Origin of the sequence: Beduinella massiliensis (assembly GCF_900199405.1) — a bacterium.
Lineage (GTDB): Bacteria > Bacillota > Clostridia > Christensenellales > Aristaeellaceae > Beduinella > Beduinella massiliensis.
This window is the reverse complement of sequence record NZ_LT963430.1, coordinates 575,134-632,804: the sequence shown is the minus strand read 5'-3', so window position 1 is coordinate 632,804 and position 57,671 is coordinate 575,134. Positions and strand designations below refer to the sequence as shown.

General features: G+C 64.0%; 49 protein-coding genes (2 of these 49 only partly in view). 24 read left to right on the top strand and 25 right to left on the bottom strand.

Features of this window, described 5'->3' with window-relative positions:
- A protein-coding gene (locus tag C1725_RS03605) for a CRISPR-associated endonuclease Cas3'' (RefSeq protein ID WP_346026304.1) crosses the window boundary here: on the bottom strand, positions 1-778 show its start. 1,838 nt of this gene lie to the left of the window's left edge; only the first 778 of its 2,616 coding nucleotides appear in the window; the start codon lies at positions 776-778; its stop codon lies off the left edge, out of view.
- An 88-nt stretch (positions 779-866) separates the two neighbouring features.
- A complete protein-coding gene (gene trmB, locus C1725_RS03600; RefSeq protein WP_102410313.1) occupies positions 867-1,538 on the bottom strand; it encodes a tRNA (guanosine(46)-N7)-methyltransferase TrmB in 672 nt (223 codons plus the stop codon).
- A gap of 147 nt (positions 1,539-1,685) precedes the next feature.
- Between trmB and C1725_RS03595 the strand changes: the two genes are divergently transcribed.
- Positions 1,686-3,320 (top strand): amidohydrolase family protein, encoded by a 1,635-nt coding sequence (locus C1725_RS03595; RefSeq protein ID WP_102410312.1) that lies wholly within the window; start codon positions 1,686-1,688, stop codon positions 3,318-3,320.
- Between the two features lie 20 nt (positions 3,321-3,340).
- On the opposite strand, the gene C1725_RS03590 is transcribed toward C1725_RS03595, so the two are convergent.
- Entirely contained in the window at positions 3,341-4,753 is a 1,413-nt protein-coding gene (locus C1725_RS03590; RefSeq protein WP_346026303.1) for a helix-turn-helix domain-containing protein, read from the bottom strand.
- 133 nt (positions 4,754-4,886) lie between these two features.
- Here C1725_RS03590 and C1725_RS03585 point away from each other — a divergent pair, with 133 nt between their 5' ends.
- The 11 genes from C1725_RS03585 (at position 4,887) to purD (ending at position 15,397) form a co-directional block, all read left to right on the top strand.
- On the top strand, positions 4,887-5,345 hold the full coding sequence (locus C1725_RS03585; protein WP_102410310.1) for an Atu1372/SO_1960 family protein: 459 nt from the start codon (positions 4,887-4,889) through the stop codon (positions 5,343-5,345).
- Positions 5,346-5,355: 10 nt separating this feature from the next.
- Entirely contained in the window at positions 5,356-6,471 is a 1,116-nt protein-coding gene (locus tag C1725_RS03580; RefSeq protein ID WP_102410309.1) for an alanine racemase, read from the top strand.
- Positions 6,472-6,842: 371 nt separating this feature from the next.
- Entirely contained in the window at positions 6,843-7,193 is a 351-nt protein-coding gene (locus tag C1725_RS03575) for a VOC family protein (RefSeq protein WP_102410308.1), read from the top strand.
- A 760-nt stretch (positions 7,194-7,953) separates the two neighbouring features.
- Entirely contained in the window at positions 7,954-8,226 is a 273-nt protein-coding gene (locus C1725_RS03560) for a hypothetical protein (RefSeq protein WP_102410306.1), read from the top strand.
- Positions 8,227-8,484: 258 nt separating this feature from the next.
- Positions 8,485-9,051, top strand: coding sequence for a hypothetical protein (locus tag C1725_RS03555; RefSeq protein WP_102410305.1), 567 nt, complete (start codon positions 8,485-8,487; stop codon positions 9,049-9,051).
- Between the two features lie 236 nt (positions 9,052-9,287).
- Entirely contained in the window at positions 9,288-9,785 is a 498-nt protein-coding gene (gene purE / locus C1725_RS03550) for a 5-(carboxyamino)imidazole ribonucleotide mutase (protein ID WP_102410304.1), read from the top strand.
- A gap of 17 nt (positions 9,786-9,802) precedes the next feature.
- Positions 9,803-11,221 (top strand): amidophosphoribosyltransferase, encoded by a 1,419-nt coding sequence (gene purF, locus C1725_RS03545; RefSeq protein ID WP_346026301.1) that lies wholly within the window; start codon positions 9,803-9,805, stop codon positions 11,219-11,221.
- A gap of 65 nt (positions 11,222-11,286) precedes the next feature.
- Positions 11,287-12,318 (top strand): phosphoribosylformylglycinamidine cyclo-ligase, encoded by a 1,032-nt coding sequence (gene purM / locus C1725_RS03540; protein WP_102410302.1) that lies wholly within the window; start codon positions 11,287-11,289, stop codon positions 12,316-12,318.
- Positions 12,315-12,938, top strand: coding sequence for a phosphoribosylglycinamide formyltransferase (gene purN / locus C1725_RS03535; protein WP_102410301.1), 624 nt, complete (start codon positions 12,315-12,317; stop codon positions 12,936-12,938). The genes purM and purN overlap by 4 nt, the downstream gene beginning before the upstream one ends.
- A gap of 271 nt (positions 12,939-13,209) precedes the next feature.
- Positions 13,210-14,016: a GNAT family N-acetyltransferase gene (locus tag C1725_RS03530; protein ID WP_102410300.1), complete on the top strand. Its 807-nt coding sequence runs from the start codon at positions 13,210-13,212 to the stop codon at positions 14,014-14,016.
- 115 nt (positions 14,017-14,131) lie between these two features.
- The gene (gene purD, locus C1725_RS03525; protein ID WP_102410299.1) at positions 14,132-15,397 is read left to right on the top strand and encodes a phosphoribosylamine--glycine ligase; all 1,266 of its coding nucleotides are present in this window, start codon (positions 14,132-14,134) and stop codon (positions 15,395-15,397) included.
- A 67-nt stretch (positions 15,398-15,464) separates the two neighbouring features.
- On the opposite strand, the gene C1725_RS03520 is transcribed toward purD, so the two are convergent.
- Positions 15,465-16,337 carry a nucleotidyltransferase domain-containing protein gene (locus tag C1725_RS03520; protein ID WP_102410298.1) on the bottom strand — a complete coding sequence of 291 codons (873 nt, stop codon included), beginning with the start codon at positions 16,335-16,337 and terminating at the stop codon, positions 15,465-15,467.
- Positions 16,338-16,432: 95 nt separating this feature from the next.
- On the opposite strand from C1725_RS03520, the gene C1725_RS03515 reads away from it, so the two are divergent.
- The 4 genes from C1725_RS03515 (at position 16,433) to C1725_RS03500 (ending at position 19,002) form a co-directional block, all read left to right on the top strand.
- Positions 16,433-17,317 carry a CehA/McbA family metallohydrolase gene (locus tag C1725_RS03515; RefSeq protein ID WP_102410297.1) on the top strand — a complete coding sequence of 295 codons (885 nt, stop codon included), beginning with the start codon at positions 16,433-16,435 and terminating at the stop codon, positions 17,315-17,317.
- Between the two features lie 137 nt (positions 17,318-17,454).
- Entirely contained in the window at positions 17,455-17,736 is a 282-nt protein-coding gene (locus C1725_RS03510; RefSeq protein ID WP_102410296.1) for a hypothetical protein, read from the top strand.
- Positions 17,737-17,750: 14 nt separating this feature from the next.
- Complete coding sequence (locus tag C1725_RS03505; protein ID WP_102410295.1) at positions 17,751-18,233, top strand: sigma-70 family RNA polymerase sigma factor; 483 nt, start codon at positions 17,751-17,753, stop codon at positions 18,231-18,233.
- Positions 18,226-19,002, top strand: a complete 777-nt coding sequence (locus C1725_RS03500; RefSeq protein ID WP_102410294.1) for an anti-sigma-I factor RsgI family protein — start codon at positions 18,226-18,228, stop codon at positions 19,000-19,002. The genes C1725_RS03505 and C1725_RS03500 overlap by 8 nt, the downstream gene beginning before the upstream one ends.
- Before the next feature lie 113 nt (positions 19,003-19,115).
- Here C1725_RS03500 and C1725_RS03495 read toward each other — a convergent pair whose 3' ends face one another.
- The 19 genes from C1725_RS03495 to C1725_RS03410 all read right to left on the bottom strand — a co-directional run bounded on the left by C1725_RS03495 (position 19,116) and on the right by C1725_RS03410 (position 45,245).
- Positions 19,116-21,644, bottom strand: coding sequence for an excinuclease ABC subunit UvrA (locus C1725_RS03495; RefSeq protein WP_102410293.1), 2,529 nt, complete (start codon positions 21,642-21,644; stop codon positions 19,116-19,118).
- A gap of 157 nt (positions 21,645-21,801) precedes the next feature.
- Entirely contained in the window at positions 21,802-23,784 is a 1,983-nt protein-coding gene (locus C1725_RS03490) for an endonuclease MutS2 (RefSeq protein WP_102413226.1), read from the bottom strand.
- 488 nt (positions 23,785-24,272) lie between these two features.
- Positions 24,273-25,286 (bottom strand): hypothetical protein, encoded by a 1,014-nt coding sequence (locus C1725_RS03485; RefSeq protein WP_102410292.1) that lies wholly within the window; start codon positions 25,284-25,286, stop codon positions 24,273-24,275.
- A gap of 423 nt (positions 25,287-25,709) precedes the next feature.
- Positions 25,710-27,545: a beta-L-arabinofuranosidase domain-containing protein gene (locus C1725_RS03480; RefSeq protein WP_102410291.1), complete on the bottom strand. Its 1,836-nt coding sequence runs from the start codon at positions 27,543-27,545 to the stop codon at positions 25,710-25,712.
- Between the two features lie 11 nt (positions 27,546-27,556).
- Entirely contained in the window at positions 27,557-28,324 is a 768-nt protein-coding gene (locus C1725_RS03475) for a hypothetical protein (protein ID WP_102410290.1), read from the bottom strand.
- Positions 28,325-28,352: 28 nt separating this feature from the next.
- Positions 28,353-29,234, bottom strand: a complete 882-nt coding sequence (locus C1725_RS03470; RefSeq protein ID WP_102410289.1) for an ABC transporter permease subunit — start codon at positions 29,232-29,234, stop codon at positions 28,353-28,355.
- Positions 29,231-30,139 (bottom strand): ABC transporter permease subunit, encoded by a 909-nt coding sequence (locus C1725_RS03465; protein WP_102410288.1) that lies wholly within the window; start codon positions 30,137-30,139, stop codon positions 29,231-29,233. The genes C1725_RS03470 and C1725_RS03465 overlap by 4 nt, the downstream gene beginning before the upstream one ends.
- Before the next feature lie 61 nt (positions 30,140-30,200).
- On the bottom strand, positions 30,201-31,460 hold the full coding sequence (locus C1725_RS03460) for an extracellular solute-binding protein (protein WP_102410287.1): 1,260 nt from the start codon (positions 31,458-31,460) through the stop codon (positions 30,201-30,203).
- A 90-nt stretch (positions 31,461-31,550) separates the two neighbouring features.
- Entirely contained in the window at positions 31,551-32,543 is a 993-nt protein-coding gene (locus C1725_RS03455; RefSeq protein WP_346026300.1) for a dihydroxyacetone kinase subunit DhaK, read from the bottom strand.
- A 10-nt stretch (positions 32,544-32,553) separates the two neighbouring features.
- Positions 32,554-33,180 (bottom strand): dihydroxyacetone kinase subunit DhaL, encoded by a 627-nt coding sequence (gene dhaL, locus C1725_RS03450; protein ID WP_102410285.1) that lies wholly within the window; start codon positions 33,178-33,180, stop codon positions 32,554-32,556.
- Positions 33,181-33,343: 163 nt separating this feature from the next.
- Positions 33,344-34,279: a sugar-binding domain-containing protein gene (locus C1725_RS03445; RefSeq protein WP_146009121.1), complete on the bottom strand. Its 936-nt coding sequence runs from the start codon at positions 34,277-34,279 to the stop codon at positions 33,344-33,346.
- 289 nt (positions 34,280-34,568) lie between these two features.
- A complete protein-coding gene (locus C1725_RS03440) occupies positions 34,569-36,023 on the bottom strand; it encodes a GMP synthase (glutamine-hydrolyzing) (protein ID WP_346026299.1) in 1,455 nt (484 codons plus the stop codon).
- 190 nt (positions 36,024-36,213) lie between these two features.
- Positions 36,214-37,722 carry an IMP dehydrogenase gene (locus tag C1725_RS03435; protein WP_102410282.1) on the bottom strand — a complete coding sequence of 503 codons (1,509 nt, stop codon included), beginning with the start codon at positions 37,720-37,722 and terminating at the stop codon, positions 36,214-36,216.
- 545 nt (positions 37,723-38,267) lie between these two features.
- The gene (locus tag C1725_RS18870) at positions 38,268-39,350 is read right to left on the bottom strand and encodes a hypothetical protein (protein WP_146009120.1); all 1,083 of its coding nucleotides are present in this window, start codon (positions 39,348-39,350) and stop codon (positions 38,268-38,270) included.
- Positions 39,351-40,336: 986 nt separating this feature from the next.
- Positions 40,337-40,960 (bottom strand): LbetaH domain-containing protein, encoded by a 624-nt coding sequence (locus tag C1725_RS03430; protein ID WP_102410281.1) that lies wholly within the window; start codon positions 40,958-40,960, stop codon positions 40,337-40,339.
- An 18-nt stretch (positions 40,961-40,978) separates the two neighbouring features.
- Positions 40,979-41,683, bottom strand: coding sequence for a C45 family peptidase (locus C1725_RS03425; protein ID WP_102410280.1), 705 nt, complete (start codon positions 41,681-41,683; stop codon positions 40,979-40,981).
- 752 nt (positions 41,684-42,435) lie between these two features.
- Positions 42,436-42,699, bottom strand: coding sequence for a CD3324 family protein (locus C1725_RS03420; protein ID WP_102413225.1), 264 nt, complete (start codon positions 42,697-42,699; stop codon positions 42,436-42,438).
- 213 nt (positions 42,700-42,912) lie between these two features.
- Positions 42,913-43,467, bottom strand: coding sequence for a CDP-alcohol phosphatidyltransferase family protein (locus C1725_RS03415; RefSeq protein WP_346026298.1), 555 nt, complete (start codon positions 43,465-43,467; stop codon positions 42,913-42,915).
- 158 nt (positions 43,468-43,625) lie between these two features.
- Positions 43,626-45,245, bottom strand: coding sequence for an ATP-binding cassette domain-containing protein (locus C1725_RS03410; RefSeq protein ID WP_102410278.1), 1,620 nt, complete (start codon positions 45,243-45,245; stop codon positions 43,626-43,628).
- Positions 45,246-45,561: 316 nt separating this feature from the next.
- Between C1725_RS03410 and C1725_RS03405 the strand changes: the two genes are divergently transcribed.
- From C1725_RS03405 to C1725_RS03370, 8 genes are all read left to right on the top strand, one after another.
- A complete protein-coding gene (locus C1725_RS03405; protein ID WP_102410277.1) occupies positions 45,562-47,289 on the top strand; it encodes a histidine kinase in 1,728 nt (575 codons plus the stop codon).
- A complete protein-coding gene (locus C1725_RS03400) occupies positions 47,283-48,875 on the top strand; it encodes a helix-turn-helix domain-containing protein (RefSeq protein ID WP_102410276.1) in 1,593 nt (530 codons plus the stop codon). The genes C1725_RS03405 and C1725_RS03400 overlap by 7 nt, the downstream gene beginning before the upstream one ends.
- A 94-nt stretch (positions 48,876-48,969) precedes the next feature.
- Positions 48,970-50,442: an ABC transporter substrate-binding protein gene (locus C1725_RS03395; RefSeq protein ID WP_346026297.1), complete on the top strand. Its 1,473-nt coding sequence runs from the start codon at positions 48,970-48,972 to the stop codon at positions 50,440-50,442.
- A gap of 67 nt (positions 50,443-50,509) precedes the next feature.
- Positions 50,510-51,448: an ABC transporter permease gene (locus C1725_RS03390; protein WP_346026296.1), complete on the top strand. Its 939-nt coding sequence runs from the start codon at positions 50,510-50,512 to the stop codon at positions 51,446-51,448.
- Positions 51,449-51,467: 19 nt separating this feature from the next.
- Complete coding sequence (locus C1725_RS03385) at positions 51,468-52,361, top strand: ABC transporter permease subunit (RefSeq protein WP_102410274.1); 894 nt, start codon at positions 51,468-51,470, stop codon at positions 52,359-52,361.
- A gap of 28 nt (positions 52,362-52,389) precedes the next feature.
- Positions 52,390-53,469, top strand: coding sequence for a Gfo/Idh/MocA family oxidoreductase (locus tag C1725_RS03380; RefSeq protein WP_102410273.1), 1,080 nt, complete (start codon positions 52,390-52,392; stop codon positions 53,467-53,469).
- Positions 53,470-53,496: 27 nt separating this feature from the next.
- The gene (locus tag C1725_RS03375) at positions 53,497-54,357 is read left to right on the top strand and encodes a TIM barrel protein (RefSeq protein ID WP_102410272.1); all 861 of its coding nucleotides are present in this window, start codon (positions 53,497-53,499) and stop codon (positions 54,355-54,357) included.
- A 73-nt stretch (positions 54,358-54,430) separates the two neighbouring features.
- Positions 54,431-55,612, top strand: coding sequence for an MFS transporter (locus C1725_RS03370; RefSeq protein ID WP_102410271.1), 1,182 nt, complete (start codon positions 54,431-54,433; stop codon positions 55,610-55,612).
- 9 nt (positions 55,613-55,621) lie between these two features.
- Here C1725_RS03370 and C1725_RS03365 read toward each other — a convergent pair whose 3' ends face one another.
- Together C1725_RS03365 and C1725_RS03360 are read right to left on the bottom strand one after the other, a co-directional pair.
- Positions 55,622-56,533 carry a nucleoside hydrolase gene (locus tag C1725_RS03365; protein WP_102410270.1) on the bottom strand — a complete coding sequence of 304 codons (912 nt, stop codon included), beginning with the start codon at positions 56,531-56,533 and terminating at the stop codon, positions 55,622-55,624.
- Positions 56,534-56,553: 20 nt separating this feature from the next.
- Positions 56,554-57,671: the final stretch of a hypothetical protein gene (locus tag C1725_RS03360; RefSeq protein ID WP_102410269.1), read on the bottom strand. Its footprint extends 1,249 nt past the window's final position; the window shows 1,118 of its 2,367 coding nt (coding positions 1,250-2,367); its start codon lies beyond the right edge, outside the window — the gene reads right to left on this strand; it ends in the stop codon at positions 56,554-56,556.

The window sequence follows — 57,671 nt, the reverse complement described above, 5'->3', positions numbered from 1 at the left end:
GCACGACCTCGCGGACCGCGGGCCGCCGCTCCTCCCGCGCGAGCCTCTCGCAAACGGGCGTCAGCCGCTGGCCGTAGTCCGCCGGCATGGGATCCGCCAGGCCCGCGTGGTGCCCGGCGACGCAGGGCGCGAGCGCCGCCTCGACCAGCCCGCCCCGGCGCTTTGCCAGCAGCGCTCCCGCCGCCGCGTGCTCCACCGGGGTTTTGCCGCCCTCCAGCCGATGGAAGAAGGCGGGCCGCGCCTTGCCCACGTCGTGCAAAAGCCCCAGCGCATAGCCCCAATCGCCGCAGTCAAACGCCTGCGCGAATGCCTCCGCCAGGCGCGCCGTGGCGAGCAGGTGTTCCTCCAGCGGCTGAAAGAGGCCCTCCTCGCTGCTATGCGCGTAGGCGGGACGCCCCCGCGCGATCAGCGCGGGCAGGGCCGCCCGGTCGGCGGGGCACAGCGCCATGCCGGGCGCGTCCTCCGGCCTCACCCAGCGGAGCTCCGCGTGCTCGCGCGCCGTGGGCGCGCCGGCGCGCACCGTGCAGTCGAGGAACGTCAGCGTGATCGCCCGCGCGGGGGCCTCGTAGACCGTGTGCAGCAGCACGCCCTTGACGAAGAGCTCGATTCCCACCTCCTCGCGTATCTCGCGCACGATCGCCGCGCGCGCGTCCTCGCCCGCCTCCAGCTTGCCGCCCGGGAACTCCCAGAGCCCCGCGTCGTCCCTGCCGGGCCCGCGCCTCGCGAGCAGCATTTCGTCCTTCCCGTTTCGGATCACCGCCGCCGCCACCTGCAACATCCGTGCGCCCTCCTCCATGCGTTCTGCACCATAAGCCCATTATACAGCAAAAGCGCCAACCCGCATAGGACTGCGTTGGCGCTTTTTGTCAATTTTGGTCCGTTTCCGGCTCCTTCACGGCGATCAGGAACTTGATGGGCACGCCCTGCGCGGCGTACTTGATCTCGTGCTCGCTCTCGTAGTTGGGGGCAAAGCCGCTCTGGTGCAGGTCGCGCGTCAGGTAGCGGACGCGAAAGCCGCACGGGGGCAGGTAGGCGAGCGACGCGTCGAACAGCGTGTCGTCGTCCGTCTTGAACCAGATTTCCCCGCCGTCCTTCAAAAACGTGCGGTATTGGCGAAGCTGGCGCGGGTGGGTCAGGCGGCGCTTTTCGTGCTTCTTCTTCTGCGACCAGGGGTTGCAGAAGCTGATGTAGATGCGCTCCGCCGCGTCCGAGGCGTCGAAGTACTGCGAGATGCACTCGATGTTCAGCGCCGCGACGATCGCGTTTTCGACCGGCGCGCCCGCGAAGGCCGCCTCGATGTTCCGCCGGGCGTAGCCCAGCACGTCGCGCACCAGGTCGATGGCCACGAAGTTGACGTCCTGGTTGTGAAGGACCATCTGCGCGGTGGAGACGCCCTTGCCGCAGCCCAGCTCCACGTGCAGGGGCTGCGCCTTGGGGAACTGTCCGGCCCAGCGGCCCCTCAGGTCGCGCGGGTCCTGCCGGTAATAGGGGCAGGCCTCCAGCTCCGGGCGGGCCCAGGGTTTTCTTCTCATGTGCATGGGGGGAGCGCTCCTTCCGCGTTCAAAAGTACCGTTTATTATACCGCGAAAGCCCCCGGTTGTAAATCGAGCGCTTGCCCCCGCGCGCCAAATCTTCTATAATAACAGCAAATCCTTTCCCCCACGGGGAAGACGGGAGGCGCTGCCATGGTCGATACCTGCATCAGCGGCGCGCGGGTGCTGACGCCGCAGGGTCTCCTCTGCGCGCGCGTGCTCCTGAAGGACGGGCGCATCGCCGCGCTCGCCCCCGCGGACGCGCCCGCGCCCGAGGCCGCGCAGTCGCTCGACGCGTCCGGGCTTTACCTGCTGCCCGGCTTCATCGACATCCACCGCCACGCGGACCTGACGCCCTTCACGGACGCGCCGTCCATCGAGGTGCCGCAGGGCGTCACCACGCAGATCTGCGGCAACTGCGGCTTTTCCGCGGCGCCCAGCGCGCCGGAGACGTTCGCGGCGCTGCGCGACTACGCCGCGCCGATCCTGGGGAACATTCCGCCCGCGCTGTGCGGGCTTACCATGCGCGCGTTCCTGCGCGAGGCGGCCGCGCGCCCGCTCCGCCTGAACACGGGCTACCTGGTCGGCGGCGGGGCGCTGCGCATCTGCGTCAAGGGCTTTGCCCCCGCGCCGCTCTCGCCCGCCGAGCTCTCCCGCCTGCTCTCCCTCCTTGAGGATGCGCTTTGCGCGGGCGCGCTGGGGCTCAGCCTGGGGCTGATGTACGCGCCGGAGTGCTACTACACCCGCGCGGAGCTGGAGGCGATCCTCGCCGTGCCCGCGCGCATGGGCAGGCCCGTCGTCGCGCACATGCGCGGGGAGGGCACGAGCGTCGTTTGCAGCGTGGAGGAGATGATCTCCCTCGCGGAGCGCACGGGCGCGCGCGTGCACATCAGCCACCTGAAGGCCGCGGGCAAAAACGTGTGGGGGCACGCGGTGGACGCGTTCCTCGCCCGGATCGACGCGGCGCGCGCCCGCGGGCTTCCCATCACGTTCGACGCCTACCCCTACGCCGCCGGTTCGACGACGCTGACCACGCTGCTGCCGCCGGAGGCGCTCGCAGGCGGCACGGAGGCGCTGCTTTCCCGCCTGCGGGAGCCCGCCGCGCGCCGCGAGATCGCGGATTCCCTGCTGCGCGAGCGGCCGGACTGGGACAACATCTTCGCGACCACGGGGGCGGAGCGCATCACGGTCGCCGCCTCCTCCGACCCGGCCGAAACGGGCCGCAGCCTCGCGCAGCTCGCGGCGCGCCGGGGCCTTCCTGCGGCGGATTTCGTCTTGGAGCTGCTCGTGCGCGATGAAGGGCGCGTGACCATCGTGGAGCACCACATGGACCCCGCGGACGTGGAGCGCATCCTGCTGCGCCCGGAGTGCATCGTCATCTCCGACGCGCTGTACGGCGCGTCCGGCAGCCCGCACCCGCGCGCTTACGGCGCCTTCCCGCGCTTCCTGCGCCGCTTCGTGCGCGAGCGGCGCCTGCTCTCCCTCCCGGAGGCGGCCGCGAAGATCACCTCCATGCCCGCGGACTTCTTCGGCCTCGCGGGCCGGGGCCGCATCGCGCCCGGCTGCCATGCGGATCTGGTGCTGCTGGATCTGGAGCGGCTCCAAGACCGCGCCACCTACGAAAACCCCCGCCAGCTCCCGGAGGGCATCCGCGCGGTCTTCGTCGGCGGGCGTCAGCAGGGCGGCGCCCCGCCCCCCGCTTCGCTCCGCGGCGGTTTAACGCCGGATGCTTCGCGCGCCGGGCGCCCGCAAACCGCCTTTCCCGGCGTCCTGCTGGGCGCGACGTAACCCCGCCGCGCCCGCGCCTCTCAGCCGCCCTCGGCCATGAACCGGGCCGCCTGCTCGTAGAGGCGCCCGACCTCCCGCACACGCGCGCTCAGGCCCTCCCTGAATCCCCGGTCCAGCAGCGCGTCCCGGTTTGGCTCCAGAAAGTAGCCGCCCTGATAGTCGATCAGCCGCTCAAACGCTTCCTTTTCCTGCGCGTACAGCGCCGCAAGCCCGCGTATCCTCGCGGCCTGGTCCGGGCACAGCGCCGCCGCCCGCGCCAGATAGGGCCCGACAAAGTGCAGGTTCGTGCCCGTCTGCACCACGCAGCTGCGGTAGGTGTCCAGCGGCCCCGGCAGCGCCTCCGCCCCCCGAAAGTCCGCGTCCTCCAGCAGCGAATCCGCCCAGGCCTCGAACGCGGCCCTTCCAAAGCAGGCCCCGTCCCGGGGCGCGAGGGCGGCGAGCGACGGGATGGCGAGCAGGGATTCCCGCACGCATTCGCCGATCGAGGGCCGCTCCTTTTTCCGCCCGAAGAAGACGAGCGCCTCGACCCGCGAGAGCCCGTCGCGCACCTGAAAGGAATTCTCTGAAAACGCGTGGTCAAATACCTCGTCCTCCGCCGTCTCCCCGGTGAACTGCGACCAGCCGATGAGCAGCTTTCCCTGCTCGCTGTAGCCGCAGACGATCGAGCAGACGGGCGGCCCCACGATGCCGAAGGCCAGCACGGGCAGTCCCCGGTCGATGCACTCCACGATCTCGCGCCGGGCGCCGTCCGGATCCGCCTGCACCTGCGCGCGCGTGCGGTAGACGTATTCGTAGCCGCAGGCGTCGAACGCGCGCCGCAGCGGAACCTGCGTCTCCTTGCACACGTTGGAGTACGAGTCGTTGTAGCGCCACCGGGGCTCAAGCCAGGTCTGTGTGAACAGATCGCCCGTGACGCCCGCGAAGAACGGGAAGTCGTAGGCCGCGTCCTCGCCCAGCGCCGCCATCGCGGAGCGCATGCAGCTGGGGAACATGTAGTTCTCCGCCCGGTTTTCGTACAGCCGCTCCACGTTCGGAATCAGCCTGCGCGACTGAATGGCCCCGCCCTCCACGCGAATCTCGATCTTGAGGGGCGAGAAGTAGTTCAGATCGCAGCGCGTCCGCCGGGCGGCGGAGGGCGTGACGCCGTGAAAGCGGGTGAACGCCTTCGTAAAGCTCTCCGGCGATTCGTATCCGTACTTCGCCGCCGCGTCGATCACCCGCGTCCGGCCGGCCGCGATCTCCTCCCCGGCCAGCGAAAGCCGCCGGCTGCGGATGTAGTCCCCCACCGTCAGGCCCGTGACGATGTGAAATATCTTTTGAAAGTAGGCGCTCGACGTAAACGCGCTCCTCGCGACGCCCTCGGCGTCCAGCTCCTCCAAGAGATGATCCTCGATGTAGTTGAGCGCCTTTTGCACGGCGTTGACCCATTCCATGACCCCGCCCCCTTTTTTCATGATTCTATCAGTTTTCCCCCGCGCCTGTCCTGTTATTTTGTGACGGCTGCTGTCCGTCCGGCGCGGCTTTTCAAATTCCATCCAAACGACAGAATACAGGAGGTACCCTCTCATGGCAACCGTCTACGAAAAACTCGCTTCCCTCGGCCTGTCGCTCCCCAATCCCCCGCCGCGCGGCGGCATCTATAGGCCGGTGCGCCAGGCCGGCAATCTGCTCTACGTCTCCGGCCAGGGCGCGACGCGCGGCGGCGTGCCCGCGCTCGTCGGCCACGTCGGCGCGGAGTGCACCGTCGAGCAGGGGCAGGAGGCCGCGCGCCTGTGCGCGCTCAACTGCCTCGCCGTGCTGCACGACTACCTGGGCGATCTGGGCCGCGTGAAGGGCCTCGTGAAGCTGCTCGGCTTCGTCGCCAGCGCGCCGGGCTTCACGCAGCAGCCCCTCGTCATGAACGGCGCCTCGCAGCTCTTCCTCGACCTCTACGGCGAGGACGGCGTCGGCGCGCGCTCGGCCATCGGCGTAAACGAGCTGCCCGGCGGCATCCCGGTCGAGATCGAGTTCATCTTTGAAATCTGAGGAGGCGCGCATGGAAGCATCCCGCTACAGGCTCCTGGACGCATCGGACGTCCCCTCGCCCCAGCTTCTCTATTACCCGGAGATCATCCGCGAAAACACGCGGCGGGCCATCGCGCTGGCGGGCGGCGCGCAGCGCCTGTGGCCGCACGTCAAGACGCACAAGTCGCTCGACCTCACGCGCATGCAGGTAGGCCTCGGCATCACGCGCTTTAAGTGCGCCACCTTCGCGGAGGCGGAGATGGCCGCGCAGGCAGGCGCGCAGGCGCTGCTCCTGGCCTACCCGCTGGTGGGCCCAAACGTCGCGCGCTTCGTGCGCCTCGCCGCGGCCTATCCGCACGTCGCGTGCTACGCCCTCGCGGACGACCTTTCGCAGCTTCGCCTGCTGGGCGCGTGCGCCCGCGCGCACGGCGCGGCCGCGAGCGTCCTGCTGGACGTCAACATGGGCATGAACCGCACCGGCGTCGCGCCCGGCGAGGCCGGCGCGTGGCTCCGTCAGGCCGCCGCCGTGCCCGGCGTCCGCCTGTGCGGCCTGCACTGCTACGACGGCCACCGCCACGAGTCCGACCCCGCCGCGCGCGCGGCCGCCGTGGCCGCCTCCCTGCGGGAGATCGACGCCCTGCGCGCGCGGCTTCCGGCGGACGGGCTCGACTGCCCCATCGTCATCATGGGCGGCACGCCCTCCTTCCCCTGCCACGCGCAGCGCCCGGGCGTCTACCTCTCGCCCGGCACCTGCTTCGTCATGGATTACGGCTACGCGCGCGACTTCCCCGACCTGCCCTTCGTGCCCGGCGCGGCCGTGCTCACCCGCGTCGTCAGCCGCCCGGCCCCCGGCCTGTTCACGCTCGACCTGGGCTGCAAGGGCATCGGCTCCGACCCCGCGGGCCCGCGCGGCCTGCTGCTCGACTGGCTGGACGCAAGCCCCCTCTTTCAAAGCGAGGAGCACTGGGTCTTTCGGATGGACGAGGGCGCTGCGCGCACCCCGCCGCCCGTCGGAACCGAGCTGTACGTGCTCCCCACGCACATCTGCCCCACCACCGCGCTCTACCCCTATGTGCTCACCGTGGAGGGCGGCCGCGTCCTGGGGGCGTGGGACGTCACCGCGCGCAACCGCAGGCTCACGATCTGAAAGCTTTCGCCCGTCCCCGCATCGCGGGGGCGGGCGTTTTGTAGGTGGAACGGACGGAGAGATTTTATTGTTTTAGATGGGCGAACATGGTATAATCAAAACGAAGCGACAAATTGGAATCTGGATGAAATAATAATTATGAGCAAATATGATTATTTATAGGAATATATACAAAAAGCAGAATTTCATCATTCAAAATGACATTCGAAGAAATACAGAATATTGCCGAAATACCAATAGACCATTTTTTCTGAAATATAAAAAAGAACTTACGGAATATGGGTATGAAGTTGGAAAAATATCCATGAAAGAGCAGACTGTCATTTTTAATAAGGTAGACTGAAAACTTAGAATTTATGGAGGAGAGAATATTGAACTGTCATATTAATTCATTATATCTATGTGTAAAAGATATGGAGAGAGCAATTCGATTTTATGAGGATTTTTTTGAAAAAGAAGTGACTATTAAAAACGAAATTTATAGTGTTTTTGATATAAATGGATTCCGCTTGGGTTTATTCGCTTTTAAAAAAATGAATGAAAAGCACAGTTTTGGAAGCAATTGTTTACCCAGTGTTGACGTTGAAAATTTAGATATTCTTAAAAGAAAAACTGAAAATTTAGAACTATGTTTTCCGTTGACGCAGATAAATGATAATTGGGTAGTAGAATTTGTTGATTCAGAGGGAAACCACATTGAATTAACGGCTCCGATTGAATAACTTCCAGTTTGTAGGGCGGCGGGGTAGGTGTTGACTATCCCGCCGCCGGTTGCTTTTACAAGTCCATATCCTGCGCCCTGCGGGGTTGCTATTCCCGCTGTTCCTGCCGCAAGATACTGTAAACGCTCCTGCGGATTTGCTCGGCTTCCTTAACCTCGTCTTGGAGAACAAGATACCTCTGATTGAGCGTTTTCCGTTCGGCGGTCAGTTTGGCATACTCCGCTTTCCATGTCTTTGTCGGTATGCTGGTTCTGCCATTTAACATGTCTTTTTGATATTGTCAATATTCCTTTGCCTTTGGATAAAGAATAGCTTTTGCGGTTATATGAATAAGCCGTAAATTGTTTCGCTGTCCGCTTGACGGGGAGCAGTTCAGTGGGGACGGCGGTTCTTCTTCGTGGGAGGTCGCCGTCCCTGTTATTTTTCTTTGAGTTTATCCAAGCTGGCATAGATTACGTCAATCCCCGCCCGGATAACCTCAGACCGCGATTTTCCTGTAACCTGACAGCAGTAGTCGAGCTTTTCTAATTCTTCTTTCGTCATTTTTGTTTCAACTCGCTCATGCCGTGGGTTGTCGGAAAGCGGTCTGCCTGTACGTGGACTCAAATGACCACCTCTCTTTTCGTCCGTATGATAAATATATTATGATACGGATCAAAAGTCAAGCGTAATACGGCAAAGTGTCCTGTAGTCCCTACGGGGAACTTTCGCCGCCTGCGGGCATGCCGCCAGCGCCGCGCAGATCCTATAGAATGTCCGCATGCAAAAAGAGAAAACGGGGAAGGCGGCGTTGATCGAGCAGCAGCTGAACGCGCGAACCTTCGATTTCATTACCGCAGCGGACAAGGGCCTCATCGTAGCCTTTACAAAGGCGCTCGAAGACCTAGGGGATACCTACGGCGGCAGCATCGGCAGCGGCTTTTGCTTGGGCAGGTACATGCTCGTCTTCCGAAAGGCGGACGTCAAATCGCGGAACGTGGCAGCGCGGGCCTTGCGCCGTAGGTTTTGCGCATCCCTGCCGGGGCCTCGATAACGCCTAAGACGCCATTTCGCCCGCGAACGGCCCAGACCTTTGCGCCCTTGCCTCACAGCTTTTCCTCTCCCGCCGGGACGTGCAGCCTTTGCATGCCCGGCACTTTGATATATCAGAAAAGATTCGCAGGTGGATTCCCCCCTGTACGGCTTGCATGCACAATCTATCCCTGATATAATTTAGGCAGATCATACAAAACCCATCAGGCTTCGGCAAAAAGGAGGCGCCTGATAGGGGCGATGAGAGGAGAAACAAACGATGAAAAGGCTGCTTTGCGTACTGCTGGTGCTTCCGATGCTCCTTCTGTCCCTAAGTGCAGCGCAGGCCGGGGACATCAACTGGCTTGAAGTCTTCCCGAATCCCATGGAAGTTACCCTCAGCGAATTAGAAGACAATTTTGCGGCTTTCTCCGCCCTGTTGGATACAGCCGACCTGCCCAAGGACCTGCATCTGGGCGCTCGCCATCCGCGCGAAGGCGATCTCTCCTCCTGCTATTGTTATTTAACGGATCATCTGTACATCGAGGTTCAGTTTGAGCCTGTCGAAGAGAAAGTGCATTCTGTTCGCATGTTTCTGAACATGGAAGATCTGACGATCAAAGAAATGTCGGCGCAGGCCGAAGAAATGTTCACCCTGGTCATCGGGCTTCTCGTGACCGTTCCGGGTACGCTGCCTTCGGCGGATACACTGCAGCTGATACTCTCCCTCTTTGAAAGCATCTCCACAGGCGAGGGCAATGCAAAGGAGCACTGCGGCGGATACAATTTCTCGATCGGAACCGATTTGGACAGCCTCAGCATGTACTTCATCATTTCAAAAGCATAATCTGCAAAGCCCCCGCCGCCCTCCGACACATCCGGTCGGGGGGCGGCGATGTGCTTTCCTGCCCGCCCGCGCGGCCTCCTTCCCCCCACTCTCCGCGCCTCGCCGCCCATTTCCCGAACATTATCAAAAAACCGTCGATAAAAGTTTGGTTTTTGCATTGCAAACGCGGCGCGCTTTTGCTATACTGGATGCGTATCTCATTGGGTCAGGACGCTTCATTGTGGAGGGAAAATATCATGCCGAAGGTAGCATTGTTCATGGGTTCGCGCAGCGACTTTCCGTCTTTGGAGGGCTGCGTGCGCGTGCTGAAGTCCTTTGATATCGACGTCACCGTGCGCGTGGCCTCCGCGCACCGCACCCCGGAGGCCGTCGCCTCGTTCGCCTTAAGCGCACGCGAGAACGGCTACGAGGTCATCCTCGCCGCGGCGGGCAAGGCCGCGCACCTGGCGGGCGTCATCGCCGGGCACACCACGCTGCCGGTCGTCGGCATTCCGGTCAAGTCCTCCTTCATGGACGGGCTGGACTCCCTGCTTTCCACCGTGCAGATGCCCACCGGCATCCCGGTCGCGACCGTCGCGGTCGGCGGCGGCGACAACGCGGCCTACCTGTGCGCGCAGATCCTTTCGATCAAGTACCCGCAAATCGCGGAAAAGCTGTCGGCGCACCGCGCGAAGATGGCCGAGGGCATCGCGAAGGACGACGCGGCCGTGGCGGAGCAGGTCAGGGCGCTATGAGCGGGAAGGAGCAGAATATGGCGGACATCAGGGAACCCGGCGACCGCATGGAGGAATACTGCGGCGTCTTCGGCATCTACGACGCCACGGGCGAGCTGAACGTCGCGCAGGCGACGTACTACGGCCTGTACGCGCTGCAGCACCGCGGCCAGGAAAGCAGCGGCATCGCCGTCTCCGACGGCCAGACGATCAAGCAATACCGCAACCTGGGCCTCGTCCCGGAGGTCTTCGACGACGAAATCCTTTCCGGGCTCACGGGCCGCATCGGCATCGGCCACGTGCGCTACTCCACCTTCGGGGAAAAGGACGTCATCAATTCCCAGCCGCTCGTCGCGCGCTGCAAGATGGGCATGCTGGCCCTCGCGCACAACGGCAGCCTGGTCAACGCGACCTCGCTGCGCACGAAGCTGGAGGATTCCGGCGCGATCTTTCAGACCTCGGTGGATACCGAGGTCATCCTCAACCTCATCGCCCGCATGTCCTCGCGCGGGCTGGACGAGGCGATCGTGCGCATGATGCAGACCGTGCGCGGCAGCTACGCGCTGGTGCTGCTCACGCAGGACAGGCTAATCGGCATCCGCGATCCCTACGGCATCCGCCCGCTGTGCCTGGGGCGCCTGGGCGAGAGCTACGTGCTCGCCAGCGAGAGCTGCGCGCTGGACGCGGTGGGCGCCGAGTTCGTGCGCGACGTGCGCCCGGGCGAGGTCGTGGTGATCGACCGGGACGGCCTGCGCACCTTCCACGTGCCCGCGCCGCTGCAAAGCAAGCTGTGCGTGTTCGAGTTCGTGTACTTCGCCCGCACCGATTCGATCATCGACGGGGTCGGCGTCTACGCCGCGCGCAAGGATGCGGGCCGCCGCCTCGCGGTCGGGGACGACGTCAAGGCCGACATGGTCATCGGCGTGCCGGACAGCGCGCTGCCCGCGGCCATCGGCTACAGCGAGCAGTCGGGCATTCCCTACGGCGAGGGGCTCGCGAAGAACCGCTACGTCGGCCGCACGTTCATCCAGCCGGAGCAGGGCATGCGCGAAATCGGCGTGCGCACCAAGCTCAACGCGCTCGCGCGCAACGTGCGCGGCAAGCGCCTGGTGCTGGTGGACGACTCCATCGTGCGCGGCACGACCAGCCGCAAGATCGTCGAAATGCTGCGCACCGCCGGCGCGCGCGAGGTGCACATGCGCATCTCCTCCCCGCCCGTGCTCAGCCCCTGCTACTTCGGCGTGGACATCGCCACCACCGAGGAGCTGGTCGGCCACGGCCGCAGCGTCGAGGAAATCTGCAACCTCATCGGCGCGGATTCGCTCAAGTTCCTCTCGCAGGAGGACCTGCTGCGCACGGTCGAAAGCTCCGGGTGCGGGTTCTGCACCGGCTGCTTCGACGGCTGCTACCCCATCAACCCCTGCGAGGACGAGGCCGAGCTGGTGCTCGACCTGTAAAAGGCGGGGCTTTCCGCCCGCGTCTTCCCATCGTCTTCCTTCCGCCAAAGAGAAAGGATGGTCCTATGATTACGTATAAGGATGCCGGCGTGGACGTCGAGCGCGGCTATGAGGCCGTAAAGCGCATGAAGCAGCACGTGCAGAGGACGTTCGACGAGAACGTGCTGGGCGGACTCGGGTCGTTCGGCGGCTTTTACTCCATCGAGAACGAGGGGCTGAAAAAGCCGGTGCTCGTCGCGGGCACGGACGGCGTGGGCACCAAGCTCAAGCTCGCCTTCCTGATGGACAAGCACGACACCGTGGGCATCGACTGCGTGGCCATGTGCGTCAACGACGTCGTGTGCCAGGGCGCGCGGCCGCTGCTGTTCCTGGACTACCTCGCCACCGGCTACCTCGACCCGCAGAAGGTCGAGCAGATCGTCGCGGGCGTCGCGGAGGGCTGCCGTCAGGCGGGCTGCGCGCTCATCGGCGGCGAGACGGCCGAGATGCCGGGCTTCTATTCGGACGGCGAGTACGACCTGGCGGGCTTCACCGTCGGCATCGTGGACAGGGAAAAGTCCATCAGTGGCGAGCGTGTCGCGGTGGGCGACGTGCTGGTCGGCCTCGCGTCCTCCGGCGTTCACTCCAACGGCTATTCGCTGGTGCGCAGGCTCTGCCTGACGGAGGATACCGACCTTTCCGCCTACGTGCCGGAGCTGGGCAAGTCCCTGGGCGAGGAGCTGCTCACCCCCACGCGCATCTACGTGAAGAGCGCGCTTTCGCTGTGCGGGGCGTTCGACATCCACGGCATCGCGCACATCACGGGCGGCGGGTTCATCGAGAACATCCCGCGCATCCTGCCGGGCGGCCTCGCGGCCCGCATCGAGCGCGGCGCGTGGCCGGTGCCGCCCATCTTCGGGATGCTGCGGCGTCTGGGCCAGATGGAGGATAGGCAGATCTACAACACGTTCAACATGGGCGTCGGCATGGTGCTCGCCGTGCGCCCCGAGGACGCGGACGCGGTGATCGCGCGCGCCTGCGAGCTGGGCGAAAAGGCCTACCGCATCGGCACGGTCGAGGCGCAGGCCGAGGGCGGCGAAAGGCTGGTGCTCGCATGAGCACGCGCATCGCGGTGCTCTGCTCCGGCGGCGGCACCAATCTACAGGCGATCCTCGACGCCATCGACGCGGGCGAGATCGACGGCGAGGTGGTGCTGGTGCTCGCGAACGCCTCCCGCGCCTACGCGCTGGAGCGCGCGCGCGCGCGCGGCGTCGAGGCCGTCTTCGTCAGCCGAAAGCAGGCGGGCAGCGCGGAGGCGTTCAACGACGAAATCCTCCGCCAGCTCCTTCGCGTGCGCGCGGAGCTGGTGGTGCTCGCGGGCTACCTGCCCATCGTGGGGCCGCAGGTGGTCGCATCGTTCCCCCACCGCATCCTCAACATCCACCCGGCGCTGATCCCCGCCTTCTGCGGCGTGGGCATGTACGGCCATCACGTGCACGAGGCGGTGATCGCCTACGGCGCGAAGGTCTCCGGCGCGACCGTGCACTTCGTGGACGAGCAGGTGGATCACGGCTGTATCGTGATGCAGGAAAGCGTGCCGGTGCTTGAGACCGACGACGCGGACGCGCTGGCCGCGCGCGTGCTGACGGTGGAGCACCGCATCCTGCCGCGGAGCGTTTCCCTCTTCTGCGCTGGAAAATTGCGGGTAGATGGAAGGCGGGTATTTGTGGTAGAATAAAAGAACCAGATCTCCGTCGGTGATGCAACCGGCAGCATGCCGGTTTGCTATGCAAATCCCCTCGTCAGGCGTCGGCCTCGGGCACGGAGCCATGGGGTTTGCAGATCTTCGTCGGTGATGCAGCCGGCAGCATGCCGGTTTGTTTTGCCAAAATTCGCGTAAATTGGCTGAGAAACCTTGCCTACCGGCGGATTTTAGCGTAATATAAAGGTTCGTAGGCCCGCCCGCAGCCGGGCGCGCCTGTTCACCACGGATATAAGGAGAGCCTTCGATGAAGATATACCATCCGCAAAGCGGCTTTAGCGGCGCTACGCGGGATCAGTGTTTTCTCGTCTCGGACAACGCGGGCGTCGAGCTGGGCCAGGGCTCGGTCGTCTCCCGCAACGTCCGCGACATCTATCCCGAGCGTCCGCTGGAGATCGTGATGGACATGGACGCGCACCCGCGCGCGCGCGACATGCTCTACGGCGCGCTGCGTGCCGAGGCCGCCGTGCTGCACCGGCAGGCCGGGCGCGCGCCGGGGCGGCTTTACATCGCCTGCCAGATGGGCGACGTAGAGCGCTACCACTACTTCAAGTCCCTCGGCTTCGACGACACGGACGGCGACGAGCTGTTCGTATGGCGGCTGAGCAAGCACGAGCGCACGGTCTACCCGCCGCTTTCGACGCAGATCATCGAAATCCCGCGCCGCAGCCGCGCGGAGGCTGAGGGCGTCGTGCGCCGCATGCAGGCCTTCGGCGCGGGCGAGCACGCGGTGGAATGGCTGGAGGACGTCTCCCGCACGCCGAACTTCTGCGCCTTCGCGGTCTACGGCGGCTCCGAGCTCTGGGGCGAGATCGTCGTCACCGGCGAGGACCAGGAGGCCAAGATCGAGGCGCTGTACACCGTGCCCAAGTACCGCAGCCACGACGTGGCCACGGCCCTGCTCAGCCAGGTGCGCCTCACGCTGCTGGAGCGCGGGGTCAAGTTCGTGCGCATGAACGTGCCCCGGCGGAACCTGCGGGCCATGCGCCTGCTGCAGCGCATGCACTTTGAATGGGTGCGCACGGACCAGCTCTTCCTGGGCGTGGATCTTTGATTTCCCGCGCCCGCTTTGCCGCCTCGCTCCCTTCGGGCGGGGCGTCTTTTGTCCACCGCGCGGCGCGCTTTTCCGGGCGCGCCCGCTTCTTTCTTTGCATAAGGAGGTTTTCCCCATGAAGGTACTCGTCATCGGCGGCGGCGGGCGCGAGCACGCGGTCTGCCTGGCCCTTTCAAAGTCCGAGCGCGTGACGGAGCTGCTGTGCGCGCCGGGCAACGGCGGCATCGCCCGCGTCGCCCGCTGCATCCCGGAGGTCAAGGCGACGGACGTCGAGGGCATCGTGCGCCTTTCCAAGGAGGAGCACGTGGACTTCGTGGTCGTCACCCCGGACGACCCGCTGGCGCTGGGCTGCGTGGACCGGCTGGAGGCGGAGGGCATCCGCGCCTTCGGCCCGACGCAGGCGGCCGCGCGCATGGAGTCGAGCAAGATCTTCTCCAAGGAGCTGATGCGCAAATACCACATCCCCACCGCGAAGTGCGAGGTCTTCACGGACTGCGCGCAGGCGCTTTCCTACCTGGACACGCAGGAAGCGCCCATCGTCGTCAAGGCGGACGGCCTCGCGCTGGGCAAGGGCGTCGTCGTCGCGCAGACGATCGACGAGGCGAAGGAGGCCGTGCGCGACATGATGCAGGGCCACAAGTTCGGGGAATCCGGCGCGCGCGTGCTGATCGAGGAGTGCATGTTCGGCCGCGAGGTGACGGTGCTGTGCTTCTGCGACGGCAAGACCCTGCGCCCCATGCCCGCCTCGCAGGACCACAAGCGCGCCTTCGACGGCGACCTGGGCCCGAACACGGGCGGCATGGGGGCCTTCGCCCCGAGCCCCCTGTACACCCCGGCCATCGCGCAGCGCGTGGAGCGCGAAATCCTGCAGCCGACCCTCGCGGCGATGAACGCCGAGGGCTTCACGTTCAAGGGCGTGCTCTACGTCGGCCTGATGATGACCCCGACCGGCCCGCGCGTCGTCGAGTACAACGCGCGCTTCGGCGACCCGGAGACGCAGGCCATCCTGCCCCTGCTGGACGCCGACCTCATGGCCATCTTCGAGGCGGTGGAGGCCGGCCGCTTAAAGGACGCCGAGATCCGCTGGAAGAACGAGTCCGCGGCCTGCGTCGTGCTCGCCTCCGGCGGCTACCCGGGCGCGTACGCGTCGGGCCTTGAAATCACCGGCATCGAGGACGCCGCCGCGCTGGGCGCGACCGTGTACCACGCGGGCACGCGCGCGCAGGGCGGGCGCGTGTACACCGCGGGCGGCCGCGTGCTGGGCGTCACCGCCACCGCGCGCACGCTGCGCGAGGCCGTGGACCGCGCCTACGCCGCCGCCGGCAGGATTCACTTCGACGGCATGCACATGCGCCGCGACATCGGCAGCCGGGACGCATAAACCGGACAATCCAGCGTGCCCCCGCGCAAAAAGCCTTTTGCGCGGGGGCACGCTTTGTCCGTCCGTCTTATCTGCCGTCCGCGCCGCGCTCCGCCAGCGCGCGCACCTCGGCGCAAAGCGCCGCCAGCGCCTCCACGGATTGCGCGAGGCGCTCCCGCGAGAGCGAGAGGGCAGCCTCCGCCCGTTCGCGGTAGCGCGAAGGGACGCGCGCGAGGCCCTCCGCGCGCAGCGTCGCCTTCTTCTCGTTGAGCAGGTACGCGCGGTTCAGCGCGAACAGCGCCTGGTTGAGCGCCGACACCGTCCGAAAGAGCTGCCCGCAGACGTAGTAGACGTCCCCGCCGCGGGCGCTCTTTCGCGCCAGCGCCAGGGAGAAGTCCGCCTCGAACAAGAAGAAGTCGAGGAGCGCCCCGCGCAGCGCCTCCGGGTACGCCTGCGCGCGCGCCTTGAGCGCTAAAAGCGCCGCGTCCGGCACGCAAAGCGCCTTCGCGCACGCCAGCTCCCCGCGGTACATTACGTCGAGGTACGCGTGCGGGTGCCCCGGCTGATAGTGCGCGGAAAAGCGCCCCGCGTCCGTCTCCTCCACGGCCCGGCGCACTCGCTCTGCGTCCCGGCAGATCAAATCCACCGGGCAGCCGTCCACCGTCAGCCACCCGCCGCAGTTCACCCAGCCGCCCCAGCCGCCCTCGCCGCAGACGAGGCCCGGCCGGTGCGCGTCGTCCAGCTCCCGCGCGGCCTCGCTGAGCTGTCCCGCGTCAAAGCCCGCCGGGTCGTAGTACACCCCGATGTCCACGTCCGAATCCGCCGTCGCGCTGCCGGTCGCCCGCGAGCCGCCCAGCACCACGCCGCGAACGAACGGGCAGCGCGCGACCGTCCGCGCGATCTGCGCGATCCGCTCCTCCGTCATGTACATCCCCTCCACGCTCTGTTTCGCCGCCTTCATTATACCGCGTCCGCACCGCGCCGTCCACCCGGCCCGTTGACATCCCCAGCCGCATTTCGTATAATGCAACCAAACGCTACGTTCGGAGGTACGGCATGAAGCTTTTTGACGAATCCCTTGGCTTTTTCAAGGGCAATACCCATATGCACACCACGCTCAGCGACGGGCGGCTTTCGCCCGCGGACGCCATCGCGCGCTACGCCGCGCAGGGCTACGACTTCGTCACCCTCACCGACCACCGGGTGATCTCGCCGGAGCGCCGCGAGCAGGGGCTGCTGGTGCTCTCGGGCACGGAGCTGGACTACGGCTTTTCCAATCAGGTCGTCCACATCACGGCGCTGGGCCTTGCGGCCGCGTTCGACGCGCAGGCGGTCTGCGACGAGGACGCGGGCGCGCGGCCGGAGGACGGCGTCGCCGCTATCCGCGCGGCGGGCGGCCGGGCCATCCTCGCCCACCCCTGCTGGTCGCTCAACACCCTGGAAATGCTCGCGCGGCTCGACGGCATTGCCGCGCTGGAAATCTACAACACGGTCTCCGGCTCGCCCTGGAACGCCGACCGCGCTGAATCCGCCTCGTTTTCGGACGTGGCGAGCACGAACGGGCGCGTCGTACCGGTCGTGGGCGCGGACGACGCGCACTTCTACGACGGCGACGAGTGCCAGACCTGCATCCTCGTCAACGCCCGCGAGCTGACGCGGGAGGCGCTGCTGGAGGCCGTGGACGCCGGGCGCTTTTACGCCACGCGCGGCCCGCGCATCGAGCAGGCGGAGCTTGCGGACGGGCGGCTGACCGTCCGCTGCCGCGGCGCGCAGAAGGTCATCTTCTACTCCAACAACGTCTGGACCGAGGGCCGCTGCCAGGTGGGCGACGACATCCGCGAGGCCGTCTACGCCCTGCGCCGCTCCGACCGCTTCGTGCGCGTGGAGGTCGTGGACGCGGCCGGACGCAAGGCGTACCTGAGCCCGATTCCGGTTCGCTGAGCGCGGTTTCAACGGGTTTTCCGCCGCGCCGCAAAGGAAGCAGAATTTTTTGAGGCGCTTTGAATGGATCGCGGCAATTCCGTCGTATTCAAGGTGAAGTCAGCAATGACCATCCTGAATGGAGCGGAGGAATTTTTATGAAGCGGGTACTCATCGGGGCTTTGGCGGCGATTCTGGTTTTGTCCCTTGGAACGGCGGGCGCGCTGGCCGCCGGCCAGGGCAAGGGCCGCGGTCCCCATTACGTCGATGTCCACGGCGGCGGCATCTGCGTTAGCTGCCAGGGCAGGAACTTCACGGACGCCGACGGCGACGGCGTCTGCGACGCCGCCGGGGAGCGCTGCCGCGACGCCGGGTGCGGCGGACGGGGAAGCGGCTTCGCCGTCCGGGGCTGCGGTTTCCGAGGCGGCCGAAACAGATAACGGGTGGCGGCAGCATGCGGAGCGAACAAGAAGTAAACAGCGCGATCGAGCGATATTCTCACATGATCCGGCGGCTTTGCATGGTACATCTGAAGAATTACGCGGACACCGAGGACATCTTTCAAACCGTGTTTTTGAAGTATGTCCTGTCTTCCGTCTCCTTCGAGAGCGAAGAGCACGAAAAGGCGTGGTTCATTCGGGTGACGGTCAACGCCTGCAAGGATCTGCTCAAGCGTTTTTTCCGCGGCCGGACGGTCTCTTTGGACGAAGTCCTCGAGCCGGCGGCGGAATGTACGGCGGAGGACAGAGAAGTGCTGGAGGCCGTGCTGTCCCTTCCCCCCAGGTACAAGGACGCCGTCTATCTCCACTATTACGAGGGGTATACCGCCCCGCAGATCAGCCGGATTTTAGGGAAAAACGTGAACACGGTTTACACGCTCCTGACCCGTTCCAAGCAGCTGCTGCGCGAGAAGCTGGGAGGTGACGGTTATGAATGACAGGCTCCAAAGGGCGCTGGGCAAGGTGCAGGCGGACGAAGCGTTAAAGCGCAGCACAAAGGCGTATCTGTACCGAAAGACAGGGGGCTACGCGGGCGCGGGGGCCGTCCGCCGCCGGCGTCTGCTCCCCGCCCTGGCGTGTTTGGCGTTGCTCCTGCTCGGCGGGCGCTGGCTCTACTTCACCCCGTCGTTTGCCATCAGCATCGACGTAAACCCCTCCCTGGAGCTGGGCGTGAACCGGTTCGACCGAATCGTCTCCGTTCAGGGCTATAACAGCGACGGGCAGGAGCTGGCGGATTCGCTGAACCTGAAATACCTGAACTACGCCGAAGCGGTCAACCGGGTATTGTCCAGCGACACCGTGCGCGCGCTGCTGGCGGGCAACGAGCTGTTGGCCATCGGCGTCGTCGGCTCGGACGACGCGCGCTCCGCCGAGGCGGTGTCCAAAATAGAATCCGCCTGCACGGCCGGGCGGATGAACGCGTACTGCTATTACGCCCGTTCGGACGAGGTGCGGGAGGCGCACGAGCTGGGCCTCTCCTATGGCAAGTACCGGGCGTATTGCGAATACCGGGCGCTCGATCCCTCCATTACCGTCGAAGAGGTGCAGCGCATGACCATGCGGGAACTGCGGGACGCCATCGACGCGCTGTCTTCGGGCGGCGACGCCGGGGCGGGCTTGGAAAACAGGAATGCGCACGGCGGCCGCGGCATAGGCAACGGGCCGGGGCGCGGGCAGGGAAACGGCGGCGGCGCAGGCAGGCCCTAGGCGGGGCGAGGCCGCCGCGGAAATTCAAGGCGGGAAGGCCCTTCAAACGGCCTTCCCGCCCTTTTTATCTTGGGAAACGCTTTCAAATCAGCGCCGCGCGCGGCCTCTTCGCGTCATTTTTCCTCGCGCAGGTACTTCCCGGTCAGGCTCCTCTCGTCCCGCGAAATCTCCTGCGGCGTGCCCGCCGCCACGATCCGGCCGCCCGCCTCGCCGCCGCCCGGCCCCATGTCCACCACGTAGTCGGCGTTCCGGATCATGTCCAGGTCGTGCTCGATGACGATCACCGTCGCCCCGCTCTCGATCAGCCTTTGAAACACGCCGATCAGCACCCGCACGTCCAGCGGGTGCAGCCCGATCGTCGGCTCGTCGAACACGAAGACCGCGTCGTGCTGGGCCCTGCCCATCTCCGCGGCCAGCTTGAGCCGCTGCGCCTCGCCGCCGGACAGGCTCGGGGTGGCCTCCCCGAGCGTAAGATAGCCCAGCCCCAGATCCGATAGCACCTGCAGCCGCTCCCGAACCTTTGCGACGTCCGCAAAGCGCTCCAGCGCCTGCTCCACGGTCATTCCCATCAGCTCCGGCAGCGAGAGGCCGGGATCGTCCGCCGCCGCCCCGCGGGGACGGTAGCGGATGCGCTCGGCCTCGCGCCCATACCGGAAGCCCCCGCAGTCGGGACATACGATGTCCACGTCCGGCAGGAACTGCACGTCCATCGTGATCTGTCCCGTGCCGTCGCAGCCGGGGCAGCGCAGCGCGCCCGTGTTGTAGGAAAAATCGCCGGCCTTATAGCCCGCCGCCTTCGCCCCGGGCACGGCGGCGAAGAGCCGCCGCAGGTCGTCCAGCACGCCGCTGTAGGTCGCCACGGTGGAGCGGACGTTGAGCCCGATGGGCGTGGCGTCGATGAGGTTCACCCGGCCGATGCCGGGGGCCTCCGCCTCCCTGACGTGATCGGGCAGCGGCCCGCCGTCGATCCGCGCCCGCAGGGCCGGAATCAGGCTTTCCAAAATGAGCGTGGTCTTGCCCGAGCCGGAAACGCCCGTGACGGCCACCAGCCGCCCCTTGGGGATGTCCAGCTTCAGCGCGCGCACGGTGTGCAGCGGCGCGGTCGCAAGCCGGATGTGCCCGTGCGCAAACAGCGCCTCCGGGTCGGCCCGCTCCCGGACGACGGTCTGTTCGCTCCCGGTCAGGAACCCGGCGAGCAGGGACTCGGGCGCCCCCGACGCGTCCGCCACCGTCCCCTGAAAGAGCACGCGCCCGCCGTGCGCGCCCGCGCCGGGGCCCATCTCGATCAGCCACTGGGCGGCCTTCATCACCCGCACGTCGTGGTCGATCAGCACGACGGAATTGCCGTGCGCGATCAGGTCGTCCACCACTCCCAGCAAACCGTCCACGTTGGAGGGATGCAGGCCGATGGACGGCTCGTCCAGCACGTACAGGACGCCGGTGGTGCGGTTGCGCACCGCGCGGGCGAGCTGCGCCCGCTGCCGCTCCCCGGTGGAGAGCGTGTTCCCCGCCCGGTCGAGCGCGATGTAGCCCAGCCCCAGGTCCGTGAGGCGCCGGGCCGTGTTCAGGAACTGGCCGCAGATGCTCTTCGCCATGTCCCGCAGCTCCTCCGGCATGCCCGCGGGAACCTCCCGCACCCAGGGGATCAGCGCGTCCAGCGTCATGGCCGCGGCCTCGTCCAGCCGCTTTCCGCACAGGCGCGTGGAGCGGGCCTGCTCGCTCAGCCTCGTGCCGCCGCAGTCCGGGCAGACGTCCTGCCGGAGAAAACGCTCCACCCGCTTCATGCCCTTGTCGTCCCTGGCCTTCGCCAGCGCGTTTTCCACGGTGTAGACCGCGTTGTAGTAGGTAAAGTCCAGCTCGGCAGCCTGGTTGCTGCTTTTCGCCTTGTACAGGATGTGCTTCTTTTCCGCCGGACCGTGGAAGACGATTTCCCGCTCCGCCGCCGTCAGCTCGCAAAAGGGCACGTCCGTGCGCACGCCCATCGCCCGGCACACGTCGGTCATCAGCGACCACATCAGCGAATTCCAGGGGGCCACGGCGCCGCCGTCGATCGTGAGGGATTCGTCCGGCACGAGCGTCGCCTCGTCCACGGTCCGCACCACGCCCGTGCCGCCGCAGGTCCGGCAGGCGCCCGTGCTGTTGAAGGAAAAGCTCTCGGCGCTGGGGCCCTCAAACGCGGCCCCGCACGCTGGGCAGACGAGCGGCTTTCCCGCCGCCACGCGCGCCGACGGCGGCAGCATGTGCCCGTTCGGGCAGCGGTGGCTGCCCAGCCGCGAGAACATGAGCCGCAGGGGGCTCTGCAGCTCGGTGGCCGTGCCGAAGGTGCTGCGCACCCCCGGCACGGCGGGCCGCTGGTGGAGGGCCAGCGCCGCGGGGACGTACTCGATGCTGTCGATCTTCGCCTCCGCCGCCTGCGTCATGCGCCGCCGGGTATAGGCGGACAGCGCCTCCAGATAGCGTCGGGAGCCCTCGGCGTACAGCACGCCCAGCGCCAGCGAGGACTTGCCGGAGCCCGACACCCCGGCGATGCCCACCAGCCTGCCCAAAGGGATGTCCAGGTCGATATTCTTGAGATTGTGCACGCGGGCGCCGCGAACCTCGATGTGGTCCGGCGCGCCCCGGCGTTCGGTTGACTGGCTCATAGGTTTTGCTCCTTGTGTGATCTGCCCCTATTATAGCACACGGCGCGCCGGTTTTCGAGCGCCCGGCCCAGTCCCCCCGCGTGCTGTAAAGGGCGCGGACCGAAGCGCTCCCCCGCGCGCGGGAGCCAAGGCCCGCCTGAACGCGCCGCGGCCGCGTTCACTCCTCCCCGTCGTAGCGCACCTGGGCGCTGGGGTCGTATCGCTTTTCCAAAATGCGGCGCGCCTTTCTATTTTCCACCGTGTCGAACACGATGGAGAAGTCGTAGTCCTCCGGGTACATCTCGCTCGCGCTCGCGATGCGCTTCACGCGCTTGTGGGGGTACAGCGCCTTTCTGCCCTTGACCTGCACGCCGATTTCCCCGCGCGCGTTCGCCGCCTGATAGACGATGCCCGTCTCCCCGCCGGGGTAGACGCGCACGCTGTCCCCCACGCCGAACGACAGCGCGTGGGCGCTCTGCGCGCGCGGCGCGTTCTCCCGCTTCAGCCGAAGTTCTGCCCCCGACCGAAGCTCGGCCCCCGGCCGGGGCGTGTCGCCTGGCCCCTCTTCAGCTCCCAGCCGGGGCGCGCCGCCCGGCTTAGGCTCAGCCTCCGGCCGTCCTTTTGCCGTGCCGCGTCCCCCGCCGTAGGCAGCCTGCCCGGCGCGGCGGAGCACGTGCTCCGGCAGCCCCAGCCTTCGCGCGATGTACAGCGCGCAGCTCTCGCCCGCCTGCCCGATTTCCAGCACGTAGGTGGGCCGCAGGCTTTCCCGGTCGAACGCCATGCGCGCGTTCACGAAGCCCTCCGCCCGCTGCGCGTAGGCCTTGACCTCCGGGTAGTGGGTGGTGGCGACCAGCATGCACCCGCAAAGGCGCAGCTCCTCCAGGACCGCCACGGCGATGCCCATGCCCTCCGCCGGGTCGGTGCCCGAACCCAGCTCGTCCAGCAGCACGAGGCTCTCCCGGCCGCTGCGCCTCAAGATGTCGATGATGTTCGTCATGTGCGCGGAAAAGGTGGACAGGTTTTCCGCGATGCTCTGCCCGTCCCCGACGTCGCACAGGTACGCGCTGTGCATGCAAAGCGCGCTGCCCTCTCCGGCGGGCACGTGCAGGCCGCTCTGCGCCATCATCGACAGCAGGCCCACGGTCTTGAGCATCACGGTCTTGCCGCCGGTGTTGGGGCCGGTGACGATCACGCCGCGCGTGCCGTCCGCCATTTCAAAGTCCAGCGGCACGCAGGCGGCCTTCTCCAGCAGCGGGTGGCGTGCGCCGCGCAGGCGGATGCGGCGCTCCAGCGTGATTTCCGGCTCGCGCGCGTCCATCGCCTGGCTGAGCTTGGCCTTGGCGAACACGAAGTCCAGCTCCTCCATGGCCTGCATGTTGAGGCGAAACGTCGCCGCCTCCTCCTCGACGAGCGCGGTCAGCGTGTAGAGGATGCGGCGCTTCTCGGCCTCCTCCTCCATCATCAGCTCATTCGCCTGCTCCTGCAGCTTGCCCACGGCCGCGGGCTCCATGAAGACCGTGGAGCCGGAGCCCGACACGTCCAGCACGCTGCCCGCGAACTGGCCCTTGCATTCGCGGCGCACGGGCAGCGCGAAGCGGCCGCCTCGCATGACGATCGTGCCGTCGGTGAGCTGCGCGCGCCGCGTCTGCACGATGGAGGCGAGCTTCGACTGGATCTGCGCGCGCACGCCCTCCAGCCTGCGGCGCAGGTCGCGAAGCTGCGGCGAGGCCGAGGATTCGATCTCCTCCCCGCGGATGCAGCGCTCGATCTCCTCCGCCAGGTCCCGCAGGCCGCCCATGCTCCCGCCGTACCCCGCGACGAAGGTGGCCCCGCCCGCCGCGTGCGCGAGGTAGGCGCGCATGCGCTCGCAGGCCACGCTGAACCGCGCGAGCTGCGTGAGCTGCCCCGGCAGCAGCATCGCGCCCGCCGCGCACAGCGAAAGCGTCTTTTCGACGTCCTGCATCGGCACCAGCGGCGGCGCGCCGCAGGCGTCCAGCACCGCGCGGGCGTCGCTCGTCTGCGCGAGCCGCCTGCGGCACTCGGCCTCGTCCAGGGTGGGGGCGAGCGCCCCGAGCCGCTCCTTCGCCCGCTCGCACAGCGCGAGCTCCTGCAGCATCCGACGAATGGTGTCAAATTCCAAAGCCCTTTCGGTAGGGTTCATGTACATCTTTCCTTTCTTCAAGCCAAAAATGCCCGCAGAGGACGGCCGCCGTACGCGTCGCGTGCGGGCATACCTCCCCTGCGGGCAACGGGCAGCGCCCGCTTCCATCTCCGAATCCGATCACCCCTGCATCCCGCGCTTGCGCAGGTGAAGCAGGATGCGCGATCTGCACGAATTCAAAGAAAGGGCGCAACGGAACATGCCCGTTGCGCCCACATCGTCTTATGACGGCAGGTTCTTGCGTCGGCAGCGTTCTTTGCCGCAAGGGTTCACAACAAAGCGGAGCAACGTCCGCCGTCTTCCCCTCGCGAAAGCTGTTTAGTTGTGGAGCTTCTCCACAATGCTGACCGACATCAAAAATCCTCCCTGTGTTTGCTGGCTCGTAGTATAGCAGACGCGCGCCGCGCTGTCAAGCCGGGAATTTGTGGCTGCGCGGGGGGCATCCATCGCGCGCTCTGCGCCCCATTGGCCGCCGTAAAGAAGGCGCTTCAATACACCAGCATTTTTCCGTCGATCGCGCTTACGCAAAAGTCAAAGGCCGCGCCATCACTCGAGCTGCCTGACAATCGTACACCGAAATGCCACGCCGGAATCAATTCGTATTCGGCGGCGTCTTCCTCCCAGGGATTCGTCCGATACGGCACGTATTCAAAAGCGATCCTGAATATCTCCAAATCACGGATACCCTCGCGTTCTGCAAAAAAGGTATCCAAATATGCGTTCAACGTATCCAGTGCCTCGGGCAAAGAGGCGATCTCTTCAACCTGATAGAGCGGCTCGCAATTTTCATAAGCGCCCATCACGTTTATGATTTGAAATCCCTGCTGCGTGCGTGTAAATAGCAGCATATTTCCGACGACGAATGTATCCGTCGCAGTCAGGTGCAGCAGGCTCTGTACAAACGGAATCCCGTCTATGACCTGCTTTAATTGAATCTGGCTGCAGAAAAGCGCCTGCTTCTCATTTGCGTATGCCGTCCGGTTTGCGATAACGCAATGTGGAATGCCCATCTTTCTGGCCTGCTCCATCGTTTCCGCCTCAGCCTCTTCCAGCGGCACGGGAAAGTCCTCCGTCCACTCCACCGCGTAGTCACCAGCGCGGTCAAGCATTCGGCTGCACCTCATCCCATCGACGCCAAAGTAATAGGTGGAGCCCTTATCCGTCATATTGATCCAGGAGCCGTCCGCAAAGTCGTAAATCATGGCGCCCATCAGAGGGTCCGGATCCTCCTTCACCACCTCGGACGCTGTAAACACGGAAAGATCGCAGGCGCTGAGAAGGGGGATCAGGCTGGCGGAATACACCGTCACGAAATCGTTCAAAATCTGCGGGGATTCGACGTCCGCGCTGATCCGCATTTGGGGGTGAAACTGCGCGTCCTCCAAGCGGAGAGGCAAAAGCGCAAACGCCTCCGATACGGGCGTCTGCGCCTGGGCCGGCGGCGCGATCGACAGCGCCAGCAGGATTCCAAGGATGCTCGCTCTAAACAGCCTCTTTTTCATCTTGCGTCCTCCTTCGCGTCGGTTTTCTTTAGCGCCTGCTATGTGCAGACGACAGATTCGTCAGACGGGTCACTTTTTAATATAAATCCTCCATGCTGCCCCCCAAGCCCTGGCAAGGTTCCTGACGGAGGGTCCGCTCGCTTAATGCTTCGCGCATCTTCTGTTTGCATGGTACAGCCAAATCATCTTTTCCACATGGCCCCCTTACCGGATTTACGCCTTTACTATATCGCCAAAGCGATATAAAATCAATCTTTTTGCCCTGTTTATGAAGAAAAAGCCCCCCACCTGCCCTTCGGGGATCAAAACAACGCCAAAGGGCCTGCCGCCCGCATGCGCAGACGACAAGCCCTTTTGGTTTCTTCATTCTTCTGTCTACTTATCTTCCATCCAGCCGTTTGAGGGCAAGCCGCGTCTTCCCGTCTATTTCTTCTCCACGGGAAAGTAGACCGTATACGCCTCGCGCCCGATCTGATAGAGCGGCTTAAAGCGGATGCCGAACGGCTGATGATACGTCTTCCAGCCCGTCTTCCAATCCTGCCATTGGCGCTCGTCGTCTGCGCACAGCAGGCTCTTTTCCGGGTGCTCCTTGTCGCCGTAGAGCAGGTGCTCCTCGCTCGTAAGGCCCGCCAGGCACACCGGGCCGTCCACGAAGGCGACCATGCTTGGATCGTCCGGCAGGGATTCGCACCGCAGCGCCTTGGGCAGCCAGACGACCACCTCGTCCTCGTCCCACACGCGCTCAAGGCAGGCAAAGCCGTCCCCGGTTTCATCCCAATGCTGCGGCTGCCCGTTGACCTCCACGCGGGCCGCGCCGGCCAGCCAGCCCGGCAGGCGCAGATAGAGCTTCCAGCGCTCCTTCTGCGCGGAGCGGATGCACAGGCGCATGCTCACGTGGTGCGGACGGCTGAGCACCTGCCGGTTCAGCGGGGAATCCTGCAGCATGCTTCCGCCCGTTTCGCTGTTCACCGTCTGCGAGATCCGCGCGCGCCCCGTTTCGAGCACGGACGGCAGGTACTGCGCGACGGCGATGCCGTCGCCCGTGTCGTAGTAGATGCTCTCATGATGGATGGCGTTGGCCTGCAAAAGCGTGCAGTGGCAGCACCAGAAGTCGTCAAGCTCCGAACCCCAGCGCTTGGTCGCGCCCGGGATCAGCGGCTGGTAGTACGCCACGGTCGTCGTCTCGCGGTAGTGCGGCGCGCCGAGCATTTCGTCCTCCTCGCTGCGCCAGAAGCCCTGCGCGAAGATGCCGTTGTACAGGTTCTTTTCCCAGTAGTCGGCGTAGCGGGCGTCCCCCGTCCAGCGCAGCAGGTATTCCGCCAGCCGCATCATGTTGTAGACCGTGCAATGCTCCTGCGTCTTGTCGCCCAGGCGCGCCGAGAACTCGCCCATGGGCGTCCACACCTCGCCGGAGGTCTGGCCGCCGGTCGCAAACGTGCCGCGCTCCTCGACCGCCATCTTCCAATAGGCCTCGACCACCTCGCGGTAGTACGCCTCCCCGGTCACCTCGTACGCCCGCGCGTACCCCTGAATCTCCGGGATCGTCGCGTTCGCGTGCATGTTGGTCAGCACGTCCACGCCCCGCAGCAGCGGTTCGGCGAGGCGCGGGCGCTCGTAACGGCGCATCAGCTCCAAATGGCGCGGGTCGCCGGTCACGGCGTACAGGTCCGCCCAGCATTCCATGATGCCGCCGGTCTCCTCGCGGTCCATCATGTCGCTCAGGGTCTCGCGCGAAATGTCCCGCGTGAAGTCGTAGAACCAGTCCGCGCAGCCGCGCAGGATTTCCAGCGCCTGCTCGTTCCCGGCGAAGCGGTACATGTCCAAAAGGCCCATCATGTTCTTATGGCAGACGTACTGCGGCGCCCACGGGTTCTTTCCGTCGCGCAGGCGAACCATGTACTTCTCCGGAATCGGGAACGCCCAGCGGCCTCCGTTCTCCCGCTGGCAGCGGCCAATCTCCGATACGATGAAGTTGGCGCGCGCCCGCAGCTCCTCGTCGCCCGTCTCGCGGATCATGTGGGCCGCCGCGCTGAGCCAGTGGCCGCAAACCGTGCCGCGAATGTCCGATGTGGGCGCGTCCCAGCCCCAATGAATGCCCTCGGGCTTGTAATTCATGCGGATCAGCCCCGCCTCCAGATAATGCGAACGGAGCAGGTTTTCGGCCGTCAGGCGCATCATGTACGCACGGTCCCGGTCGCGCCGGCGCATCGCCTCGCCGGGCAGCAGCTTCGTGTAAGCCGCCTGTGACGTAAATTGCATGGTTCTTCCTCCTAATCGTCCATCCGTTTGCGGATGCGTTCAATCATCCCGGCGACGTCGCTGCGCTGCCAGACGTTTCGCCCCAGCATGACGCCGCGAATCGGCAGGCTGTTCATGCGGTCCACCTCGCCCAGAAACGCCTCGTCGGTTTCAAACCGGCTTCCCCCCAGGACATAGGCCGGCATGTGCAGCCAATCCAATATCTCCCGCATCTCGTCCAGGTCCTCCAGCATCGGGATCTTCAGGATATCCGCGCCCAGCTCCATCGCCATCCGGCAGCCCTTGTAAAGCTCCTCCGCGCGGTTCTCCGGCCGCGCAAAAGCCCGGTTCCCAAAGAAGAGCACCTCCGCCAGGCAGGGAATGCCGAGCCTGCGCCCTTCATGGGCGAACCGCGTGAAGTCCCGGACGTTCCTCAGCAGCTCGTCCTTCTCCTCGTACACGTTAAAGAACATCTTGAAGCCGTCCGGGCGATAATCCGCGGCCTCCTGGGGGCTTACGATCAATTCACGATGCGTCAGGCGTTCTCCTTCCTGCACCACAAAGTCCACCGTAATCCATTTCAGGATACGGCCCAGACCGATGCCCAGCCGTTCCGCCTGGCGGTACATCCCCGGCGAGGCGATGATGCCGTCCACGTGCGGGCAGCGCGCCAGCAGGCGAAGCAATTCCACCGGCTTTTCCAGGCCCGCCATGCCGGGAAAGCTCATGCCGTGGTCGATCGCTACGACCAATTCCTTTGAAGCGTCCGCTCTGCCCCCCGCCTGTAAGCTTTTTTCCATGTCATTCGCTCCGTTTCCCCTGAAATTCTTACTTGGTGCCCTTGTAGACCGTGCCCGCGATGAAGAACCGCTGCGTGAAATAGTAAATCAGCACGCAGGGCAGCGCCAGCACGACGGAAGCCGCCATCTGAACGGGCATCATCGAAAGCGCCTCTTTGCTGGAGCGCAGGTACATCAGGGCCAGCGCCGCCGTGCGGTTGCTCTCCCGCGTGATGTAAATCAGGGGCTTGAAGAAGTCGTTCCAATGGTACATGAACACATAAATCGCCGAGGTTGCCAGAATCGGCTTGGAAAGCGGCAGATAGATGTTCCAGAAGATGCGAAAACGCGAACAGCCGTCGATCTTTGCCGCGTCGCGCAGCTCGTTTGATATGCCCAGGAAGAATTGACGCAGCAGGAAAATCTGGAACGCGTCGCCAAAGAAGGCCGGAACCCACAGCGGCAGCATCGTGCCGTACCAGCCGATCATGCGAAAGAGGATGAACTGCGGATAGAACACGACGTCCTTGGGCAGCATCATCGTCGCCAGCACGAAGAGAAACAGCTTGTTCTTGTGCTTGTAGCGCTGCATGGCAAAGCCATAGGCGACCAGCGCGCAGCTCAGCACGTAGCCCCCGATATTGACCGCGGTAAGCCAAACCGTGTTGAACAAATACCGGCCGAACTCGTATTCCACGAAGAGCTTCGCATACGCCCCCAGGTCGGGGCTCTTGGGCAGCCACTGGATCGGCAGGATGTAGATCTCGTCCGGCTGCTTTAAGGAGGTGGTGACCATCCAGAAGAACGGCAGCACCATCGCAATCGCGCCGATCGTGAGGACGGCATAAATGAGCAGCTTGGGAAGCAAGGTATGCGCAAAGCGATAGCCCTTCGCGTGCGGCGCCCTTGCGGCGCGGCGTGCAGCCGTCATAGCAAATCCCCCTCCTCTCCGCCGTCGTAATAGACCTTGCCCGCGGACGTCTTCATGATGAGCAGAGAGATCACGCAGATGATCGCGAACATGATCCATCCCTGCGCGCTCGCCTCTCCCATCTTGCGGTAGACGAAGGCGTTGTTGTAGATGTAATAAGCGTAGAACGTCGTCGATTCGTTCGGCCCGCCGTTGGTCATCACGTACGCCTGCGTGAACGTCTGAAGGGAGTTGATGACGCCCGTCAGCGTGGTGAACAGGAGCGTCGGGCTGATGCCCGGCAGCGTGATGTTCAGGAACTTGTCGAGCCACCTGGCCCCGTCGATGCTCGCCGCCTCGTACTGCTCCGTCGGCACGCCCTGAAGCGCCGCCAGGTACAGCACGATGTTGCCGCCCACGTTCCACAGCGACATGAGGATCAGCGAGGGCATCGCCCAGTTTTCGTCGTAGATCCACTTGGGGCCCTTGATGCCGATGTAGCTGAGCAGGTTGTTGATGATGCCGAACTCCGGCTGGAACATCCACATCCACACCAGCGCGATGACGACGCCCGAAACGACCGCCGGCAGGTAGAAGAGCGTGCGGTAGACGTTCATGCCCTTGATCTTGTTGTTCAGCAGGATCGCCATGAACACGGAAAGGACAATATTCAGCGGCACGGCGAACAGCGTATATGTAAACGTCACCCGCATCGACTTGTAAAACAGGGGATCCGCAAATATCGTTTTGAAGTTTTCAAGCCCCACAAAGACAGGCGGCTTGAGCAAATTCCAACGGGTCAGGCTGATATACGCGGAGGTGAGCATCGGAACCAGCATCAGCAGGACAAAGCCGATCAGCCAGGGGGAGATGAACAGGAAAAAGCCGCGCCGTTCCTCCCTTTCCAGCTTGGATGAGTGCGTCATGCAGGACACTCCTTTCAGAATGCGGGGACTGCACAGGCAGCCCCCGCATCAAATTCAGCGCTTACAGTCCCTGGGGAAGCAGCGCTTCCAAGCCGCTGTGAATGTCGGCGGCGCAGTCCGCCCCGCCGTAGCTGCCCGCGATCAGGCGGTCGTAAGCAGGCGTCAGCACCTTGGTGCGCATTTCTTCAAAGTTGGTCAGCATCGGGTAGCCGTTGACCGCCTCGGCGACCGCGTCCACGCGCAGGTAGGCGTGCTCGGGAGCGCCCTCGCCCTTCAAAACCGCGTCGGAAGAGGCGATCTCCTTGTTGATGACCGTGATGAGGCCCGGCCCCGCCAGCAGCTCCTGCGCGCGGTCAGACTGGAAGTACTTCGCGAACGCCTTGGCCAGCTCGGGGTTCTTCGTGTCGGCGTTCACCGCGTAGCCGGCGACGTAGAACATGGTCTTGTGCTCGCGGCCAGCGGGCTTCGGCACGCGGGCGATGTCCCAGTTAAAGGTCGTGATCTTGGCGTTTTCCGCGACGCCCCACGCGCCGGTGATCTGCATGGCCACCTTGCCCGTGGTGAACGAGCCGCCCAGCAGCTCCGCGTTCTTCGTGTCCGGCGCGATGCCGTATTCGTAGATGCACTTTTGCACGAAGTCCAGCGCCTCGACGGTCTCCGGGCTGTTAAACGCGACGGCGGTCGGGTTGGTCATGTCGTCGAAATACTGCCCGCCGAAGGACGCGACGATCGCGTACAGGTCGTCAAACGTCATGGCGTACTGCATGCTGCCGTTCACCTCTTGGGTCAGCTTCTTGCCCGCCTCCACGAAGTCGTCCCAGGTCCAGTCGTCCGTCGGGTAGGCGACGCCCGCCTCGTCGAACATGTCCTTGTTGTAGAAGAGCAGGAAGCAGTCGTGGCCGTTGACGGTCGCGATGTGATCTCCCTTGTAGCAGTACTGCGGATACATCTCCGTCGCGAACTTGTCGTCGTAGAAGAAGTCCTTTTCTTCCTCAAACAGGTCGTTCAGGTTCATCAGCAGGTCGTTCGCCGCCCAGGACGCGAACTGGTGCGGGTGGCCATAGATGACGTCGGGCGCGTCGCCGCCCAGGAACATGGTGTCGATCTTCTGCGGGTAATTCTCCGGGATGTACTCGAGCTCCACGGTGCAGCCCGGGTTCTCCTCCATGAAGGCGGCAATGATCTTCTCGTTGACTTCCTTCTCGGCAATCGAGCCCCAGGTGGAGTAGCGGATCGTTCCGCTCAGGCCCTCCGCGCCCGCCGTCATGGCGCACGCGAGCGCCAGCGCCAACGCCATCAGGATGCAAAGTGTCCGTTTCATGTTTTTTCCTCCTTTTTCTTTCGCCCGTTTTTTGCCGGAGCAGGAGCCCCGGCTTTATTCGCCCGCCCCGCATCCCGGGGCGATGCAGAATCAGAATTGGCCGACGCGGCAGGGTTCGTTCCAGAGCGCCAGCATCTCGCCGTCCACCGCGCAGCTGGAGACCGACACGCCGGAAAGCTCCTGCGTCGTCAGGTAGCTGCCGACCTTGCAGCCCACGATTTCGAGCCCGCGGGCCGCGAACGCGTCAGCCAGCTCGCCGTACAGGATGCTCAGCTCCATCATCGTCATGCCGCCCGCGCCGTTCACCATCAGCAGCAGCCGGTCCCCGGCGCTGTATCCGCCGTCCTCCGCCAGCGTTTTGCACAGTAGCCGCGCCAGCTCCCGGGCCGTGGGCAGCGGAATCTGCCCGCCGCCGCCTTCGCCGTGCACGCCCATGCCCAGCTCGATCCTGTCGTCCGGCAGCCCCGCGAACATCGCCATCCCGGTGATGGGGTGCGTGCAGTTCGTCACGGCCACCGCGTACGTGCGCGTCGTCTCCCGCACGCGCTCGAACATGGCGGCGCATTCCGCCAGGCCCGCGCCCCGCTCGGCGAGCGCGCCGACGATCTTCGCGTAAAACAGCATCCCGCCGATCCCGCGGCGTTCCTCGATCATGTCGCGCGGCGCGGACGCGATGTCGTCGTAGAAGAGGACGGACTGTACGTCGATCCCCTCCGCCTGCGCCCTGGCAACCGCCATGTCCGCGTTGAGCACGTCGCCCGCGTGGTTCTGCACGGCGACCAGCACCGGCCCGCCCGCGCTCAGGCGCCTGATGCCTTCGTAAATGTGGGCGGAGGATGCGCAGGTGAAGATTTCGCCGACCACGTTCAGGTCGAACATGCCCCGGCCCACCCAGCAGGCGACCGCGGGCTCATGGCCCGCGCCGTTTCCTATCAGCATGCGCACCTTGCCCGCTTCCTTGGGGCGCACGCGCTCCACCATATGGGTGCCGGGCACGAGGCGGATGATGTCCCCGTGGGCCATCGTATAACCGCGCAGCGTATCCTCCACGAGGGTTTCCGTCGAATTGATGATCTTCTTCATCGCCGTCTCCTTATTCGGGTCCGCCCATGCTGGCAAGCAGCGCTTCCAGCCAGAGCGCGTAGGAGCTTGCGCCCGCATCTACATGCCCGATCGATTTTTCTCCCAGAAAGCGCGCGCGCCCTTTGCGCGCCCGCATGTCCTTCGTCGCGTCCCTGCCTTCCCGCGCAGCGCGGCAGGCCGACGCCAGGGCATCCTCCAGCGGCGCCCGCGCGTTTGCCGCCAACGCCTCTGCGGCGGGGGCCATCGCGTCCAGCACCGTCTTGTCCCCCGGCTTTACCCGGCAAATCCGCCCGATCCGCTCCACCGCCGCGTTCGCGGCGGCGGCGAGCCCCGGAACGTCCGCCTCCGCCGCCCCCGCAAAGGCCTCCGCGTGGGCCTGGTAATAAAGGCCGTAGATCGGCCCGATCGCGCCCCCCATGCGGGCGGCGATCAGTTCGCCGCCCCTTTGGAAAAAGTCCTCCAGGCTCTCGCATGCCGCCAGCTGCGGGTCCTCGCACAGCGCCGCGTAGCCGCGGGCGATGGTCACGCCGTGATCCCCGTCTCCGATCTCCAAATCCAACCGGCTCAGTGCCTCTTCATGGCGCATCATCGACGATGCGGCCCGCAGCCAGCGGAAGATAAACGTCCTCGTCTCCACGCTGTATCCCCTCCCTCCAATAAATGATACTTTTTGTGACAGAGGCCCAAAAGAAAAAAAGCGCCTCAAATGTTCCTGCAAAGGAGCATTTATCAGCGCCAAGGGCTTATCACAAAAAGTATACTTTCAAATGATGGCTCGGCCTTCCGATGCCCTTCCACCGTCACAGCGCAAGCAGCCTTTCCGCCAGCTGCGATGAAATCACCACCGTGTTGGTATATCCCCTTTGAATGGCGCAGCGCATCACGCCGGCCTTCTCCGGCTCCGCCGCCACACAAATCGCGTGCGCCGCCGCGGAGACCGTGGAAAGCGAAACGCCCATTTGGCAGTTGCGGCCCGACCAATCGACAAATTCGCCCTGCGCGTCGATAAAGTGCCCCATGATATCCCCGACAGCGCCCCGCGCCGCCAGCTCCGCCATGGAATCCTCGCTCAGCACGCCGACCCGCGTGGTGGTCGAGGACGCCTCGATACAGGACAGACCGTACAGCGTGATGTCGCACCTTTGCGCCAGGGACTGGATGTACCGGTACATGGGGTCCTGCGCGAGGAGCCTTCCCGCCTCCTCGGAGGACACGTAGAGCGGCGCGTTGAGGAAGACGGCCCCGCACTGCAGGCGCTCGCTGACCAGCTTGACCAGGTTGGAAGGCATCATCATGTAGTCCGTGTCGCACAGGAAGCCGCCGGACATTTGCACGACCTGCATTCCGGGGTGCGGCGACAGCGGCAGCGCCTTGGCGACCTCGCAGATGTTCCGCCCCCAGGATATGCCCAGGATGGAGTCGTCCTTCGCCACGTCCAGAATGTACGCCGCGGCCGTCTGGCCGATCTGCGCGCGCATGTCCGCTTCCGCCGGCGCGTGCACCACGAGCGCCTCCTTCAGCCCCCTGAACTTTTCCTTCAGCCGCGCGCCCAGCTGCCAGTCCAGCTGGTTCGGCGAGCGCACCTGAAATGTGACGATGCCTTCCTGTTCCGCCCTTTTCAAGATGCGGGATACCAGCATCGGGGAAATGGAGAGCATTTCCGCTATATCGTTTTGCTTCATGTGGTCGATGTAGTAAAGCTTCGCCACGTGATAAATCCGAAATTCCTCCGTCATCAATTCACCCTACCTCGCAATCCAATCCGGCACCGCGGGGATGCAGAAAGCAAACATGCAATAACTTATCGGCTTGTTTTCATCATCTATGCACACATTATAGCACGCCTCGTCGCGTTGTCAAGATATTTCTAACATTAAAGTTATAAATATCTTTTTCGTCGGCTTTAGGGGACAAAAAAAAGAAGCCCTCCGCCGCAGGGGGGATCCCACGGCAGGGGGCTTCGCGCGGCGGGTATGCCGCCGTCAAAGCAGTTTTACCGAAATCGCGGATAAAGCCGCTCCATTTTTACTGGAACCCCTCGCCCTGCTCGGAGCTGGGCGTCAGGTCGTAAAGCACGCGGCTCACGCCCGGCACCGTCTCCAAAATGCGCTCGGTCACGCGCTCGGTCAGGTCGTAGGCCAGCCGCGCGGGCAGCATCTTGCTGTCGCTCGCGTGCACCGCGCGCAGCACGATGAGCTCGCCCGCGAACCCCGCCTGCGCGCCCCCCGCGAGCGTGGGGAAGTACTTTGAAAGCCGCTTGTCCTGCCCGGAAGCGCGAATCTCCTCCGTGAAGATCGCGTCCGCCGCGCGCAGGATGGCCACGCGCTCCGGCGTCGTCTCGCCCACGATGCGCATCGCGAGCCCCGCCGCCGGGAAGGGCGGCCGGCGCGACGCCTCGCCCGGCAGGCTGAGCTGCTCCGCCACGCGGCGCACCTCGTCCTTAAAAAGCTCGCGCAGCGGCAGCACGATGCGCATGTCTCCCTCCGGCGAGCGCTCCGGCAGGTGCCCGGCCATGATGTCGGAGTAATTGGTGCCCTGCACCATCACCTGCACGCCGCCCATGGAGCGGGCGAAGGAATCGACCGCCCCGTTCATGACGTCCATGACCGCGCGGCGCTTTTCCTCCATGTCGGAGAGCCCCTTCAGCGCCTCAAACACCTCGCGCGATACGTCCACGCGCGCGGTGGAGATGTCCATGTCCGAGAGCATGGCGTAGGCCGCGTCGGCCTCGCCCGTCCGCAGGAGGCCGTTGTCCACGATCACGGCCTGCATGCGCGCGCCCAGCGCCCGATAGGTCAGCAGCGCGCAGACGGTGGAATCCACGCCGCCGCTCACCGCGCACAGCGCGCGCCCTTCCCCCGCCACGCGCAATATCTCGCTCTGGCTGCGCTCGATGAACGCCTCGGTGGACCACCAGGTGGTGCACCGGCAGATGCGCTGGGCGAAGTTGGAGAGGATCGCCATGCCGTCCGGGTCGTTCTGCTCCACCTGGAACTGCACGCCGTAGAGCGGCTGGTGGCTGTGGCCGAACGCGACCGTTCCCGCCTCGCACTGGGCGATGGCCGTGACCTCCGGCGGCAGCGACAGCGTGCGCGCGCAGTTCAGCCAGCGCTCCCCCTCCAAAATGCCGTCGAAGAGCGGGATGTCGGCGTAGCGCACGGACTGGGCCTGCTCCCGGACGCACACCTCGCCCGCCTCGCCGCCCAGCGCGCCGAGCAGCAGCAGCGAGGCGCTGCCCATCGCGAGCACCGGCAGGCCGAGCGACACGATGCGCGAGCAGTCGGCGAGCTGCTCCTGCGTATTTTCGCAGTCCTCCACCCCGCCCGCCAGGATGACGCCGGAAGCCTCCTGCGCCCTGAGCTGCTCCACCGCCGTATCCCGCGCGACCACCTTGCAGTAGATGTGCTCGGCGCGCAGCTTGCGCGCGATGTTGCGGCAAAAATCGTGTTGATAGTCCACTACCAGGATCATATCCCGCATGGCTGTTCCTCCTCCGGCGTACAGGCAGATTTCCGATTCTTTATTTATTCTGCGTAAAGGCGGCATTTTCCTTCCATGCAGATAAACCCCTGCGTATTCTGTGCCGTATACGTGCGATATATACGGGCAGACCGCCGTAAAAGGCGCAAAAACGCCCGCCCCTTCGGCGGGGCGGGCTCAATATGCGGTTTTACTTCACCTGCGTGGCCGAATTGTCCTTGAGCACCACGTCGTGCGCGCCGCCCTCTACGATGCTGACGGAGGAAACCAGCGTCAGCTTGGCCTTCTCCTGCAATTCCGGAATCGTGAGCGCGCCGCAGTTGCACATCGTGGAGCGCACCTTCGCCAGCGTGAGGCCCACGTTGTCGTGCAGGCTGCCCGCGTAGGGCACGTAGGAGTCCACGCCCTCTTCAAACGAGAGCTTGCTCGCGCCGCCCTTGTCGTAGCGCTGCCAGTTGCGCGCGCGGGCGCTGCCCTCGCCCCAGTATTCCTTCATGTAGTTGCCGTTCACCATGACCTTGTTGGTCGGGCTCTCGTCGAAGCGGGAGAAGTAGCGGCCCAGCATGCAGAAGTCGCTGCCCATGGCCAGCGCCAGGGTGATGTGGTAGTCGTGCACGATGCCGCCGTCGGAGCAGATCGGCACGTACACGCCCGTCTCCTTGAAGTACTCGTCGCGCGCGCGGGCCACCTCGATCACCGCCGTCGCCTGGCCGCGGCCGATGCCCTTCGTCTCTCGCGTGATGCAGATGGAGCCGCCGCCGATGCCGACCTTCACGAAGTCCGCGCCCGCCTCGGCCAGGAAGCGGAAGCCGTCGCGGTCCACGACGTTGCCCGCGCCGACCTTCACCGCGTCGCCGTAGCGCTCGCGGATGAAGGAGAGCGTGCGGCGCTGCCATTCGGTGTAGCCCTCGGAGGAGTCGATGCACAGCACGTCCGCGCCCGCCTCCACCAGCGCGGGCACGCGCTGCTCGTAGTCGCGCGTGTTGATGCCCGCGCCGACGACGTAGCGCTTCTGCGCGTCGAGCAGCTCGTCCGGGTTGCCCTTGTGCGAATCGTAGTCCTTGCGGAACACGAACGCCACCAGGCGGCCCTCTTCGCTCAGGATCGGCAGCGCGTTGAGCTTGTGATCCCAAATGACGTTGTTGGCTTCCTTCAGGCTGATGCCTTCCTTGGCGTAGATGACGTTTTCGATGGGCGTCATGAATTCGCGCACCTGCGTGCCGGGGTCCATGCGGCTCACGCGGTAATCGCGGCTGGTGACGATGCCGATCAGCTTGCCGTTCTGGGTGCCGTCGTCGGTGACGGCCACGGTGGAGTGGCCGGTGCGCGCCTTGAGCGCAAGCACGTCCGCGAGCGTCTGGTCGGGGCGGATGTTGGAATCGCTCTGCACGAAGCCCGCCTTGTAGCTCTTCACGCGGCGGACCATGTCGGCCTGCTGCTCGACCGTCTGCGAGCCGTAGATGAAGGAGATGCCGCCCTCGCGCGCCAGGGCGATGGCCATCTTGTCGTCCGATACGGACTGCATGACCGCGGAAACGAGCGGGATATTCATGGTCAGCGAAGGTTCCTCGCCCTTGCGGAACTTCACGACCGGCGTCTTCAGCGACACCCGGGAGGGGATGCAATCGGCCGACGAATAGCCGGGAATCAGCAGATATTCACTGAAGGTATGCGATGGTTCATCGTAAAAGTAAGCCATCTGATGTCCTCCTCTTTCTCTGTCACAGCACTGAATGGTTATGGAATTAATGATTAAGTATAGAGCACGCAGGGCGCAAAAGCAAGCATTTTCGCGCGTTTTGTAGAATTTAGACGGGAGCGCGGGCTGAAATGGCGTCGCATCGCCACAAGGCGTAAACCGCGGCCGGAGGGGAAGCCGCGAAAGCTTTTTTCATTGGCCGCGCGGTGAAATCAGCGCAGGCGCGTTTGCGTGCAGAATGCAACGATCAATCATAGGAATCCGCTAGCCTTACGAGCACATCGTATTTTTTTGTACGTTTGCGTGACGGCGCGGCTAACGCCACCATGCAGGCATGCGGTCGCCGTTCCTTCTTATAACACAACAAAAAGGCCTCAAACCGCAGACGCGCTTGAAAGCCTCTTTTTTCAAATAGCGGATGTCCATCCCAGACGCATAGCAAACCCGCCGGAAGCAAGCAACAGCCGATAGCCCTATATATGCAAATAACATAATGCCATAACAAAAAGCACCAGGAATCGTGCGCTATTATTTTTTGCCAGGGTTTAAAACGGAATAATCGTTGGACAAACCGATCGGCTTGCCTCTTCTGACAAAAGATCATAGAATGTCCCATCCTGCGAATTAATAGCTAAAGTGGATGTGGTTCGAGTTTCCGGAGCCTTTTCTCCCCACTCTTTCTCCGGGGAATCAAAGTATTCACAGCGCACCAACCATGTAGGCACCGCCCAAAAAAAGCTTCCGTCCTCTTTATCGTCGTAGAGCACATATCCAAGCTCTATGCTTTGAATACCTCTTACTAAGCCTTTGTCGATCAGTTGCTCACAAGTGCTTTTTATTTTTTCAATCGAGCACACGGGCATATCCTCCATTGCGCACTCCAGCTCCTCAAGCAAATTTAAATTCAAATTAAAGCTTTCGCTATTTTTACAATAAAATCTGTTCGCCATCAAATATATTCCGTTCTCGCTTTTTATTGGATTACGATAATGCGCTCGAATATTACTCAAAACCGGAATATCATAGATAAGCTGGTTAAATGCAAAGGCATAAAACCCGCTTTCTGACAGTGGTCGTCCATCGCAATCCACATAACGATTATATGAAGCCTGAACTGGGGCTGATAAAGATACCGAGTTTTGCTGCAAAAGAAAGTTCTTTTGATATTCAAAAAAGCTCAGTATCTCTTCCACTTGCGATAGATTTACTTCAGGAACTGCATTATTTGATTGTTTCAATTCATCTAAATCGAAATCTATAGTTAATATTGAATAATCAGATCTCATTTCCAGTATTTCCTTATGTACGTCGTTGCAGACGATTGAAAGCTGTCCTGGATTGTTTGTAATCCTCTCACATGTAAATTGATTTTGAAAATCTTTCAGAACAGAATCGGATATCGGCTTTTGCCTTTGAACTTTCAGAACCGGAAGCTTGTATACTTCTGGCATATTAAACCTTACGTTAATTTGAATTTCCCTATCGTACGCATAATATGTCTCAACCCAATCTGTTTGAGCCTGGCTATATAACTCCGGATATGTATACAGATTTGTCTCACTTTTAGCAAACGGTCCTGAACATATCAAGGAAGAAATCACGAAAACGGCAGCCATCATTTTTTTCATATTGACGTCCCTCCACAGAATCCGAATGAGAGCGCAAAGCTCTTATTCGGACATAACAAGTTTGCCGAGAACAATATTAAAAAGCGTCAAGTTCATCCATCCATGGAATCATCCCTTTCCTAATCTGTTTAAAGCATGAAACGTCTAAGCGGTCCTTTGCGCTCTCAGATACGGGTGCTTCAAAAGATCCATGCCGACCCACTTGTTTTCCTTGCGCCACATTACCCGTAAACACACCCCGATGCAACGCCCAAGGTATGAGCCGGTTCATTAGGCGCCCCTTCTATCATATCCTTATATTTTACACTATATTTTTACGCAAAACAGAGTACCCCGGCACAAACAGCCGTTTTTCGGCATAAATAAAAAACGCGAACTTCCTGCACAATTACAAATAATGCCTAGCTATCGATGTGTTCTGCTAAAAGATTAAGACTCCTGGAACTGTGAACGATAGGGCGTTGACCATTCCATGTGTGAGATGGATGAATGTGTGGTCATTCCCTTTGTTACAAGCCACGTCCACTTTGCCTCTTCGTGGATATAAAGTAAAGGCTCTACGCTACTTAAACAAATCCATAGACCAAACCTCAGTTTTTGAGAATATCGACTGTGCTTTTCAACAGGGGAAAAGAGACCCCCAAACGAAAATTCGTCTAAAGCAGGGCCCTCACAGGACTTTCGTCCTCTATCCCCAGAGTATTCATCATGGAGAGGTACACTTTATATTGATTGTGTCGGAATGAATGAACCAATCGTAGTACGTATGTGCATCCGCTGTATTCTGGCGTCAGGAGATAAGTCACGTGAAGCCCCCTTTGCTGAATACCTGTTGCCAGACGAATGATGCTCCCACCCTTCAAACTGCATACATAGAGAACCGAACGGCGGCGGGAATATCCGGCGGTTTGCGGACTTTCCAGCCCGTAAAAGAACAAAATCGCGGCCCCGATTTTCAGGGCCGCTTTCATCCTGTAGCCGCGCGCTCAGCGAAGCGCCTCGACCTGTCCGGCCCGGATCGCGCCGAGGTTTTGCGCGATGCGTTTTGCGGGCCAATCCCACCACTTCAGTTCCAATAAAGCCGACACGGTCGCCTCGTCAAAGCGCCGGCGGATCGGCTTGGCTGGCACGCCGCCCACGATCGTGTACGGGGCGACGTCCCGCGTCACCACCGCGCGGGCCGCGATGACCGCGCCGTCCCCGATGGTGACCCCGGCGAGGATCACCGCCTCATAGCCGATCCACACGTCGTTACCGACGACGATGTCGCCCTTGTTGTCCCACGCCGAGGCCACGTCCTGCTTGTCCAGCCCCCAGGCCTCGTAGAAGAGCGGGAACGGATAGGTGGACAGCGCGCCGAGCGCGTGGTTAGCGCTGTTGAACAGGAACTTCGCGCCGCAGGCGATGGAGCAGAACTTCCCGACGGCGAGCCTGTCGCGGTTGACGGGGTAGTGGTAGAGCACGTTGCTGCGCTCGAAATCCCGTGGGTCCCGCTCAAAGTCGTTGTAAATCGTAAATTCCCCCACGGAAATGGCGGGGTTTTTCACGACGTTTTTCAGGTATACGGTCTGCGCGTCCCCCGTGCGGGGGTAAATCCGATCTGGAAACATACATGGCCTCCCCGGCGCTCAGCGCGCCGCAAATTCGTGCTTTGACACCTCGTCAAAGCGGTTGTTGAGCACATAATAGACGGTATTGCGCCCCGGCGCGTAGACGAAGGACACGCGGGTCGCCCACTCCCCTTCCTGCCTTACCTCCCGGAGCGCCTCCAGCGCATCCGCGGCGGTGAAGCCGCGCCCGCGGCCGGACAGCAGGCGCTGCGCCCGCTCGTAGCGGTCGTCGCCCGGCACGGCGAAGGGCCGCGTGCTTTCGGGATCGAGGCACGAACCGTTTGCGAGCAGGGAAAGCGGGGCCCACTCCATGCGGTAGCCGACGCCCGGCTCGACGGTCAGCGCCCGTCCCCGCGCGTCCGATAGCAGCGCCTGCATGGTCGCGTCCGGCGCGTAGACGATCCGCTTCGTCTGCACCGCGCGCAGCGCCTCGTCCAGGGAAATTTCTCCCTTGACAAAGCGCTCCGTGAGGTCGGCGATCGTGAGGCAGCCGGGCCCGTCCGCAAACGTGCCCGCCGGGCTGCCGTGAACGTAGAGCAGCGTGCCCGCATTCCCGTTGCGGTTTACGCCGTGGTAGCAATGGTAGAGGCCGTCCGGCCGCCGGATGCCGATGGCAAAGCGGTCCTCGTCCAGAAGAATCCGATGATCCCACACCCCCAGGTCGATGTCGAAGTTAAAGCCGGTCAGCATCTCGTCGCCGTTCAGCACAAATCGAATGCACATGTGTTTCATCCTCTCCGGCGCGCTTTACGCCGCCTGCCCCTATCATACCCCCGCCGCCGGGCGTCCTCAATACACGAAACGGCACCGAACCATTTTCTACGCGGCGGGGCGGGCGGCGGGCGGTGCCCGCTTCCTTCTCCGAACCGCTTTCTCCGTTTCGTACCCCTGCGCACGCGGCCGGATGGCGAGCGGAGGCGGGCGGGGCGGGCGGCTGCCTTCTTTTAACTTTCCCTGTCCCCAAGAAGGGAGCCCATATCGCGTGTGTTCCTTCTCCGAACCCCTCTCTCCGTTTCGCGCCTTCCGCGCACGCGGCGGGCGGTGCCCGCTTCCTTCTCCGAACCCCTCTCTCCGTTTCGCGCCTTCCGCGCACGCGGCGGGCGGTGCCCGCTTCCTTCTCCGAACCCCTCTCTCCGTTTCGCGCCTTCCGCGCACGCGGCGGGCGGTGCCCGCTTCTTCTCCGAACGGCCGCCGCCGCAAAAATAGGGCCGCGCTGAACAGCGCGGCCCCCAGACCGATGACAAAGTATCGTCTTGTTAAAGGAGATGAGATGTATGAAGGGGAAGCTTCCCCTTCATGTGGGATCGTATCGACCGGCTTTGCCTGCCGCACCCTGGCCTCTGCGGAGCGCTATGCGCAGGCCCCGGCCCTGCTCGCTTCGCGCGCTGCGCACAAATGCGCAGCTTTTGCGGAGGAAAACATCCCCCGCGTCCTTCGTGCAAAGCGAGCCTTCATTTTGCACGCGTTGCACGAGGTCATTTCTCGTATAGAATTTTGCGGATCGCGTGCGTGGACAGGCAGTAGCGCTCCGCCAGCAGTTCGGCCGTCGCCCCCTGCCGGTAGGCCCCTTTGATCTCCTGATTTCTTTTCCGCAGCTCCTCGCGGTATCCGGACGCTTCCCCCCAGCGCTTTTGCCGCGCCCGCGTCGTGGGCACGTAGATGTAGCCGCCCTGGATGTAGCCTTGCAGCTCCTTGACCAGCGCATCGGGCAGAAGCGCTTTTGCGCTTATATACTTCATGCGGGCTCCCTCCTTGATGTTTCCGTCAAGCAGCAAAGCCAGCGTCATGCCCGCGACCCTTACTCCATGCAATCGTCGCGGCTTTCTGGCCTTGCATGGAGTCCTGCTTCGTTGAGCCTCATCTGAAATTCTCCTCCTTCTGAAAGCGTCTCTTTAAAAGCGGCGGCCCGCCGTCTCCGGCGGGCCGTCTTTTGTGATTTTTGAAGCGTCCGCTCACTTCGCCCGCGGCTTCTTCGCCTCGCGCAGCGGGCCCAGCATGTCCGCCGCGTAAAAGACGAGCGCGGAAAGCGTCAGCGCCACCGCCGCGTACAGCACGTAGCGGTCCAGCGGGCTCATGGACATAAAGTTGAGCACGATCGAGAGCGCGAACACCACGGTCGCGACCTTGCCGATGTGCTTGGCGTGCACTACGATGCCCCGGTGCAGCGCCACCGCCCCGCCGACGACCAGCGCCGCCTCCTTCACGAGCACCAGCGCGATGATCCACCACGGCACGCGCCCGTCGATGCCAAAGCAGATGAGCACGGTCAGCAGCATCAGCTTGTCGGCCAGGGGGTCCATGAGCTTGCCGAAGTTGGTGACGAGGTTGCACTTCCTCGCGATGAGCCCGTCCAGCATGTCGGTAAGCTGCACGACGATGTAGATGATGAACGCCGTGGTCGTATGGCCCCGGAAAAACTGCCACACGAAAAAGGGCAGCAGCACGAAGCGCAGAATCGTCAGCGCGTTCGGTACGTTAAGGATTTTCTCTTGCCTGATCTTCTCCACCGTTTCATGTTCCTTTCGGGGGGATAGCCTGATCTTGCGCGCCCCGCTTCCCACGGGACGCAAACCGGTCTGGAATCCGCCTTCCGGCATATCCCTTACAGGCCATTATAGCACAGTTTTGCCCCGCGGGAAACAGCGTTCTTTGCAGGGTCAAAAATTTAGGCGTTCATCAGCCGCTCGCGCAGGGCGGGGATGTCGGGGTTTTCGATGTACTCGTCGTAGCTGTCGCGCCGGTCGATCAGCCCGCCCGGCAGGATTTCCATGATGCGGTTGGCCACGGTCTGCACACACTCGTGGTCCTGCGTGGTGAAGAGCATGCTGCCGGTAAACGAGGTCATGCCCTCGTTGAGCGCGGTGATGGATTCCAAGTCCAGGTGGTTGGTCGGCTCGTCCAGGATGAGCACGTTCGCGCCGGAGAGCATCATCTTGGAGAGCATGCAGCGCACGCGCTCGCCGCCGGAGAGCACGCGCGCGGGCTTGAGCGCGTCCTCGCCGGAGAAGAGCATGCGGCCCAGCCAGCCCCGGATGTCGGCCTCGTACTGCTCCTCGGAAAACTGGCGCAGCCAGTCGATGAGCGTCAGGTCGCAGCCCTCGAAGAAGGCGCTGCTGTCCTTGGGGAAGTAGGCCTGCGAGGTGGTCACGCCCCACTTGAAGCTGCCCTCGTCCGGCTCGATTTCGCCCATGAGGATTTGGAAGAGCGTGGTCTTGGCCAGCTCGTCCGTGCCCACGAAGGCGACCTTGTCCCCGGGCGTCAGGGTGAACGAAATCTTGTTGAGCACCTTGCGGCCGTTCACGGTCTTGGAAAGGTCCTTCAGCGTCAGAAGGTCGTTGCCGATGTCGCGGTCGGGCTTGAACTGCACGAAGGGATAGCGGCGGCTGGAGGGCTCGAAGTTCTCCATCGTGAGGTTGTCCAGCAGCTTTTTGCGGCTGGTGGCCTGCTTGTGCTTGCTCGCGTTCGCGGAGAAGCGGGCGATGAAGGCCTGCAGCTCCTTGATCTTCTGCTCGGTCTTCTTATTCTGGTCCTTGGCCTGGCGCGCGGCCATCTGCGTGTACTCGTACCAGAAGTCGTAGTTGCCCACGTACATCTGAATCTTGCTGTAGTCGATGTCGCAGATGTGGGTGCAGACCTTGTTGAGGAAGTGGCGGTCATGGGAGACCACGATCACCGTGTTGGGGAAGTCGAGCAGGAAGTTTTCCAGCCAGCGCACGCTCTGGATGTCCAGGTGGTTGGTCGGCTCGTCCAGCAGCAGGATGTCGGGGTTGCCGAACAGCGCCTGCGCCAGCAGCACCTTGACCTTCTGGCTGCCGTCCAGCTCGGCCATGCGCCTGTGCTCCAGGTCGAGCGAGAGGCCCAGGCCGGTGAGCAGCATCTCCGCGTCGGACTCGGCGTTCCAGCCGTCCAGATCCGCGAACTCGCCCTCCAGCTCGGAGGCGCGCACGCCGTCCGCCTCGGTGAAGTCCTCCTTTTGATAGAGCGCTTCCTTCTCGGTCATGATGTCGTAAAGGCGCTTATGGCCCATGATGACGGTCTGCAGCACCTCGAATTCGTCGAACTCGAAGTGGTTCTGCTTGAGCACCGCCATGCGCTCGCCGGGCGTGATGGCGATCTCGCCCGCCGTCGGCTCCAGCTCGCCGGAGAGCAGGCGCAGGAACGTGGACTTGCCCGCGCCGTTCGCGCCGATGATGCCGTAGCAGTTCCCGGCGGTGAACTTGATGTTGACGTTCTTGAAAAGCGGCTTGCCGCTGTAGCTCAGGGTGACGTTTTGTGCTGCGATCATGTGCGATTGAATCCTCCCGGGGCCTTGCCCGCATCCCATAGTCCCTGCGCATTGCTTACAGGGCATAACGAACGTATTGTACAATCAACGCGGCAAAAAGTCAAGGAAATCAAGGGATTTCGGGCGTCCCGCCTTCCGGGCGGTCGGCGGGCGTTCCCAGGCTGCACAAATTTGATTGCGGTTTTTCGCCGTTTGCGCTATATTTATCCTGAACGTTCGTCCGCGTCCGGCTAAAAAAGCGGACGAAGCATGTCGGTCAACCTGTAAAACGCCCCTTTTCCCCATTCTAAACATCTCAAAAAGCGGGGTATGTGCGATGCGCCTTTCGCTCAAGCGCTGGGTTCAGCTTCTGTTCGTCTGCATCCTTCTTTTCCTGACCGCCTTTACGCTGATCAACACCGCCTATTCGGCCGGGTTCGTCAAAAGCCAGGTGCTCCGCTCCTACAGCGACACCATGCGCCTCTATCTGCAGATGATCGACAGCACCTTTCACAACGTGGAGCTGAACGTCGCCAACCTTTTGAGCACCCAGACGAGCGCTCTGTACGCCGCCGAGCAGCCGGGCGACGACACCCAGGCGCTCCTCGCGCGCCAGACCGTCTACCGCGCGCTCTCTCAGAGCGTGCTGCTCTCCACCAGCATGGACGGCGCCTTTTTCTTCTCGCCCGAGTCGGACCGCCTGCTCGCCTGCGCCTACCGGACGCTGCCCCTGGATGAGACGGACGCCCTTCACGACACGCTGCGCGGGGACCTGTGCGGCACGCTCAGCGGCGACCTGCTCTCCTGGTACTGCCGGCGCGTCGGGGATAGCTGCTACCTCTTCTTCGTGCGCCCGTTCAGCGACAGCTACCTGGGCGTGTACGTGAGCGCGGACGCGCTGCTCCAAAGCCTGCGCAATTCCAGCTTTCTGGCGGTGGACGACGTGTGCCTGCTGGGGGATTCGGGCGCGGTGCTCTCCTCCGAGCTCGTCTCCCACACCCTGAGCAACCCCGTGTACCTGCCGGGCGACGAATTCACGCTCGACGGCGCCCGCTACACGCTCGTGCGCGCCCCGCTCGCGCGCGCCGACCTCACGCTGGCGGCCCTGGTGCGCACGCAGCGCCTCGTGGGCGGCCTCAGCCGGAACCTCTACCTCCTGATCGCGCTCTCCGCGCTCATGTGCCTGTTCGTGCTGTGCGCATACCTGGCGACGAAGCGGCACATGCTCCGCCCGCTGGCGCGCCTCGCCGAGGCGATGCGCGCCTTTCAGCGCGGCGACCTCGAGGCCCGCGTCGACGGCCGCACCCACGTGCAGGAGCTGGACCTGGTGAACGACACCTTCAACCACATGGCGCGGGAGGTCACGCAGCTCAAGATCGCCAACTACGAAAGCGAGCTGCGCCGCAGCCGCACCACCCTGCACTTTTACCAGCTCCAGATCCGTCCGCACTTTCTCATCAACGCCCTCAACACCCTCTTCACGCTGGCGCAGGTGAAGAACTACGCCCTGATTCAGGAGCTCACCACCTTTCTGGTGCGCTATTACCGCTATACCCTGCGCAGCACCGGCACGTTTGTGCGCCTGCACGACGAGCTGGAGCACGTGGAGAACTACCTGAGCATCCAGCAGATGCGCTTCCCCGACAAGCTGGACGTGTGCGTGGACGTGCAGGAGAACCTGCGCGGCGCGGCCGTGCCCCCGCTGATCCTGCAATCGTTCGTGGAAAACAGCATTCAGTACGCCGCGAGCATGGACGAGGCGGTCGTGCTGGGCATCGAGGTGCGCACGGACCCCGCCCGCCAGGACGAAATCCTGCTCACCATCTCGGATACGGGCCCCGGCTTTCCCGACGACCTGCTCGCCGCCGCCCGCGCCCAGCGCCCGCTGGGGGACGGCACGGACGCGCACATCGGCATCTACAACGCCCAGCAGCGCCTGCTTCTCGCCTACAAGGGCCGCGCCTCGCTGCGCCTGTCCAATACCCAGCCGCACGGCGCGCGCGTGGACATCGTCCTTCCCTACATCCCCTATTCGCCGCAGGAAGAGGAGGGCTTGCCATGCTGAGCATCCTGCTGGTGGACGACGAGGCACTGGTGCTCCGCATGCTGAAAAGCGAGCTGAACTGGTCGAAGCTGGGCATCGAGCGCGTGTATACCGCCCAGAGCCTGCGCCAGGCGATGCAGGTCTTTTCCGCCGGGCAGGTGGACATCCTGCTGTGCGACATCGAGATGCCGCGCGGCAGCGGCCTGGACCTGCTGCGGCTGCTGCGGGAGGAGCAGCGCGAGGTCGTCAGCATCCTGCTCACCGCGCACGCGGACTTCCGCTACGCGCGCGAGGCCGTGGCCCTGGGCGCGATCGACTACGTCATGAAGCCCGCGCCCCTGCCCACGCTGGAGGACGCGATCGCGCGCGCGGCTGAACGCGTGCGCCGCACGCGCACGACCAGCGACTACGTGGCCTACGGCAAGAACTGGGTCGTAAACCGCCGCTTCCTGCTCGAAAACTTCTGGCAGGACGTGCTCCGGGAAGGCGTCGAGCCCCGGCGCGGCGCGCTGCTCTCGGAGATGGCCGCCCGCCGCATCGAGACGCCGCTGAACGAAGCCTACGCGCTGCTGCAGGCCGTGCTGCGCGTGCCCTCGGACGATCATTCGGGCCTCTCGGCGCACGACCTGGACTTCTGCGTGCGCAACATCCTCGCCGAGCTCACGGGCGCCGCGGCCGTCGTCTCCCCGGTCGAGGGCGTCTGGACCTGCATCCTGCAAAGCGGCGAGCGGACGGGGGAGGATTACCTCGCCCTATGCGCCCGGGCGGCGGAGGCGATGGAAATGTACCTGCACGTCGCCCTCGCCTGCTGCGCCATGGAGGGCGTCGCGCCCGAACGCGCCGCCAGCCAGAGCCGCCGCATCCGTCGCTACGTGCACAACCGCATGGACCAGCAGCGCGCGCACTTCTTCCCCGCGCCCCTCGCCCACGAGGATTCGGAGTGCGAATACAAAAAGCCTCCGTTCGAGAGCTGGCGCGGCCTGCTGCGCGCCTGTCAGGCGGACGCGCTGGAGCGGCAGGCCTCCGCCTACCTCTCCTCCCTCGCCGCCAAGGGCGTCGTCCCCGAGCGCGTGCTTTCCTATTTTTTACACGATTTTTTGCAGATGGTCTACGCCGTGCTGGAGGACGAGGGCATACAAAGCGCCGCCCTGCTCTCCGCCGAGGGCGTGCAGGACCTGCTCGCCCGGGCGGCGGCGGGCGCGAGCGACATGCTCAGGTTTTGCGTACACGTGGTGCGCGCCTGCCGCGAGCTGCTGCGCGGGCCCGACGACCCGGTTCCCGTCTCCGAGCAGATTTGCCGCTACATCAAGAGCCATCTGGAGGAGGACCTCAGCCGCGAGGACATCGCCGCCCACGTGGGCCTGAGCCCCGAATACGTCTCGCGCCTCTTCAAGCAGGAGACGGGCGTCAACCTCGTGAGCTACCTGCAGACGGTGCGCCTGGGCACCGCCTGCGAGTGGCTGACGCACAGCGGGCTGTCCATCAGCGAGATCGCCGCGCGGCTGGGCTACGACAACTTCGCCTACTTTTCCAAGATCTTCAAAAAGTACACCGGGCTCACGCCCTCCGCCTACAGAAAAGACCCCTCTCAGGCGCGAATGTCATAAATGTACAAAGATTCTATCACAAAACAAGTGGTTGTGCCCTCCTGTGCACGTTATAATGAATCATCGAATTCATTCAAAGGAGGGCACTTTTCTTATGAGAAACCACAAAAAACGTATCTCTTTTCTGCTCTGCCTGACCCTGCTGATCGCCTGCCTGGGGCTGACCCCCGCGCTGGCGGAGGAGAAGCCCACGGAGCTCACCATCGGCTTCTTCTCGCTCAACGGCGTCCCCTCGGACCTGCAGGAGGTGCTGGACGTGGTCAACGAAATCCTGATCGAGGAGATCAACGTCAAGCTGGTCGATCCGGTGGTCGCCAACTTCGGCAACTACCATGAGCAGCTCAACCTCATGCTCTCGGGCAACGAGCAGCTCGACACCTTCATGTGCTGGGGCAGCTACTGGCTCAACTACTACAACAAGGGCCAGATCATCGAGCTGGACGACCTGCTCTCGCAGTACGGCCAGGGCATCGTGGACGCGGTCGGCCAGGAGTGGCTGGACGCCGGGCGCATCGGCGGCCACCAGTACGGGCTCACCACCAACCGCGACCTGGCGGTGACGCGCGGCTTCGTGCTCCTCAAGGACGTCTGCGAAAAGTACGGCGTAGACGTCGGTGAAATCAAGACGCTGGACGACATGGCCGCGGTCCTTCAGACCATCAAGGACAGCGAACCGGCCATGATCCCCCTGAGCGCGGCCAACGGCGGCAACGCCCTGCTGGACACGATCTGCACATTCGACTCCCTCAGCGACAACCTGGGCGTCCTGATGAACTACGGCGAAAAGCTGGAGGTCGTCAACTACTTCGACACCCAGGAGTACGAGGACTATTGCCGCTACTTCCGTAGCTGGTATCAAAACGGCTACGTGACCGAGCAGGTCATGACCTCCTCGGACAACACCAACCCCCAGATGACCTCCGGCCGCCTGTTCGCCAACACCTCCAACATCAAGCCGGGCTTTGACCTCAAACAGAGCGCGACCGTGCAGCGCGAGGTCGTCAGCGTGCCCATGGTCGAGGTGAACACCAATTCCTCCGTGGTGCAGCAGTGCCAGTGGTACATCGCGGCCAACTGCGAGCACCCCGACAAGGCCATGCAGTTCCTGAACCTCATGTACACCGACCCGCGCATCGCCAACCTGCTCTCCTGGGGCATCGAGGGCAAGCACTACGTGGTGCAGGAAAACGGCCTCATCAACTACCCCGAGGGCGTGACCGCGGAGAGCTCCGGCTACAACCTGAACATGGGCTGGGCCATGGGCAACCAGTACATCACGCACATCTGGGAGGGCGACGCCCCCACGCTGTACGAGGACCTGCAGGCCTTTAACCAGAGCGCCGTCAAGTCCGCCGCGTTCGGCTTCACCTGGGACCCGACGCCCGTCAAGACCGAGGTCGCCGCGCTCAACAACGTGCTCAACGAGTACCGCTGCGGCCTGGAATGGGGCGTGCTCGACCCGGACGTCGCCCTGCCCGAGTTCCGCGCCAAGCTGAAGGCCGCGGGCATCGACAAGGTCGTCGCGGAAAAGCAGCGCCAGCTCGACGAATGGGCGAAGACGAAGTAAAAATTACGGCCGCGCGCCGGCGGGCGGCATCCCCGTCCGCCGGCGCGGGCAAAAGGAGCGAAAAGCGGTGATCGCCACCAGAACCCCCACCGGCCGAAGGCCCGTCAAGTGGAAGAAGTTCCTTCCGCTCTACCTCATGATGGTGCCCGGCATCGCGTACCTCATCGTCAACAACTACCTGCCGATGTCCGGGCTCATCATCGCCTTCAAGGACCTCAATTTCCGCAAGGGCATCCTGGGCAGCGACTGGATCGGCCTCAAGAACTTTGAATACCTGTTCGCCACCTCCGACGCCTGGCTCATCACGCGCAACACGCTCCTGTACAACGTCGTCTTCATCGCGCTGAACAACTTTCTGGGCGTCGCCGTCGCGATCCTGCTCAACGACCTGTCCAGCCGCCGGATGAAGAAGTTTTACCAGAGCGCGGTCCTTCTGCCCTACCTGATCTCCATGATCATCATCAGCTACCTGGTGAACGCCTTTCTGTCGAGCGACCTGGGCTTCGTGAACAGGACGCTGCTGCCCGCCCTGGGGCAGACGGGGCCCGCCTGGTATTCCACGCCCTCGCTGTGGCCGCCCATCCTCGTGTTCGTGAACGCCTGGAAGAACGTCGGCTACCTGTGCGTGCTCTACCTCTCGGCGATTTTAGGCATCGACAAGGAGTTTTACGAGGCCGCCGCGCTGGAGGGCGCGACCAAGCTCCAGCAGATTCGCGCCATCACCCTGCCCCTCATCAAGCCCACCATCGTCATGATGGTGCTGATGATGATCGGCAAGATCTTCTACGCGGACTTCGGCCTGTTCTATCACGTGCCGATGAACTCCGGCGCGCTTTACTCCACCACCAACGTCATCGACACCTACGTGTACCGCGGGCTGATGAAGCTGGGCGACGTGGGCATGTCCTCCGCGGCGGGCCTGTATCAGTCGCTCGTCGGCTTCGTGCTGGTGCTCGCCTCCAACCTGATCGTCCGTAAGGTAAGCCCCGAAAACGCGCTGTTCTGAGCAGAAAGGAGAAACCGCCATGAATACCCGCGACAACCGCATCTTCCAGTGCGTCGCGCACGTCGTGCTCGGCCTGCTCAGCCTCTTCGCGCTGTTTCCCTTCCTGCTGCTCTTCGTCGCCTCGCTCACCTCGGAGGGCGCCCTGGCGACGAACGGCTACAGCATCTTCCCCGCGGAGTGGAGCCTCGAGGCCTACGAATACCTGGTCAGGCAGGGCGATCAGATCCTGCGCGCCTACGGCGTCACCGTGCTCGTCACCGTGCTGGGCACGCTCGGCGGCCTCGTCATCATGTCCCTGCTGGCCTACCCGCTCTCCCGAAGGGACCTGCCGGGCCGCAAGGGCTTCACCTTCTTCGTCTTCTTCACCATGCTCTTCAACGGCGGCCTGGTGCCCACCTACCTGCTTTACACCAATTACCTGGGCATCAAGAACACGCTGTGGGCGCTGCTCATCCCCACGCTCCTCGTCAGCGCCTGGTACGTGCTGCTCATGCGCACCTACTTTGCGGGCAACATCCCCTCCGCGGTCGTCGAATCGGCCCAGATCGACGGCGCGGGCGAGCTGCGCATCTTCCTGAGCATCGTCGTGCCCATGTCGCGGCCCATCATCGCCACCGTCGGCCTGTTCGTGGGCATCGCCTACTGGAACGACTGGTACAACGGCATGATCTACATCACCAAGCCCCAGTACTACTCCATCCAGAATCTGCTCACGCGCATGATGTCCGACATCCAGTTCCTGGCCAGCAACGCCTCGCTCTCGGCCGCAGCCGCCGGCATGCAGTCCAGCATCCCCAGCATGTCGGTCCGCATGGCCATCGCGGCCATCGGCGTGCTGCCCATCCTGCTCATCTACCCCTTCGTGCAGAACAACTTCGTCAAGGGCATCGCCGTCGGCGCCGTCAAGGGCTGACGCGGCCCATCGAAAGGAAACGTGATTTATGAGAACCGTCAAGATCGGCATCATCGGCTGCGGCGGCATCGCCAAGCAGAAGCACCTCCCCTCCCTCAAGGCGGACCCGCGCGCCGAGCTCGTCGCCTTCTGCGACCTGATCGAGGAGCGCGCCCAGTGGGCCGCAAAGGAATACGGCGCGCCGGACGCAAAGGTCTATACCGACTACCGCGAGCTGCTCCGCGACCCAGAAATCGAGGTCGTGCACGTGCTGACGCCCAACCGCTCGCACTGCGAGCTCACCTGCGACGCGCTGCGCGCGGGCAAGCACGTCATGTGCGAAAAGCCCATGGCCAAGACCTACGCGGACGCCAAGAAGATGCTGGAAACCGCGAAGGAGACCGGAAAGAAGCTCACCATCGGCTACCAGAACCGCTTCCGCCCGGACAGCCAATACCTCAAGGGCCGCATGCCCTCCCTGGGCGAGGTGTACTACGCCAGGGCGCACGCCCTGCGCAGGCGCGGCGTGCCCACCTGGGGCGTGTTCCTCAACGAGTACGAGCAGGGCGGCGGGCCGCTGATCGACATCGGCACGCACGCGCTGGACCTGACGCTTTGGGAGATGGACAACTACGAGCCCGCCTCCGTCATGGGCTGCGCCTTCAAAAAGCTGGGCAAGCAGGAAAACCAGGGCAACATCCTGGGCCACTGGGACGTGGACAAGTACACGGTCGAGGATGCCGCCATGGGCTTCATCACCATGAAGAACGGCGCGGTCATCGTGCTGGAAAGCTCCTGGGCGCTGAACATCCTGGACGACCGGCAGGCCAAGTGCACGCTGTGCGGCGTGGACGGCGGCGCGGACATGAACGACGGCCTGCGGCTCAACTACGTCGTGGACGACAAGATGGTCGTCACAAAGCCCGACCTCGAGGCGAGCGGCGTGGACTACTTCGGCGGCGCCGAGGATACCCCCGGCGTGCTGGAAGCCCGCCAGTGGCTGGACGCCGTCATCAACGACACCGAGCCGCTGGTGCTCCCCGAGCAGGCGATCGTCGTCACCCGCATTCTGGAGGCCATCTACACGTCGGGCGCGACGGGCAGGGCCGTCTACTTCGACGAGGATTGACGATCCGAAGGAAAGGAAGGAATACACATGGCACTTAAGGTCGGCATTCAGCTCTACTCCGTCAAGAACGCCATGGCCAAGGACCCCATCGCCGCGATCGGCGAGGTGGCCCGCGCCGGCTACCGGTACATCGAAACCGCGAACCACCGCGCGGATCAGGACTGCGGCTGCGGGTTCGGCGTGAGCGCCGAAAGCCTGAAGGAAAAAATCGCCCCCTACGGCTCCAAGGTCGTCAGCGGCCACATTTTCCCCATGAACGAGGCGACCATCGACCCCATCATCGCGTATTACAGCGTGCTCGGCGCGAAATATCTCATCAACCCCATGAGCGTCTTTCGGAACCGCGACGAGGTGCTGCGCGCCTGCGACGGCTTCAACCGCGTGGGCAGGCGCATCGCGCAGGCGGGCATGCGGTTCTGTTACCACAACCACTTCCACGAGTTCCAGCGCTTCGGGGACAAAAACGTGATGGAGCTCATCATGGAGAACACGGACCCCGCGTGCGTGGGCATCCAGCTCGACACCTACTGGGCTCTGCGGGGCGGATGCGACCCCGTCGCCTTCATCGAGGCGCACGCGGACCGCGTATGCGTGCTGCACCAGAAGGACCTGGCGCAGGATTACGACCCGCCGCTCAACCACCTCGACAAGTGCGGGGACGTGTACATCACGCAGGACGTCTTCCGCGACACGGTCGGCGACCGCCGCTCCATCGTGGAAATCGGCACGGGCTGCATGGACATCCAGAAGATCATCGACGCGGCGAACAGGACCGGCAACATCGAGTACATCATCCTGGAGCAGGATCAGACGCAGCTGGACGAGATGGAATCCATCCGCGTCAGCATGAGCTGCTTCCGCAGGTTCAGCGGCATCGACTGGAACTGACGCAAGCGGCTTTGGCCCGCCGTCCCGATACGCGGGGCGGCGGGCCTTCCTTTGACTTGACGAGAGGTTTTATATGACGGCAAAGCATTCCCCGCTGCGGTTCGGCCTCATGGAGGTCGGCTACTGGTGCGCCTACGGGGCGTTTACCACCTTCTGCGTCTCCTACGTCCTGGAGCTGGGCATGGGCGCGTCCAGGGTCGGCTTCATGGCCGCCGCCTACACGCTGTGCGCCTTCCTCGGCCAGTTCTTCTGGGGCGCGCTGTGCGACCGTTCCGGCGCGCACCGGCCCCTGTTCGCGCTCGGCTGCGCGCTGCTCTTTCTCTTCTGCTGTCTTTTCTTCGCGCATCCGCTGGGCCCCCTGGGCATCGTGCTCTACGGCGCGGTGGGCTTCATTCAGCAGCCCGTAGGCGCCCTGCTGGACACCTGGGTCATAAAGAGCTGCCTCGCGGAGCCCCACCGCTTCGGCCATGCGCGCGCCCTTTCCACGTTCGCCTACGCGCTGCTGATGCCCCTGCAGGGCAACCTCATCCGCGCCCTGGGCTACGGCTGCATGGTGGCGGGCGCGGGGCTCTTCCTGCTGCTCTCGCTCCTCGCCTGCCTGCTGACGGCGGACGCGCCCGCCGTCCCCCGCCCGGCCCGGCAGGCGCGCCCCTCCCTGCGCGGGGCGGCGCGCGCCTTTTATCCGCTCGCGGGCGTCCTGCTCCTCCTCTTTTGCATGGGCATGGCCAACGCGCCGCAGATTCAGCTCACCGCCCTGCTGGTCGCGGGCGTCGGGGGCACGGTCGTGCACCAGAGCTACGTGATGTTCGCCAACTCCATCGCCCAATCGCCGGTGCTGATGCTCAGCCGCCGCCTCTTTCGCGTCAGCGCGCCGCGCCGCCTGACCGCGGCCAGCGGCCTCTTCGTGCTGACGCTGCTGTGCATCGCCTTCGCCCGGACGCCCGCGCAGCTCACCTGCTGTTATCTGCTCAACGGGCTGGGCAGCGCCCTGTACCTGCCCGCCATGCGCCAGATGATGCAGGAGCTGGCCCCGGCCGGCCTGCAGGCCACCGCGCAGGGGCTGGGCGACGCCACCTATCAGAGCCTGGCGGGCATGTGCTCCACCGCGCTGTCCGGGGTCGTCGTGGAGCGCCTGGGCGTCTCCTGGATGGTGCTGCTGTGCCTTGCGGTGCAGGTCCTCTCCCTGTGCCTGCTGCTCGCCTACTGCGCGGGAAAGCGCACCGGGGAGCGTCCCGCTGTTCGCGCGGGGCGATGAAGCTGCCGCTTACCGCGTGATGTGCGCCACCAGGTCGCTCAAAAGGGCGTCCCGGTAAATATGGTAGACGAACTTGCACACCGGGCGGCGGGCGTCCTGGGCGTAGTAATGGTCGTACTCCGGGATGGGCGTGGGGACGAGCCTGTCCAGCATCAGGCGGCGCCGGTCGTTCATCAGCCAGCCGATGGCCGTCACGTCCCAGATGGGGCGGCTCCAGATGCGGCCCCTGGCGTATTCATCGGCCGCCTCCACGGTGTGCTGCACCAGGTAGTCGCACAGCGCGTTTTTTCCGCCCAGCCAGCGCTCCAGCTCGGGCCCCGTGGAGGTAAAGGCGCTGGCCACCCCCATGCACGGCACCACGATCAGCGGAACGCCGGAGCCGAAAACCACCCGCGCGGCGGCGACGTCCTGACGGACGTTGAATTCCACGTTGTCGTGCCATTCCAGCGCGTTGCCGCCCAGCCAGACCACCGCGATGCGGTCGGCGATTTCCGGATTTTTCAGCAGGGCGGAGGCGATGTTGGTGATCGCGCCGATGGCCACCGCGTACAGGGGCCTGTAGGGCGAATAGTCCATGGCGCGCCGGCAGAGGTCGTCCGCCGCCGCCGAGGGCTGAAAGGTGCTTTCATCCGTCAGATAGCCCGTGGAGCCGCGGAACACCTCCATCTCCTGCCCTGACAGGCGCAGGAGCTTTTGAATCTCCCGATAGCTGCGCTCCATGCCGTCGGCCGGGCCTTCGGAGCGCTCGTTGTAGAAGGGCGCGGCGTAGATGGCCTTTACGTTCAGCTTTTCCGGGGCGTGCATCGCGTAGGCGATGGCGAACTGGTCGTCGATTTCATTGTAGGCGTCCGTGTCCAGCACCATGTCCACGGGGCCCTCGGGGCATTCAAGCGTCTTCAGTCTTTGTTCCAGCGTGAGCATATTCCCGTCCCTCTCTGCCGTCAAATCGAAATATTGAGAATGCATCCGCCCAGGCCCGTCGGATGCTCCGCCTGCAGGATGAGCCGCGCGGCGCCGCAAAGCGGCCGGTAGTCGCCCGCATCCGGCTGGTAGATCCAGGGCAGCTCCTCCTGGGGGAGCCGGAGGCAATGCTGCGCGCCGTCCCAGGCAAAGGCGTAACGCCGCATCGTGCCCGGCGTGATCCGCAGCCACACCCGCGCGTCCTTCACGCGTTCCCCCCGCGCGTCCAGGACGTCCGCGTACACGTTCAGGCCGCCCTGCTCAGACCGCTCCCACCGGCACCGGAGGGCCAGCGATTCCAGCATCGCCCGGGCCAGCGCATAGCGCCTGGCGGCATGCCATCCGGTGCGCATGCCGCTGTAATAGTGGCGAAGCGCCTCCACGTCGGCGCCGGACTGCTTCCACCTTTCATAGGCATCCTCGGCGCGGCAGACGGCGTCCTCCAGCTTTTCGGGCCGCTCTCCAAAGAAAATCAGCGCGGTTCCATGGCCGGGCAGGGTAAACGGCATAGGCATGCGCCGCCCGGTCAGCATGTTCACCGCGCAGGCATCCCCGATCAGGCGCTCGTCGGGCGCGACGGTCAGGACGGCCTCCTTCGCCCCGTTGTTGACGCACACGCAGCCCATCGCCGCGCGGTCCGTCAGCGCGTACAGATTGACCTGCCCGGCATCGCCGGATACCCGGAACGGCCGCAGCACCACGTCCGGGGCAAAACGGCTGATTTCCGCGCTTAGCTGTCCGTAATCGACCGCGTGAAAGCGGTAGCGCGTGCCAGAGGTCCCTTCCTTAACGCCCGCAAGGAACATTTCTCGGATTGTCCGCAGCTCGGCGCCCTGCGCCGCGCGGCTGACCAGGCAGTTCCGGTGGCCGAGCACCGCCTCCCGGCACCGCGCGTCCGCGTCCAGGGCAAACTCGCCCCAGACGATCAGCCGGCCGCCGTTGTCCAAATAATCCGCAAGCCGCCGGAGCGTGCCGGACGAAACGGCCTTGTCGCCAACCGCGATCAGCAGCGGCATGCGCCCGGCCAGCCCCGCTTCCACCAGCGCATCGGTCACGACGGTCGCGTTCGCCCGGTCGCTCAACAGGTCCTGCATCAGCG

Bases quoted from the DNA above. Each gene is read 5' to 3' on its own strand.
- C1725_RS03515 (WP_102410297.1), top strand. From the start codon at position 16,433: ATGAAGCTTTTTGACGAATCCCTTGGCTTTTTCAAGGGCAATACCCAT.
- purF (WP_346026301.1), top strand. From the start codon at position 9,803: ATGGCGGACATCAGGGAACCCGGCGACCGCATGGAGGAATACTGCGGC.
- C1725_RS03530 (WP_102410300.1), top strand. From the start codon at position 13,210: ATGAAGATATACCATCCGCAAAGCGGCTTTAGCGGCGCTACGCGGGAT.
- C1725_RS03465 (WP_102410288.1), bottom strand. From the start codon at position 30,139: ATGACGCACTCATCCAAGCTGGAAAGGGAGGAACGGCGCGGCTTTTTC.
- C1725_RS03555 (WP_102410305.1), top strand. From the start codon at position 8,485: ATGAAAAGGCTGCTTTGCGTACTGCTGGTGCTTCCGATGCTCCTTCTG.
- C1725_RS03595 (WP_102410312.1), top strand. From the start codon at position 1,686: ATGGTCGATACCTGCATCAGCGGCGCGCGGGTGCTGACGCCGCAGGGT.
- C1725_RS03440 (WP_346026299.1), bottom strand. From the start codon at position 36,023: ATGCGGGATATGATCCTGGTAGTGGACTATCAACACGATTTTTGCCGC.
- purM (WP_102410302.1), top strand. From the start codon at position 11,287: ATGATTACGTATAAGGATGCCGGCGTGGACGTCGAGCGCGGCTATGAG.
- C1725_RS03395 (WP_346026297.1), top strand. From the start codon at position 48,970: ATGAGAAACCACAAAAAACGTATCTCTTTTCTGCTCTGCCTGACCCTG.
- C1725_RS03370 (WP_102410271.1), top strand. From the start codon at position 54,431: ATGACGGCAAAGCATTCCCCGCTGCGGTTCGGCCTCATGGAGGTCGGC.
- trmB (WP_102410313.1), bottom strand. From the start codon at position 1,538: ATGCACATGAGAAGAAAACCCTGGGCCCGCCCGGAGCTGGAGGCCTGC.
- C1725_RS03455 (WP_346026300.1), bottom strand. From the start codon at position 32,543: ATGAAGAAGATCATCAATTCGACGGAAACCCTCGTGGAGGATACGCTG.
- C1725_RS03445 (WP_146009121.1), bottom strand. From the start codon at position 34,279: ATGACGGAGGAATTTCGGATTTATCACGTGGCGAAGCTTTACTACATC.
- C1725_RS03420 (WP_102413225.1), bottom strand. From the start codon at position 42,699: ATGAAGTATATAAGCGCAAAAGCGCTTCTGCCCGATGCGCTGGTCAAG.
- C1725_RS03485 (WP_102410292.1), bottom strand. From the start codon at position 25,286: ATGAAAAAGAGGCTGTTTAGAGCGAGCATCCTTGGAATCCTGCTGGCG.
- C1725_RS03590 (WP_346026303.1), bottom strand. From the start codon at position 4,753: ATGGAATGGGTCAACGCCGTGCAAAAGGCGCTCAACTACATCGAGGAT.
- C1725_RS03430 (WP_102410281.1), bottom strand. From the start codon at position 40,960: ATGTTTCCAGATCGGATTTACCCCCGCACGGGGGACGCGCAGACCGTA.
- C1725_RS03500 (WP_102410294.1), top strand. From the start codon at position 18,226: ATGAATGACAGGCTCCAAAGGGCGCTGGGCAAGGTGCAGGCGGACGAA.
- C1725_RS18870 (WP_146009120.1), bottom strand. From the start codon at position 39,350: ATGAAAAAAATGATGGCTGCCGTTTTCGTGATTTCTTCCTTGATATGT.
- C1725_RS03425 (WP_102410280.1), bottom strand. From the start codon at position 41,683: ATGTGCATTCGATTTGTGCTGAACGGCGACGAGATGCTGACCGGCTTT.
- C1725_RS03475 (WP_102410290.1), bottom strand. From the start codon at position 28,324: ATGGAAAAAAGCTTACAGGCGGGGGGCAGAGCGGACGCTTCAAAGGAA.
- C1725_RS03560 (WP_102410306.1), top strand. From the start codon at position 7,954: ATGCAAAAAGAGAAAACGGGGAAGGCGGCGTTGATCGAGCAGCAGCTG.
- C1725_RS03470 (WP_102410289.1), bottom strand. From the start codon at position 29,234: ATGACGGCTGCACGCCGCGCCGCAAGGGCGCCGCACGCGAAGGGCTAT.
- C1725_RS03410 (WP_102410278.1), bottom strand. From the start codon at position 45,245: ATGATCGCAGCACAAAACGTCACCCTGAGCTACAGCGGCAAGCCGCTT.
- C1725_RS03460 (WP_102410287.1), bottom strand. From the start codon at position 31,460: ATGAAACGGACACTTTGCATCCTGATGGCGTTGGCGCTGGCGCTCGCG.
- C1725_RS03505 (WP_102410295.1), top strand. From the start codon at position 17,751: ATGCGGAGCGAACAAGAAGTAAACAGCGCGATCGAGCGATATTCTCAC.
- C1725_RS03585 (WP_102410310.1), top strand. From the start codon at position 4,887: ATGGCAACCGTCTACGAAAAACTCGCTTCCCTCGGCCTGTCGCTCCCC.
- purE (WP_102410304.1), top strand. From the start codon at position 9,288: ATGCCGAAGGTAGCATTGTTCATGGGTTCGCGCAGCGACTTTCCGTCT.
- C1725_RS03490 (WP_102413226.1), bottom strand. From the start codon at position 23,784: ATGAACCCTACCGAAAGGGCTTTGGAATTTGACACCATTCGTCGGATG.
- C1725_RS03510 (WP_102410296.1), top strand. From the start codon at position 17,455: ATGAAGCGGGTACTCATCGGGGCTTTGGCGGCGATTCTGGTTTTGTCC.
- C1725_RS03365 (WP_102410270.1), bottom strand. From the start codon at position 56,533: ATGCTCACGCTGGAACAAAGACTGAAGACGCTTGAATGCCCCGAGGGC.
- C1725_RS03380 (WP_102410273.1), top strand. From the start codon at position 52,390: ATGAGAACCGTCAAGATCGGCATCATCGGCTGCGGCGGCATCGCCAAG.
- C1725_RS03400 (WP_102410276.1), top strand. From the start codon at position 47,283: ATGCTGAGCATCCTGCTGGTGGACGACGAGGCACTGGTGCTCCGCATG.
- C1725_RS03480 (WP_102410291.1), bottom strand. From the start codon at position 27,545: ATGCAATTTACGTCACAGGCGGCTTACACGAAGCTGCTGCCCGGCGAG.
- C1725_RS03405 (WP_102410277.1), top strand. From the start codon at position 45,562: ATGCGCCTTTCGCTCAAGCGCTGGGTTCAGCTTCTGTTCGTCTGCATC.
- C1725_RS03375 (WP_102410272.1), top strand. From the start codon at position 53,497: ATGGCACTTAAGGTCGGCATTCAGCTCTACTCCGTCAAGAACGCCATG.
- C1725_RS03580 (WP_102410309.1), top strand. From the start codon at position 5,356: ATGGAAGCATCCCGCTACAGGCTCCTGGACGCATCGGACGTCCCCTCG.
- purD (WP_102410299.1), top strand. From the start codon at position 14,132: ATGAAGGTACTCGTCATCGGCGGCGGCGGGCGCGAGCACGCGGTCTGC.
- C1725_RS03520 (WP_102410298.1), bottom strand. From the start codon at position 16,337: ATGAAGGCGGCGAAACAGAGCGTGGAGGGGATGTACATGACGGAGGAG.
- C1725_RS03385 (WP_102410274.1), top strand. From the start codon at position 51,468: ATGAATACCCGCGACAACCGCATCTTCCAGTGCGTCGCGCACGTCGTG.
- C1725_RS03435 (WP_102410282.1), bottom strand. From the start codon at position 37,722: ATGGCTTACTTTTACGATGAACCATCGCATACCTTCAGTGAATATCTG.
- purN (WP_102410301.1), top strand. From the start codon at position 12,315: ATGAGCACGCGCATCGCGGTGCTCTGCTCCGGCGGCGGCACCAATCTA.
- C1725_RS03495 (WP_102410293.1), bottom strand. From the start codon at position 21,644: ATGAGCCAGTCAACCGAACGCCGGGGCGCGCCGGACCACATCGAGGTT.